Source organism: Enterobacter sp. Acro-832 (assembly GCF_011752745.1).
GTDB classification, from domain to species: domain Bacteria; phylum Pseudomonadota; class Gammaproteobacteria; order Enterobacterales; family Enterobacteriaceae; genus Enterobacter; species Enterobacter quasiroggenkampii.
Window position 1 is genome coordinate 1 of sequence record NZ_VWWX01000011.1, and the last position, 57,095, is coordinate 57,095.

At 56.4% G+C, this 57,095-nt stretch carries 52 protein-coding genes and 6 tRNA genes (1 of these 58 running past the window's edge); 43 read left to right on the forward strand and 15 right to left on the reverse strand.

The features are described 5' to 3' along the window. Nucleotides 1-42: 42 nt before the first annotated feature. A tRNA-Asp gene (locus tag F3J31_RS22350) sits at nucleotides 43-119 on the forward strand. 53 nt (nucleotides 120-172) lie between these two features. Then, nucleotides 173-248: transfer RNA gene (locus tag F3J31_RS22355), tRNA-Trp, on the forward strand. Nucleotides 249-345: 97 nt separating this feature from the next. Here F3J31_RS22355 and hdfR read toward each other — a convergent pair. Continuing rightward, nucleotides 346-1,167 carry an HTH-type transcriptional regulator HdfR gene (gene hdfR, locus F3J31_RS22360; protein WP_032675646.1) on the reverse strand — a complete coding sequence of 274 codons (822 nt, stop codon included), beginning with the start codon at nucleotides 1,165-1,167 and terminating at the stop codon, nucleotides 346-348. Between the two features lie 118 nt (nucleotides 1,168-1,285). Between hdfR and F3J31_RS22365 the strand changes: the two genes are divergently transcribed. Then, complete coding sequence (locus F3J31_RS22365) at nucleotides 1,286-1,624, forward strand: DUF413 domain-containing protein (RefSeq protein WP_008501577.1); 339 nt, start codon at nucleotides 1,286-1,288, stop codon at nucleotides 1,622-1,624. A gap of 29 nt (nucleotides 1,625-1,653) precedes the next feature. Here the strand turns inward: F3J31_RS22365 and F3J31_RS22370 are convergent, their stop codons facing one another. Next, nucleotides 1,654-3,174, reverse strand: coding sequence for a YifB family Mg chelatase-like AAA ATPase (locus F3J31_RS22370; protein ID WP_167215607.1), 1,521 nt, complete (start codon nucleotides 3,172-3,174; stop codon nucleotides 1,654-1,656). Between the two features lie 340 nt (nucleotides 3,175-3,514). Between F3J31_RS22370 and ilvL the strand changes: the two genes are divergently transcribed. From ilvL to ilvA, 7 genes are all read left to right on the forward strand, one after another. Next, nucleotides 3,515-3,613 (forward strand): ilv operon leader peptide, encoded by a 99-nt coding sequence (ilvL, locus tag F3J31_RS22375; RefSeq protein ID WP_001311244.1) that lies wholly within the window; start codon nucleotides 3,515-3,517, stop codon nucleotides 3,611-3,613. A gap of 86 nt (nucleotides 3,614-3,699) precedes the next feature. Next, nucleotides 3,700-3,750, forward strand: coding sequence for a peptide IlvX (gene ilvX / locus F3J31_RS23310; protein ID WP_166792073.1), 51 nt, complete (start codon nucleotides 3,700-3,702; stop codon nucleotides 3,748-3,750). 2 nt (nucleotides 3,751-3,752) lie between these two features. Then, complete coding sequence (ilvG, locus tag F3J31_RS22380) at nucleotides 3,753-5,399, forward strand: acetolactate synthase 2 catalytic subunit (protein ID WP_167215610.1); 1,647 nt, start codon at nucleotides 3,753-3,755, stop codon at nucleotides 5,397-5,399. Continuing rightward, on the forward strand, nucleotides 5,396-5,659 hold the full coding sequence (gene ilvM, locus F3J31_RS22385) for an acetolactate synthase 2 small subunit (protein ID WP_006179206.1): 264 nt from the start codon (nucleotides 5,396-5,398) through the stop codon (nucleotides 5,657-5,659). The genes ilvG and ilvM overlap by 4 nt, the downstream gene beginning before the upstream one ends. An 18-nt stretch (nucleotides 5,660-5,677) precedes the next feature. Beyond that, a complete protein-coding gene (ilvE, locus tag F3J31_RS22390) occupies nucleotides 5,678-6,607 on the forward strand; it encodes a branched-chain-amino-acid transaminase (protein WP_023309654.1) in 930 nt (309 codons plus the stop codon). Nucleotides 6,608-6,667: 60 nt separating this feature from the next. Then, nucleotides 6,668-8,518: a dihydroxy-acid dehydratase gene (gene ilvD, locus F3J31_RS22395; RefSeq protein WP_167215613.1), complete on the forward strand. Its 1,851-nt coding sequence runs from the start codon at nucleotides 6,668-6,670 to the stop codon at nucleotides 8,516-8,518. A 2-nt stretch (nucleotides 8,519-8,520) separates the two neighbouring features. Beyond that, the gene (ilvA, locus tag F3J31_RS22400; RefSeq protein WP_167215616.1) at nucleotides 8,521-10,065 is read left to right on the forward strand and encodes a threonine ammonia-lyase, biosynthetic; all 1,545 of its coding nucleotides are present in this window, start codon (nucleotides 8,521-8,523) and stop codon (nucleotides 10,063-10,065) included. A gap of 45 nt (nucleotides 10,066-10,110) precedes the next feature. Here ilvA and ilvY read toward each other — a convergent pair whose 3' ends face one another. Beyond that, complete coding sequence (ilvY, locus tag F3J31_RS22405; RefSeq protein ID WP_008501572.1) at nucleotides 10,111-11,001, reverse strand: HTH-type transcriptional activator IlvY; 891 nt, start codon at nucleotides 10,999-11,001, stop codon at nucleotides 10,111-10,113. A gap of 152 nt (nucleotides 11,002-11,153) precedes the next feature. On the opposite strand from ilvY, the gene ilvC reads away from it, so the two are divergent. Further along, nucleotides 11,154-12,629: a ketol-acid reductoisomerase gene (ilvC, locus tag F3J31_RS22410; RefSeq protein ID WP_021242831.1), complete on the forward strand. Its 1,476-nt coding sequence runs from the start codon at nucleotides 11,154-11,156 to the stop codon at nucleotides 12,627-12,629. 86 nt (nucleotides 12,630-12,715) lie between these two features. On the opposite strand, the gene ppiC is transcribed toward ilvC, so the two are convergent. Further along, a complete protein-coding gene (gene ppiC / locus F3J31_RS22415; protein WP_008501570.1) occupies nucleotides 12,716-12,997 on the reverse strand; it encodes a peptidylprolyl isomerase PpiC in 282 nt (93 codons plus the stop codon). Nucleotides 12,998-13,082: 85 nt separating this feature from the next. On the opposite strand from ppiC, the gene rep reads away from it, so the two are divergent. After that, nucleotides 13,083-15,107: a DNA helicase Rep gene (rep, locus tag F3J31_RS22420; RefSeq protein WP_008501569.1), complete on the forward strand. Its 2,025-nt coding sequence runs from the start codon at nucleotides 13,083-13,085 to the stop codon at nucleotides 15,105-15,107. A gap of 51 nt (nucleotides 15,108-15,158) precedes the next feature. Here the strand turns inward: rep and gppA are convergent, their stop codons facing one another. After that, complete coding sequence (gppA, locus tag F3J31_RS22425; RefSeq protein WP_032654053.1) at nucleotides 15,159-16,643, reverse strand: guanosine-5'-triphosphate,3'-diphosphate diphosphatase; 1,485 nt, start codon at nucleotides 16,641-16,643, stop codon at nucleotides 15,159-15,161. Between the two features lie 6 nt (nucleotides 16,644-16,649). Continuing rightward, complete coding sequence (gene rhlB, locus F3J31_RS22430) at nucleotides 16,650-17,918, reverse strand: ATP-dependent RNA helicase RhlB (protein ID WP_021242834.1); 1,269 nt, start codon at nucleotides 17,916-17,918, stop codon at nucleotides 16,650-16,652. Nucleotides 17,919-18,062: 144 nt separating this feature from the next. Between rhlB and trxA the strand changes: the two genes are divergently transcribed. From trxA to F3J31_RS22515, 17 genes are all read left to right on the forward strand, one after another. Next, nucleotides 18,063-18,392 (forward strand): thioredoxin TrxA, encoded by a 330-nt coding sequence (trxA, locus tag F3J31_RS22435; protein WP_006179218.1) that lies wholly within the window; start codon nucleotides 18,063-18,065, stop codon nucleotides 18,390-18,392. A gap of 345 nt (nucleotides 18,393-18,737) precedes the next feature. Then, nucleotides 18,738-19,997, forward strand: a complete 1,260-nt coding sequence (rho, locus tag F3J31_RS22440) for a transcription termination factor Rho (RefSeq protein WP_008501566.1) — start codon at nucleotides 18,738-18,740, stop codon at nucleotides 19,995-19,997. A gap of 238 nt (nucleotides 19,998-20,235) precedes the next feature. After that, nucleotides 20,236-21,339: a UDP-N-acetylglucosamine--undecaprenyl-phosphate N-acetylglucosaminephosphotransferase gene (wecA, locus tag F3J31_RS22445; RefSeq protein WP_167215619.1), complete on the forward strand. Its 1,104-nt coding sequence runs from the start codon at nucleotides 20,236-20,238 to the stop codon at nucleotides 21,337-21,339. 13 nt (nucleotides 21,340-21,352) lie between these two features. Further along, entirely contained in the window at nucleotides 21,353-22,399 is a 1,047-nt protein-coding gene (gene wzzE, locus F3J31_RS22450) for an ECA polysaccharide chain length modulation protein (protein WP_045909242.1), read from the forward strand. A gap of 56 nt (nucleotides 22,400-22,455) precedes the next feature. Next, the gene (gene wecB / locus F3J31_RS22455) at nucleotides 22,456-23,586 is read left to right on the forward strand and encodes a UDP-N-acetylglucosamine 2-epimerase (non-hydrolyzing) (RefSeq protein ID WP_063622987.1); all 1,131 of its coding nucleotides are present in this window, start codon (nucleotides 22,456-22,458) and stop codon (nucleotides 23,584-23,586) included. Beyond that, nucleotides 23,583-24,845: a UDP-N-acetyl-D-mannosamine dehydrogenase gene (wecC, locus tag F3J31_RS22460; protein ID WP_167215622.1), complete on the forward strand. Its 1,263-nt coding sequence runs from the start codon at nucleotides 23,583-23,585 to the stop codon at nucleotides 24,843-24,845. The genes wecB and wecC overlap by 4 nt, the downstream gene beginning before the upstream one ends. Then, entirely contained in the window at nucleotides 24,842-25,519 is a 678-nt protein-coding gene (gene rffC / locus F3J31_RS22465; protein ID WP_048226915.1) for a dTDP-4-amino-4,6-dideoxy-D-galactose acyltransferase, read from the forward strand. Before wecC ends, rffC begins: the two co-directional genes overlap by 4 nt. 4 nt (nucleotides 25,520-25,523) lie before the next feature. Beyond that, the gene (rffA, locus tag F3J31_RS22470) at nucleotides 25,524-26,654 is read left to right on the forward strand and encodes a dTDP-4-amino-4,6-dideoxygalactose transaminase (protein ID WP_048226913.1); all 1,131 of its coding nucleotides are present in this window, start codon (nucleotides 25,524-25,526) and stop codon (nucleotides 26,652-26,654) included. Nucleotide 26,655: 1 nt separating this feature from the next. Further along, nucleotides 26,656-27,906 carry a lipid III flippase WzxE gene (gene wzxE, locus F3J31_RS22475; protein ID WP_167215625.1) on the forward strand — a complete coding sequence of 417 codons (1,251 nt, stop codon included), beginning with the start codon at nucleotides 26,656-26,658 and terminating at the stop codon, nucleotides 27,904-27,906. Next, a complete protein-coding gene (locus tag F3J31_RS22480; RefSeq protein WP_167215628.1) occupies nucleotides 27,903-28,982 on the forward strand; it encodes a TDP-N-acetylfucosamine:lipid II N-acetylfucosaminyltransferase in 1,080 nt (359 codons plus the stop codon). The genes wzxE and F3J31_RS22480 overlap by 4 nt, the downstream gene beginning before the upstream one ends. Beyond that, complete coding sequence (gene wzyE, locus F3J31_RS22485; protein ID WP_048030792.1) at nucleotides 28,979-30,331, forward strand: ECA oligosaccharide polymerase; 1,353 nt, start codon at nucleotides 28,979-28,981, stop codon at nucleotides 30,329-30,331. The genes F3J31_RS22480 and wzyE overlap by 4 nt, the downstream gene beginning before the upstream one ends. A 12-nt stretch (nucleotides 30,332-30,343) precedes the next feature. Further along, nucleotides 30,344-31,084, forward strand: a complete 741-nt coding sequence (gene wecG / locus F3J31_RS22490) for a lipopolysaccharide N-acetylmannosaminouronosyltransferase (protein WP_167215631.1) — start codon at nucleotides 30,344-30,346, stop codon at nucleotides 31,082-31,084. A 197-nt stretch (nucleotides 31,085-31,281) separates the two neighbouring features. Continuing rightward, complete coding sequence (locus F3J31_RS22495; RefSeq protein WP_045909233.1) at nucleotides 31,282-32,667, forward strand: amino acid permease; 1,386 nt, start codon at nucleotides 31,282-31,284, stop codon at nucleotides 32,665-32,667. A 102-nt stretch (nucleotides 32,668-32,769) separates the two neighbouring features. Next, nucleotides 32,770-32,846: transfer RNA gene (locus tag F3J31_RS22500), tRNA-Arg, on the forward strand. A gap of 67 nt (nucleotides 32,847-32,913) precedes the next feature. Then, a tRNA-His gene (locus tag F3J31_RS22505) sits at nucleotides 32,914-32,989 on the forward strand. A gap of 21 nt (nucleotides 32,990-33,010) precedes the next feature. Next, nucleotides 33,011-33,096, forward strand: a tRNA-Leu gene (locus tag F3J31_RS22510). A 46-nt stretch (nucleotides 33,097-33,142) separates the two neighbouring features. Continuing rightward, nucleotides 33,143-33,219 (forward strand) — tRNA-Pro (locus F3J31_RS22515). Nucleotides 33,220-33,724: 505 nt separating this feature from the next. Here the strand turns inward: F3J31_RS22515 and F3J31_RS22520 are convergent. The 5 genes from F3J31_RS22520 to hemC all read right to left on the reverse strand — a co-directional run bounded on the left by F3J31_RS22520 (nucleotide 33,725) and on the right by hemC (nucleotide 39,206). Continuing rightward, nucleotides 33,725-34,936, reverse strand: coding sequence for an MFS transporter (locus F3J31_RS22520; RefSeq protein WP_167215634.1), 1,212 nt, complete (start codon nucleotides 34,934-34,936; stop codon nucleotides 33,725-33,727). Nucleotides 34,937-35,108: 172 nt separating this feature from the next. Next, the gene (hemY, locus tag F3J31_RS22525; protein ID WP_008501551.1) at nucleotides 35,109-36,308 is read right to left on the reverse strand and encodes a protoheme IX biogenesis protein HemY; all 1,200 of its coding nucleotides are present in this window, start codon (nucleotides 36,306-36,308) and stop codon (nucleotides 35,109-35,111) included. Between the two features lie 2 nt (nucleotides 36,309-36,310). Beyond that, the gene (gene hemX / locus F3J31_RS22530) at nucleotides 36,311-37,507 is read right to left on the reverse strand and encodes a uroporphyrinogen-III C-methyltransferase (RefSeq protein WP_167215637.1); all 1,197 of its coding nucleotides are present in this window, start codon (nucleotides 37,505-37,507) and stop codon (nucleotides 36,311-36,313) included. A 20-nt stretch (nucleotides 37,508-37,527) separates the two neighbouring features. Further along, nucleotides 37,528-38,268: a uroporphyrinogen-III synthase gene (gene hemD / locus F3J31_RS22535; RefSeq protein WP_167215640.1), complete on the reverse strand. Its 741-nt coding sequence runs from the start codon at nucleotides 38,266-38,268 to the stop codon at nucleotides 37,528-37,530. Next, nucleotides 38,265-39,206, reverse strand: a complete 942-nt coding sequence (gene hemC / locus F3J31_RS22540) for a hydroxymethylbilane synthase (RefSeq protein WP_048030786.1) — start codon at nucleotides 39,204-39,206, stop codon at nucleotides 38,265-38,267. Before hemC ends, hemD begins: the two co-directional genes overlap by 4 nt. A 349-nt stretch (nucleotides 39,207-39,555) precedes the next feature. On the opposite strand from hemC, the gene cyaA reads away from it, so the two are divergent. Beyond that, complete coding sequence (gene cyaA / locus F3J31_RS22545) at nucleotides 39,556-42,099, forward strand: class I adenylate cyclase (protein WP_045909229.1); 2,544 nt, start codon at nucleotides 39,556-39,558, stop codon at nucleotides 42,097-42,099. A gap of 91 nt (nucleotides 42,100-42,190) precedes the next feature. On the opposite strand, the gene cyaY is transcribed toward cyaA, so the two are convergent. After that, nucleotides 42,191-42,511, reverse strand: a complete 321-nt coding sequence (gene cyaY, locus F3J31_RS22550) for an iron donor protein CyaY (protein WP_045909228.1) — start codon at nucleotides 42,509-42,511, stop codon at nucleotides 42,191-42,193. Between the two features lie 135 nt (nucleotides 42,512-42,646). On the opposite strand from cyaY, the gene F3J31_RS22555 reads away from it, so the two are divergent. The 8 genes from F3J31_RS22555 to corA all read left to right on the forward strand — a co-directional run bounded on the left by F3J31_RS22555 (nucleotide 42,647) and on the right by corA (nucleotide 49,575). After that, nucleotides 42,647-42,850 (forward strand): lipoprotein, encoded by a 204-nt coding sequence (locus F3J31_RS22555; protein ID WP_032646076.1) that lies wholly within the window; start codon nucleotides 42,647-42,649, stop codon nucleotides 42,848-42,850. Between the two features lie 35 nt (nucleotides 42,851-42,885). Beyond that, entirely contained in the window at nucleotides 42,886-43,710 is an 825-nt protein-coding gene (gene dapF, locus F3J31_RS22560) for a diaminopimelate epimerase (RefSeq protein WP_008501545.1), read from the forward strand. Next, nucleotides 43,707-44,414 carry a DUF484 domain-containing protein gene (locus F3J31_RS22565; protein WP_167215644.1) on the forward strand — a complete coding sequence of 236 codons (708 nt, stop codon included), beginning with the start codon at nucleotides 43,707-43,709 and terminating at the stop codon, nucleotides 44,412-44,414. The genes dapF and F3J31_RS22565 overlap by 4 nt, the downstream gene beginning before the upstream one ends. After that, on the forward strand, nucleotides 44,411-45,313 hold the full coding sequence (gene xerC / locus F3J31_RS22570; RefSeq protein ID WP_024907983.1) for a tyrosine recombinase XerC: 903 nt from the start codon (nucleotides 44,411-44,413) through the stop codon (nucleotides 45,311-45,313). Before F3J31_RS22565 ends, xerC begins: the two co-directional genes overlap by 4 nt. Continuing rightward, nucleotides 45,313-46,029, forward strand: a complete 717-nt coding sequence (gene yigB, locus F3J31_RS22575) for a 5-amino-6-(5-phospho-D-ribitylamino)uracil phosphatase YigB (protein ID WP_167215647.1) — start codon at nucleotides 45,313-45,315, stop codon at nucleotides 46,027-46,029. The genes xerC and yigB overlap by 1 nt, the downstream gene beginning before the upstream one ends. A 76-nt stretch (nucleotides 46,030-46,105) precedes the next feature. Then, entirely contained in the window at nucleotides 46,106-48,268 is a 2,163-nt protein-coding gene (gene uvrD, locus F3J31_RS22580; RefSeq protein ID WP_023333805.1) for a DNA helicase II, read from the forward strand. A 149-nt stretch (nucleotides 48,269-48,417) separates the two neighbouring features. Further along, a complete protein-coding gene (ysgD, locus tag F3J31_RS23490; RefSeq protein ID WP_212743980.1) occupies nucleotides 48,418-48,474 on the forward strand; it encodes a YsgD/CorL family protein in 57 nt (18 codons plus the stop codon). A gap of 150 nt (nucleotides 48,475-48,624) precedes the next feature. Further along, nucleotides 48,625-49,575: a magnesium/cobalt transporter CorA gene (corA, locus tag F3J31_RS22585; protein ID WP_008501540.1), complete on the forward strand. Its 951-nt coding sequence runs from the start codon at nucleotides 48,625-48,627 to the stop codon at nucleotides 49,573-49,575. 83 nt (nucleotides 49,576-49,658) lie between these two features. Here corA and rarD read toward each other — a convergent pair whose 3' ends face one another. Together rarD and yigI are read right to left on the reverse strand one after the other, a co-directional pair. Beyond that, nucleotides 49,659-50,555 carry an EamA family transporter RarD gene (gene rarD, locus F3J31_RS22590; protein WP_045909225.1) on the reverse strand — a complete coding sequence of 299 codons (897 nt, stop codon included), beginning with the start codon at nucleotides 50,553-50,555 and terminating at the stop codon, nucleotides 49,659-49,661. Between the two features lie 51 nt (nucleotides 50,556-50,606). Continuing rightward, nucleotides 50,607-51,074, reverse strand: a complete 468-nt coding sequence (yigI, locus tag F3J31_RS22595; protein WP_008501538.1) for an acyl-CoA thioesterase YigI — start codon at nucleotides 51,072-51,074, stop codon at nucleotides 50,607-50,609. Nucleotides 51,075-51,237: 163 nt separating this feature from the next. On the opposite strand from yigI, the gene pldA reads away from it, so the two are divergent. The 3 genes from pldA to rhtC all read left to right on the forward strand — a co-directional run bounded on the left by pldA (nucleotide 51,238) and on the right by rhtC (nucleotide 54,709). Continuing rightward, a complete protein-coding gene (pldA, locus tag F3J31_RS22600) occupies nucleotides 51,238-52,107 on the forward strand; it encodes a phospholipase A (RefSeq protein WP_023615553.1) in 870 nt (289 codons plus the stop codon). Nucleotides 52,108-52,197: 90 nt separating this feature from the next. After that, nucleotides 52,198-54,027, forward strand: coding sequence for an ATP-dependent DNA helicase RecQ (gene recQ, locus F3J31_RS22605; RefSeq protein WP_032644788.1), 1,830 nt, complete (start codon nucleotides 52,198-52,200; stop codon nucleotides 54,025-54,027). Nucleotides 54,028-54,088: 61 nt separating this feature from the next. After that, nucleotides 54,089-54,709, forward strand: coding sequence for a threonine export protein RhtC (rhtC, locus tag F3J31_RS22610; protein WP_010426287.1), 621 nt, complete (start codon nucleotides 54,089-54,091; stop codon nucleotides 54,707-54,709). Here rhtC and rhtB read toward each other — a convergent pair. Continuing rightward, a complete protein-coding gene (gene rhtB / locus F3J31_RS22615; RefSeq protein ID WP_167215650.1) occupies nucleotides 54,706-55,326 on the reverse strand; it encodes a homoserine/homoserine lactone efflux protein in 621 nt (206 codons plus the stop codon). The two genes, rhtC and rhtB, sit on opposite strands and share 4 nt — an antisense overlap. 109 nt (nucleotides 55,327-55,435) lie before the next feature. Between rhtB and pldB the strand changes: the two genes are divergently transcribed. Together pldB and yigL are read left to right on the forward strand one after the other, a co-directional pair. After that, nucleotides 55,436-56,428, forward strand: coding sequence for a lysophospholipase L2 (gene pldB, locus F3J31_RS22620; RefSeq protein WP_045417641.1), 993 nt, complete (start codon nucleotides 55,436-55,438; stop codon nucleotides 56,426-56,428). 31 nt (nucleotides 56,429-56,459) lie between these two features. Beyond that, nucleotides 56,460-57,095, forward strand: the 5' portion of a protein-coding gene (yigL, locus tag F3J31_RS22625; RefSeq protein WP_021242854.1) for a sugar/pyridoxal phosphate phosphatase YigL. The gene runs 165 nt beyond the window's last position; the window shows 636 of its 801 coding nt (coding positions 1-636); the start codon lies at nucleotides 56,460-56,462; the stop codon falls past the right edge of the window.

Sequence of the window (57,095 nt, forward strand, 5' to 3'; positions counted from 1 at the left end):
TAAGCCGGTGCATTAATCCGGTGGTTACAAGCAGTCTTCGGTGGAGCGGTAGTTCAGTCGGTTAGAATACCTGCCTGTCACGCAGGGGGTCGCGGGTTCGAGTCCCGTCCGTTCCGCCACTTATTAAGACATTAAGCCTGCCTTACTGGCAGGCTTAATGGCAAAAAACTTTAGGGGCGTAGCTCAGTTGGTAGAGCACCGGTCTCCAAAACCGGGTGTCGCGAGTTCGAGTCTCTCCGCCCCTGCCATATATAATCCTTTGCTTCGGCAAAGGATTTTTTTTGCCCGTAATCCTGTAAAAACGCCTCTTCTTACTATTCAGCCAGCATTCCGCTGGCTGATGTATCAATCCATTACATTGATTTTTAACAGATCTTTTATCTGTGACTGCTTATCACTGTTTTGCAGCCAAATCGCATACAGCGGTCTGGTAAGCGTTGTGGAATCCAACACCGTATGCAGCCCCGCTTTAGTGTCTGCCCAGCGAACAGGTAACCAGGTACAACCTCTCAGCAAGGGCAGTTGCTGACAGGCGATCTCCGCAGAGCTGGTCGTTAACTGTGGAACATCATCAGGTGCAATCAATCCCGTCTCATGCTGCTGAAAATCTGGCCCCCATTCGAGGCGCAAATAGGTCAGGTCTGCCTTCATCATCGACGGTTCAGAGGCATAAAGCGCCAGGCCAAACTGACCGACGATCTGGCTGCTAAATTCGTCCATCTTGGGGGCTTCGGTTGTGATCAGAAGATCAAGCTGACGCTCATGAAGTTGCTTAACCAGCGACTGCCGTTGCGCAATCCTGGCTTCAAATTGCAGGTGGCTATGAGATTGATAAAGCCGGGTAAGCCACTGACTTAGCATACATTCCCACAGGGAAGCGCTGGCCCCTATCGAGAACTCATTATGCCTCGAAGTATGTGCAACCTCTTTGCGTGCCGCCTGCCAGGTATTCATCAGCGTTTCTGCGTACGGCAGCAGTTTTTCACCAGCGGGCGTGAGGCGAATATTGTTGCGATGGCGGGTAAAAAGATTCACACCCAGTTGATTTTCCAGCTGTCGAATACGAAAACTGACTGCTGACTGCGTCAGGTAAAGGGCTTCCGCTGCTCGCCCAAAGTGGCGTGTTCTGCTCACTTCAAGGAAAGTTTTAAGCAATTCCGTATCCACATCTTTCTCCGCAAAATTATTTGTCGTTATGATTTAAATGTTTTGTTTTACACTCTGTCAAGCGTAACTAATACTCCGCGCCATAAATAGCTCGGCCAAAGAATTAGGAGCGTGTAGGATGGCGGAAAGCTTTACGACGACTAATCGTTTTTTCGACAATAAACATTATCCGCGCGGGTTCTCTCGTCACGGCGATTTCACCATCAAAGAAGCTCAACTGCTTGAGCGCCATGGTTATGCCTTTAACGAGCTGGATCTGGGTAAGCGTGAACCTGCAACCGAAGACGAAAAACAGTTTGTTTCTGTTTGCCGTGGTGAGCGTGAGCCGCAGTCTGAAGCGGAACGTGTGTGGATCAAGTATATGGCACGCATTAAGCGTCCAAAGCGCTTCCATACGCTGTCTGGCGGTAAGCCGCAGATGGAAGGTGCAGAAGACTACACCGAGTCTGATGACTAAGATGATAAGAAGGGGCTACGGCCCCTTTTTTATGCCAGCAACTTCTGCAGATGCAGCAGCAAACGATCGATAGCGCGATAGCTCAGCGCCTCCTGCAAGTGTTTCCTCTCAATGTCAGTACATCCCTCCACGTCAGCAATGGTTCTGGCCACTTTTAGCAAACGCTGCCACGCACGTATAGATAGCCCAAAGCGCGTCAACGTCTCCTCCAGCCATACCGCATCCTCACTGTTAAGGGCACAAAACTGCCGGATCCCGGCATTATCCAGCCGCGCATTTAGCCTGTTCTGGCGAGTGTACTGTCGTGCCTGGGCGGCGATCACCCGCTCGCGTACCTTCGCAGAGCTTTCACCCGTGATGCCCGTCTGCCTGAGCAGGCCCGGAGGAGGAAGCGGGATTTCGAGAGATAAATCGAAACGGTCGAGGAACGGACCGGATAACTTTCCCAGATAGCGCAGCGTCTGCTCTGGCGTACAGCGGTTATGGTTGCCCTGGTAGTGGCCCGTCGGGCTGGGATTCATCGCAGCAACCAGTTGAAACTGCGCGGGATAGCTTATTTTGGCCCGCGTGCGCGAGATATGTATTTCGCCAGATTCAATAGGTTCTCTCAGCGCATCCAGCACGCGGCGCTCAAACTCGGGCAGCTCATCGAGAAACAAAATGCCATTGTGCGCCAGTGAGATCTCACCCGGCCCGGGGATAGACCCGCCGCCGACCATCGCCGTCAGTGAAGCGCTATGATGTGGGGAACGAAAAGGACGACGGCGCCACTGTTTTTGCAACGATGCAGAACTGATGAGGCTATAGATGGCAGCGCTTTCCAGCGCTTCATGATTATTAAGCGGCGGAAGCAGCCCGCTCAGCCTGCTCGCCAGCATCGTTTTCCCCGTACCTGGCGGGCCAATCAACAGAAGATTGTGTCCACCTGCGGCCGTAATCTCCAGCGCCCGCTTCCCTTGCTCCTGTCCCATAATCTCGCTGAGATCCTCCGGGACGTCGGTTATAACCTCGTCACACTCCTCCGGTTCGGACAGTTCATGTCGTCCTTCCAGCCAGGCACAAACTTCCTGTAAATGTCCCGCGATGAGGCATCCTTTTTCCGCGATAAGACTCACTTCTGATGCGTTTTCATTGGCCACAATGATTTGCCGGCCTGCTCGTATGGCCTCCAGCGCTCCCGATATCGCGCCGGGAACGCCTCTCAGCGCGCCTGTGAGCGCGAGTTCACCCACGAACTCATACGAGCCTAGCCTTGTCGTATTAAGCTGCTCAGAAGCCGCGAGAAGGGCAATTGCGATAGGTAAATCGTATCGTCCCCCTTCTTTAGGCAGGTCGGCGGGAGCAAGGTTGATGGTGATCTTCTTCGCAGGGAAGGTATAACCACTATTTATTATTGCGCTACGGACGCGATCCCTGGCTTCTTTAACCGTCGTTTCAGGTAACCCGACAAGCGTGAGTCCGGGCAGCCCATTACTCAAATGCACCTCTACGGAAACAAGCGGTGCCTTTACCCCGAGGGCCGCACGCGTATAAACAACTGACAGTGACATTTGCACTACCTCCTGGTGTGACTATGTCAGTGCTCGTTATGTTTGTTTATTGCCATTTCGTGAATTTACGCCGCTTGTTCAGGGATTTTAATGGTGCATTGCAACAATTTCATAATCGTGGAACGCTCCTCGCAGAACGAAAAAATCCTGTTTTGACGGTTAGCACCACAGTAAAAAAATGAAAAATATTCATTTTCTAATTTCCGTATATAAAACAACGCTTTTAAGAAATATGATTCGCGGGCTAACCAAATCCGTCATAAATAAATCTTGTGTTTAATTTGAAAACTGTGATACCTCTTTAGGTATTCCTTCGAACAAGATGCAAAAAGAACTGAAAATGACAGCCCTTCTACGAGTGATTAGCCTGGTCGTGATTAGCGTGGTGGTGATTATTATCCCACCGTGCGGGGCTGCACTTGGACGAGGAAAGGCTTAGAAATCAAGCCTTAACGAACTAAGACCCCCGCACCGAAAGGTCCGGGGGTTTTTTTATGACTAAAAAACGCAGATGAGGAGCAGAGAATGACGACTAGCACAAAATTCTGTTTCTCCCGATTTATGACGGGGAACTAACTATGAATGGGGCACAGTGGGTAGTACATGCGTTGCGCGCGCAGGGAGTCGAGACAGTATTCGGTTATCCAGGTGGCGCAATTATGCCGATTTACGATGCACTGTATGACGGCGGCGTGGAACATCTCTTGTGCCGACACGAGCAGGGCGCAGTGATGGCGGCCATTGGTTACGCCCGCGCGACCGGTAAAACCGGCGTGTGTATGGCGACGTCAGGCCCTGGCGCAACTAACCTGATCACCGGCCTGGCTGACGCGCTGCTGGATTCTGTTCCCGTTGTTGCCATCACCGGGCAGGTGGCGTCTCCGTTCATCGGTACCGACGCTTTTCAGGAGGTCGATGTACTGGGTTTATCGCTGGCCTGCACCAAACACAGTTTCCTTGTTCAGTCTCTGGAAGAGTTGCCGCGCGTCATGGCTGAAGCATTCGAGGTAGCCAGCTCCGGCCGCCCTGGCCCGGTTCTGGTGGATATCCCGAAAGATATCCAGGTCGCACTCGGCGAACTGGATCCGCACTTCTCCACCGTTCGAAGCGACGATGCGTTTCCGCATGCGGCAGTTGAAGAGGCGCGTCAGATGCTGGCGCAGGCAAAACAGCCGATGCTGTACGTTGGCGGTGGCGTAGGCATGGCGCAGGCCGTTCCCGCCCTGCGTGAATTTATTGCGATAACGCAAATGCCTGCCACCTGCACGCTGAAAGGGTTGGGTGCTGTAGATGCAGACTACCCGTACTATCTGGGCATGCTCGGGATGCACGGCACTAAAGCGGCAAACCTGGCGGTGCAGGCGTGCGATCTGCTCATCGCCGTCGGTGCCCGTTTTGACGACCGCGTTACCGGCAAGCTGAATACCTTTGCGCCGAACGCCAAAGTCATCCATATGGATATCGACCCGGCGGAGATGAATAAGCTGCGTCAGGCGCACGTCGCGCTGCAGGGCGATCTCAACGCGCTGTTACCGGCGTTGCAGCAGCCGCTGGATATCAACGCATGGCGTCAGCACACCGCCGATATGCGCGCTGAACATGCCTGGCGTTACGATCATCCGGGCGAGGCCATCTACGCGCCGCTGTTGTTGAAGCAGTTGTCCGACCGTAAACCGGCAAACAGCGTGGTGACGACCGATGTCGGCCAGCATCAGATGTGGTCAGCCCAGCACATGACCTACACCCGTCCGGAGAATTTCATCACGTCCAGCGGGTTAGGGACGATGGGCTTCGGTCTGCCAGCCGCCGTTGGCGCACAGGTTGCCCGCCCGAACGATACCGTAATCTGTATCTCCGGTGACGGCTCCTTCATGATGAACGTTCAGGAGCTCGGCACCGTTAAGCGCAAGCAGTTACCGCTGAAAATCGTCTTGCTCGACAATCAGCGTTTAGGGATGGTTCGCCAGTGGCAACAGCTGTTCTTCCAGGAGCGTTACAGCGAAACGACCCTTACCGATAACCCCGATTTCCTCACGCTGGCCAGCGCCTTTGGCATCCCTGGTCAGCACATCACCCGTAAAGATCAGGTTGAAGCGGCGCTCGACACCATGCTGAACAGCGAGGGGCCTTACCTGCTTCATGTCTCAATCGACGAACTCGAGAACGTCTGGCCGCTGGTACCGCCTGGTGCCAGTAACTCACAAATGATGGAGAAATTATCATGATGCAGCATCAGGTCGCCGTACAGGCTCGCTTCAACCCGGAAACCTTAGAGCGCGTTTTGCGTGTGGTGCGTCATCGTGGTTTTCAGATTTGCTCTATGAATATGGAGACGGCCACTGACGCCCAAAACATCAGTATCGAATTAACCGTTGCCAGCCCGCGGTCGGTCGACTTACTGTTTAGTCAGTTATCAAAGCTGGTAGACGTTGCCCATGTTGCCATCTGCCAGAGCACAACCACATCACAACAAATCCGCGCTTAAGCGTGACAGGACGAAAAAATGACGACAAAAAAAGCTGATTACATTTGGTTCAACGGTGAGATGGTTCGCTGGGAGGACGCGAAGGTCCACGTGATGTCCCACGCGCTGCATTACGGTACCTCCGTGTTTGAAGGCATCCGCTGCTACGATTCTCACAAAGGGCCAGTGGTGTTCCGCCATCGCGAACACATGCAGCGTCTGCATGACTCAGCCAAAATTTATCGTTTCCCGGTATCTCAGAGCGTGGATGAGCTGATGGAAGCCTGCCGCGACGTGATCCGTAAGAACAACCTGACCAGCGCCTATATTCGTCCGCTGGTCTTCGTGGGCGACGTCGGTATGGGCGTGAACCCGCCGGCGGGCTATACCACGGATGTGATCATTGCCGCGTTCCCGTGGGGTGCCTACCTGGGCGCAGAAGCCCTGGAGCAGGGGATCGACGCAATGGTCTCTTCCTGGAACCGCGTTGCACCCAACACCATCCCGACCGCGGCTAAAGCGGGCGGTAACTACCTTTCTTCCCTGCTGGTCGGCAGCGAAGCGCGACGTCACGGCTACCAGGAAGGTATCGCGCTCGACGTGAATGGCTACATCTCCGAAGGCGCAGGTGAAAACCTGTTTGAAGTGAAAGACGGCATTCTGTTTACGCCGCCATTTACCTCGTCTGCGCTGCCGGGCATCACCCGTGACGCCATCATCAAGCTGGCGAAAGACCTCGGTATCGAAGTGCGCGAGCAGGTGCTGTCCCGCGAATCCCTCTATCTGGCCGATGAAGTGTTTATGTCCGGTACCGCGGCTGAAATCACGCCGGTACGCAGCGTAGACGGTATCCAGGTGGGCGAAGGCCGCTGTGGCCCGGTCACCAAACGCATTCAGCAAGCGTTCTTTGGCCTCTTCACCGGCGAAACAGAAGATAAATACGGCTGGTTGGATCAGGTTAATCACTAAATATAAATTTGGGACGGCACGCACCGTCCCATTACATAGTCAGACGGGAGTAAATAAAGCATGCCTAAGTATCGTTCAGCCACCACCACCCACGGCCGTAACATGGCGGGTGCCCGCGCACTGTGGCGCGCCACCGGAATGACCGACGCCGATTTCGGCAAGCCAATTATCGCCGTGGTGAACTCCTTCACCCAGTTCGTCCCGGGCCATGTGCACCTGCGCGATCTGGGTAAGCTGGTTGCCGAGCAAATCGAGGCCTCCGGCGGCGTGGCGAAAGAGTTCAACACCATTGCGGTGGATGACGGTATCGCGATGGGCCACGGGGGCATGCTCTATTCACTGCCGTCGCGCGAGCTGATCGCCGACTCGGTGGAGTACATGGTTAACGCCCACTGCGCCGATGCGATGGTCTGTATCTCCAACTGCGACAAAATCACCCCGGGGATGCTGATGGCCTCCCTGCGCCTGAATATTCCGGTGATCTTCGTCTCCGGTGGCCCAATGGAAGCGGGGAAAACCAAGCTCTCCGACAAAATCATCAAGCTCGACCTGGTCGATGCGATGATTCAGGGGGCGGATCCGAAGGTTTCTGACGAGCAGAGCGATCAGGTGGAACGCTCCGCGTGTCCGACCTGCGGCTCCTGTTCCGGTATGTTCACGGCGAACTCCATGAACTGCCTGACCGAAGCGCTGGGTCTGTCTCAACCGGGCAACGGCTCGCTGCTGGCGACCCATGCCGACCGTAAGCAGCTGTTCCTCAATGCCGGTAAACGTATCGTTGAACTGACTAAGCGCTACTACGAGCAGGACGACACCAGCGCGCTGCCGCGCAGCATCGCCAGTAAAGCGGCATTCGAGAACGCCATGACCCTGGATATCGCCATGGGCGGTTCCACCAACACCGTTCTGCACCTGCTGGCCGCCGCGCAGGAAGCCGAAATCGACTTCACCATGAGTGACATCGACAAGCTCTCCCGTAAAGTGCCGCAGCTGTGTAAGGTCGCGCCAAGTACGCAGAAGTACCACATGGAAGACGTGCACCGTGCCGGTGGCGTCATCGGTATCCTCGGCGAGCTGGATCGCGCCGGGCTGCTGAACCGTGACGTGAAAAACGTGCTCGGCCTGACGCTGCCGGAATCGCTGGACCAGTACGATGTGATGCTGACCAAAGACGACGCGGTGAAAAAAATGTTCCGCGCCGGTCCTGCCGGTATTCGTACCACGCAGGCATTCTCGCAGGATTGCCGCTGGGACACCCTGGACGATGACCGCGCCGAAGGCTGCATCCGCTCGCTGGAACACGCCTACAGCAAAGACGGCGGTCTGGCCGTGCTGTACGGTAACTTTGCGGAAAATGGCTGCATCGTGAAGACCGCTGGCGTGGACGACAGCATCCTGAAATTCACCGGTCCGGCGAAAGTGTACGAAAGTCAGGATGAAGCGGTAGACGCTATCCTGGGCGGTAAAGTGGTGGAAGGCGACGTGGTGGTCATCCGTTATGAAGGGCCAAAAGGCGGCCCGGGTATGCAGGAGATGCTCTACCCAACCACCTTCCTGAAATCCATGGGCCTCGGTAAAGCCTGCGCGCTGATCACCGACGGGCGTTTCTCCGGCGGCACCTCCGGTCTCTCCATCGGTCACGTCTCGCCGGAAGCGGCAAGCGGCGGCAACATCGCCATCATCGAAGACGGCGACCTGATCGAAATCGACATTCCGAATCGCGGCATTCAGCTCAAGCTGAGCGACCAGGAAATCGCGGCCCGTCGTGAAGCGCAGGAAGCGCGCGGCGACAAAGCCTGGACGCCGAAAGACCGTCAGCGTGAAGTCTCCTTCGCCCTGCGCGCCTACGCGAGCCTTGCCACCAGTGCAGATAAAGGCGCGGTGCGCGATAAATCGAAACTTGGGGGCTAACGATGGCCGAGTCGCAACCCTTATCCGCCGCCCCTGAGGGGGCGGAGTACCTGAGAGCGGTGCTGCGCGCGCCGGTCTATGAAGCCGTGCAGGTCACCCCCCTGCAGAAAATGGAAAAACTCTCTTCGCGCCTCGACAACGTCATTCTGGTGAAGCGCGAAGACCGCCAGCCGGTGCACAGCTTTAAGCTACGCGGCGCCTACGCGATGATGGCCGGCCTGACCGACGAGCAAAAAGCGCGCGGCGTGATTACCGCCTCGGCAGGTAACCATGCGCAAGGCGTGGCGTTCTCGTCTGCTCGCCTGGGTCTGAAAGCGCTGATTGTGATGCCGGTTGCTACCGCAGACATCAAGGTCGACGCGGTGCGCGGTTTCGGCGGCGAAGTCTTACTCCACGGGGCCAACTTTGACGAAGCCAAAGCCAAAGCGATTGAGCTGGCGCAGCAGCAGGGGTTCACCTGGGTGCCGCCGTTCGACCACCCGATGGTGATTGCCGGGCAGGGGACGCTGGCGCTTGAACTGCTGCAGCAGGATGCCCATCTCGACCGCGTTTTTGTCCCGGTTGGCGGCGGCGGTTTAGCCGCAGGCGTGGCGGTGCTGATCAAACAGCTGATGCCGCAGATCAAAGTCATTGCCGTGGAAGCGGAAGACTCCGCCTGCCTGAAAGCGGCGCTGGATGCCGGGCATCCGGTCGACCTGCCGCGCGTCGGGCTGTTTGCCGAGGGCGTGGCGGTGAAGCGTATTGGCGACGAAACGTTCCGCCTGTGCCGGGAATATCTCGACGATATCGTCACGGTGGATAGCGATGCCATCTGCGCGGCGATGAAAGATCTGTTCGAAGACGTGCGTGCGGTGGCGGAACCGTCCGGCGCGCTGGCGCTGGCGGGCATGAAAAAATACATCGCACAGAACAACATCCGCGGCGAGCGTCTGGCGCACGTGCTTTCCGGTGCCAACGTGAACTTCCACGGTCTTCGCTACGTGTCCGAGCGCTGCGAGCTGGGCGAACAGCGTGAAGCGCTGCTGGCGGTGACCATTCCGGAAGAGAAGGGCAGCTTCCTGAAGTTCTGTCAGCTGCTGGGCGGTCGTTCGGTGACGGAATTTAACTACCGTTTTGCCGATGCCAAAGATGCCTGCATTTTTGTCGGCGTGCGTCTGAGCCGTGGCGTGGAGGAGCGCAAAGAGATCCTCAACCTACTGCATGAGGGCGGCTATAGCGTGGTCGATCTCTCCGACGATGAGATGGCGAAGCTGCACGTGCGTTACATGGTCGGCGGCCGCCCTTCGAAGCCGCTCAAAGAACGCCTGTTCAGCTTTGAGTTCCCGGAATCGCCGGGCGCGCTGCTCAAGTTCCTGCACACGCTGGGCACGCACTGGAACATCTCTCTGTTCCACTACCGCAGCCACGGCACCGACTACGGGCGCGTGCTGGCGGCGTTTGAACTGGGCGAGCACGAGCCCGATTTCGAAACGCGGCTGAACGAGCTGGGCTATGAGTGTCACGACGAAACCCATAACCCGGCGTTCCGGTTCTTCCTGGCAGGCTAGTGGTCGAGCTGCACGTAGGCCGGGTAAGCGTAGCGCCACCCGGCTTCAGTGGTTCGGCAATATCGTCCAGAACGCATCAATAAGCGGCTCATGCAGCCGCTTTTTTTGTGCGCACACGCCAAGCTCAAACGGCGTCTTCTCGTCGCTGCGCTCCAGAATCATCACGCGATTGCGCACCGGTTCCGGGCTGTTTTCCAGCACCACTTCCGGTAGCAGCGCCACGCCGCAGCCGAGCGCCACCATCGACACCATCGCCTCATGACCGCTGACGGTAGCGTAAATCGACGGGTTGCTGATTTTCTGGCGGCGGAACCACAGCTCAATGCGACGTCGCACCGGCCCCTGATCGGCCATGATAAACGGCACCGTCGACCAGTCCGGTTTTTCCACCGACACCTGGTTACGCACCGGGCAGGGCAGCGCCGGGGCAATCAACACCACCGCCAGATTCTCCAGCATCGAGAACGCTACCGCGCCCGGCAGGGTTTCCGGCTTCCCGGCAATGGCGAGATCCGCTTCGCCCGTCACCACTTTTTCCATTGCGTCGGCGGCGTCACCGGTAGTGAGCTTAATTTCAACTGACGGATGCGCCGCGCGAAAGCGGTCAAGGATGGGCGGCAGATGGCTGTAGGCGGCGGTCACGGAGCAAAAAATATGCAGTTCACCGGAGAGTGACGGCCCCTGCTGATCGATAGAGTGCCGCAGCTGCTGGTACTGCAACAGCGTCTGCTGGGCAAAAATGCGCAGCTCTTCGCCCGCTTCCGTGAGGGTGACGGTGCGGTTATCGCGCACGAACAGCGGCTGGCCAAGGTCTTCCTCAAGGCGTTGGATCTGGCGTGAAAGCGTGGAGGGGCTGACGTGCATCGCCCGCGCGCTGCGGCCAAAATGACGGCTTTCCGCCAGGTGAAGAAACATTTTCAGATCGCGTAAATCCACCGATTCCACTCCCTCTTTTTACATTGCAAAAATTGCAATGTGACGTTGTGAATATATCAATTTCCGCAATAAATTTCCTGTTGTAATGTGGGTACATTCTCGCTGAAAAGCGAACCGAACAATAAGACACACAACATCACGAGGTATCACCCATGGCTAACTACTTTAATACACTGAACTTGCGCCAGCAGCTGGCGCAGCTGGGCAAATGCCGCTTCATGGCGCGCGACGAATTTGCCGATGGCGCAAGCTACCTTCAGGGTAAAAAAGTGGTCATCGTCGGCTGTGGCGCACAGGGTCTGAACCAGGGCCTGAACATGCGTGACTCCGGTCTGGATATCTCCTACGCCCTGCGCAAAGAAGCGATTGCCGAGAAGCGCGCTTCATGGCGTAAAGCGACCGAAAACGGCTTCAAAGTGGGTACCTACGAAGAGCTGATCCCGCAGGCGGATTTGGTGGTTAACCTGACGCCGGACAAGCAGCACTCTGACGTAGTGCGTTCCGTACAGCCGCTGATGAAAGACGGTGCCGCGCTGGGTTACTCCCACGGCTTTAACATCGTTGAAGTAGGCGAGCAGATCCGTAAAGACATCACCGTGGTGATGGTGGCACCGAAGTGCCCGGGTACCGAAGTACGTGAAGAGTACAAGCGTGGTTTCGGCGTGCCGACCCTGATCGCGGTACACCCGGAAAACGATCCGAAAGGCGAAGGTATGGCGATTGCCAAAGCATGGGCAGCGGCGACCGGCGGCCACCGTGCGGGCGTTCTGGAATCTTCCTTCGTTGCCGAAGTGAAATCTGACCTGATGGGTGAGCAGACCATTCTGTGCGGCATGCTGCAGGCCGGTTCTCTGCTGTGCTTCGATAAGCTGGTGGAAGAGGGTACCGACCCGGCATACGCGGAAAAACTGATTCAGTTCGGCTGGGAAACCATCACCGAAGCGCTGAAGCAGGGCGGTATTACGCTGATGATGGACCGTCTGTCCAACCCGGCAAAACTGCGTGCTTACGCGCTGTCTGAACAGCTGAAAACCATCATGGCGCCGCTGTTCCAGAAACATATGGACGACATCATCTCCGGCGAGTTCTCTTCCGGCATGATGGCGGACTGGGCGAACGACGATAAAAAACTGCTGACCTGGCGTGAAGAGACCGGTAAAACCGCGTTCGAAACCGCACCACAGTATGAAGGTAAAATCGGCGAGCAGGAGTACTTCGATAAAGGCGTCCTGATGATCGCGATGGTGAAAGCGGGCGTTGAGCTGGCGTTCGAAACCATGGTGGATTCCGGCATCATCGAAGAGTCTGCGTACTACGAATCACTGCACGAGCTGCCGCTGATTGCGAACACCATCGCCCGTAAGCGTCTGTACGAAATGAACGTGGTGATCTCTGATACCGCAGAATACGGTAACTACCTGTTCTCTTACGCCTGCGTACCGCTGCTGAAAGAGTTTATGACTACTCTGCAGACGGGCGATCTGGGTAAAGCGATTGCAGAAGGTGCCGTGGACAACGCGCAGCTGCGCGATGTAAACGAAGCCATTCGCAGCCACCAGATCGAGAAAGTGGGCCACAAACTGCGTGGCTACATGACCGATATGAAGCGTATCGCGGTAGCGGGTTAACAACTTTGTCGGGTGGCGCTTCGCTTACCCGACCTACAAAACCGTAAGATGTAGGCCGGGTAAGGCGCAGCCGCCACCCGGCTTTTTTATTTGCGATACAGCACTTTAATCACGTGGTAGCCGAACTGCGTGTGCAGCGGGCCGGTTGGCTCCAGTACCGGGCAGGAGAAGACCACTTTATCGAACGCCGGTACCATCTGACCCTGGCGGAATTCACCCAGATCGCCGCCGCGTTTGCCTGACGGACAGATGGAGTGCTTCTTCGCCAGTTTGCCGAAGTCGGCGCCGTTTTTGATCTGCTCCAGAAGATCCAGAGCCAGTTTCTCTTCTTTAACAAGAATATGCAGTGCTGCTGCTGTTTTTGCCATGATCGTGCCTTGAGTGGTATGGATTAGGCTCGCTATACTACCACGCTGTTATTCTCCCCTCCTGACTTTCATTGAGTGATCATTTATGCGTTTAAACCCCGGACAACAACAAGCCGTCGAATTTGTCACCGGACCGTGTCTGGTGCTGGCGGGGGCTGGATCCGGTAAAACCCGCGTGATCACCAACAAAATTGCGCACCTGATCCGCGGCTGTGGCTATCAGGCCCGGCATATTGCGGCGGTGACGTTTACCAATAAAGCGGCGCGTGAGATGAAAGAGCGTGTCGGCCAGACGCTGGGGCGCAAAGAGGCCCGGGGCCTGATGATCTCCACCTTCCACACGCTGGGGCTGGATATCATCAAACGCGAGTATGCGGCGCTGGGCATGAAGTCCAACTTCTCGCTCTTTGATGACACCGACCAGGTGGCGTTGCTCAAAGAGCTCACCGAGGGGCTGATCGAAGATGACAAGGTGCTGTTGCAGCAGCTGATCTCGACGATCTCAAACTGGAAAAACGATCTGATGACCCCGGCCCAGGCCGCGGCGATCGCCAAAGGCGAACGGGATCGCATCTTTGCCCACTGCTATGGTCTGTACGATGCGCACATGAAAGCGTGCAACGTGCTGGACTTCGACGACCTGATCCTGCTGCCGACGCTGCTGCTGCAGCGTAACGAAGAGGTTCGCGAGCGCTGGCAGAACAAAATCCGTTACCTGCTGGTGGATGAGTATCAGGACACCAATACCAGCCAGTACGAGCTGGTGAAGCTGCTGGTGGGGCAGCGCGCGCGTTTCACTGTGGTCGGCGATGATGACCAGTCAATTTACTCCTGGCGCGGCGCGCGTCCGCAAAACCTGGTTCTGCTGAGCAAAGATTTCCCGGCGCTGCAGGTGATTAAGCTGGAGCAGAACTACCGCTCCTCCGGGCGTATCCTGAAGGCAGCAAACATCCTGATTGCCAATAACCCGCACGTGTTTGAGAAGCGTCTCTTCTCCGAGCTGGGCTACGGGACGGAGCTGAAAGTGCTCAGCGCCAACAACGAAGAGCATGAAGCGGAGCGCGTCACCGGTGAACTGATCGCCCATCACTTCGTCAATAAAACCGAATATAAGGATTACGCGATCCTCTATCGCGGGAATCACCAGTCGCGCGTCTTTGAAAAGATGCTGATGCAGAACCGCATTCCGTACAAAATCTCGGGCGGGACCTCGTTCTTCTCACGGCCAGAAATCAAAGACCTGCTGGCCTATCTGCGCGTACTCACTAACCCGGATGACGACAGCGCGTTTCTGCGTATTGTGAATACGCCAAAACGCGAGATTGGCCCTGCGACGCTGCAAAAACTCGGCGAGTGGGCGATGACGCGTAACAAAAGCCTGTTTACCGCCAGCTTCGACATGGGGCTAAGCCAGACGTTAACCGGTCGCGGCTATGATTCGTTAACGCGATTCACCCACTGGCTCGGCGAAGTGCAGCGTCTCGCGGAGCGCGAGCCGGTGGCGGCGGTGCGCGATCTCATTCACGGCATCGACTATGAGTCCTGGCTGTACGAAACCTCGGCCAGCCCGAAAGCCGCTGAGATGCGCATGAAGAACGTTAACCAGCTCTTCAGCTGGATGACCGAAATGCTGGAGGGCTCTGAAATCGACGAGCCGATGACCCTGACGCAGGTCGTCACTCGCTTTACCCTGCGCGACATGATGGAGCGTGGCGAGAGCGAAGAAGAGGCCGATCAGGTACAGCTGATGACGCTGCATGCGTCAAAAGGTCTCGAGTTCCCGTATGTCTATCTGGTCGGCATGGAAGAGGGGTTGTTACCGCATCAGAGCAGCATTGATGAAGACAACGTCGACGAGGAGCGCCGTCTGGCCTACGTGGGGATCACCCGCGCGCAGAAGGAGCTAACGTTCACGCTGTGTAAAGAGCGCCGTCAGTACGGTGAGCTCGTTCGCCCGGAGCCGAGCCGTTTCCTGCTGGAACTGCCGCAGGATGACCTGATCTGGGAGCAGGAACGCAAAGTGATTACTGCGGAAGAGCGGATGCACAAGGGGCAGGCTAACGTGGCGAACATTCGCGCCATGCTGGCAAAAGCCAAAGAGAAAGGATAATGATGAGTAGGCCGGGTAAGGCGAAGCCGCCACCCGGCAATGTTCAGCGTATTACTTCACTTCCAGCACCCAGTGCACATAGCTCTGCCACTGGCACTCCTGATCGATCATCTCTGCCCCAAGCGGGTGACGTTCAATCCAGTTTTCCGGCAGCGTCAGCGACAGTTTTTCGTCATCAGCCACCAGGCCGATCGCAGGCAGCAAATCATCGCGACGGCGGCTGGCAAACAGAATCGCCAGACGCAGCAGGCGGCACAGATGTTCGGCCACGCGCGGCGGTACGGCGTTTTGCTGATGCAAAGACGAGAGATCAACGGCATTGGTCTGGTTCAGCAGCAGCGTTGCCAGCAATTTTTTCTGTGCGGGTGTATAGCCCGGTAAATCCAGGTTGCGCACCAGATACGCTGCATGAGCAGGAGCCTGCTTAAAATCAATACTCAGCCCCACTTCATGGAGCGCACAGGCGCTCAGCAGTAAATCGCGGCTCAGTGGTTCAAGATCCCAGACGTTAGCGACCTGATCGGCGAAGCGTGACGCCAGCTGCGATACGCGTCCTGCCTGATCGATATCAACCAGAAAACGACGCTGCACGTTGCGCAGGGTACGGCTGCGGATGTCCTGATCGACTGACAGATGCAGCATCCCGTAGACCAGACCTTCACGCAGCGCGCCGCCGGCCAGGGTCATACACTGGATATTCAGCTCGGTGAAAATGGCGATCAGAATGGCCAGCCCGCTCGGGAAAACCAGCGCGCGTTCGAGCGTCAGGCCTTCAATTTCCAGCTCTTCAAGGCGTCCACATTGAATGGCGCGCTGTTTTAGCTGCTGAAGCTTGGCAAGCGTAATCCGCTCGTCCATTCCCTGCGCCATCATGATTTCCTGCAGGGCCTGCACGGTACCCGACGCACCCACGCACACTTTCCAGCCGTGATAGCGCAGCTCGTCCATGACGGGACGTAGCACCTCGCGCGCCGCATTTTCTGCCTCGTCGAAGTTCTCTTTACCCAGATTACGATCGGTAAAGTAGCGCTCAAGCCAGGTCACGCAGCCCATCGACAGGCTGAACAGCGAGGTTGCCTGCGCGCCGGTGCCGGTCACCAGCTCGGTACTGGCACCGCCGATATCCACCACCAGGCGGCGATCGTCACCCCCCGTGGTATGTGCAACCCCCTGATAAATCAGGCGAGCTTCTTCTTCACCGCTGATAACCTGAACCGGGCAACCGAGAATTTCCTGCGCTCTGGCAATAAAATCCACGGCGTTAACCGCCAGGCGGAGTGTCGCGGTGGCGACGACGGTGATTTGGGCATGCGGGATATCCTGCAGACGCTCGGCAAAGAGTCGCAGACACTGCCAGCCACGTTCCATGGCTTCAGGTGAGAGGTGATTGTCGCTGCTCAGGCCCGCCGCGAGGCGGACCTTGCGCTTAATGCGCGTCAGCGTTTGTATGCTTCCTGCCACCTCGCGCACAACCAGCATATGAAAACTATTCGAACCGAGATCGATTGCTGCATAAAGCGAGGTGGAGCTGAGCATATTTTCTTAACCTGAACGACGACGATTACGCGGTGCGCCGCCTGAACGACGCGGTCCATTGCCGGAGCGTGGGCGGGTTAGACGCTTAGGCGGCGGCAGTTCGCTTAACAGCGCTTCCGGATTGTATTTGCTCTGCGGAATAGAGTGACCGATATAGGTCTCAATGGCCGGAAGATTCAGCGCATACTCTTCACACGCAAGGCTAATCGAATGACCACTTGCGCCCGCACGACCGGTACGACCGATACGGTGTACGTAGTCTTCACAGTCGTCTGGCAGATCGTAGTTAAAGACGTGCGTTACGGCTGGAATGTGTAAACCACGTGCAGCCACGTCGGTGGCGACCAGAATATCGAGATCGCCACGGGTGAACTCTTCGAGAATTCGCAGGCGTTTTTTCTGCGCGACGTCGCCAGTCAACAGGCCAACACGGTGGCCGTCTGCAGCCAGATGGCCCCAGATGTCTTCACAGCGGTGTTTGGTGTTCGCGAAGATAATGGCGCGATCTGGCCACTCTTCTTCAATCAGCGTTTGCAGCAGGCGCATCTTCTCTTCATTCGAAGGATAGAAGAGCTCTTCTTTAATGCGGTGACCCGTTTTTTGCTCCGGTTCCACTTCCACGTACTCGGCGTTGTTCATCTGTTCGAACGCCAGTTCGCGCACACGGTAGGAGAGGGTTGCAGAGAACAGCATATTCAGGCGCTGGTTAGCCGGAGGCATACGACGGAACAGCCAGCGGATGTCTTTAATGAAGCCCAGATCGTACATGCGGTCAGCTTCATCGAGCACCACAACCTGGATGGCACCGAGGTTAATGTGGTTCTGTTTGGCGTAATCGATAAGACGGCCGGTGGTACCGATCAGGATATCCACACCGCTTTCCAGCACTTTCAGCTGTTTATCGTAGCCGTCGCCGCCATAGGCCAGGCCCAGCTTCAGGCCGGTAGCCTGCGCCAGGGGTTCAGCGTCTGCATGGATCTGTACCGCCAGTTCTCGCGTCGGGGCCATAATTAGCGCGCGCGGCTGGTTAACTTTGCGGTCTGCAATCGCTGGGTGAGAAAGTAAATAATGAAACGTTGACGTTAAAAACGCCATCGTTTTGCCGGTACCGGTTTGCGCCTGCCCGGCAACATCGCGACCGGCCAGCGTCAGCGGCAGCGCGAGGGCCTGAATGGGCGTGCAGTTATGAAACCCTTTATTTTCAAGGGCTTCAATCACCTTCGGGTGCAGCGCGAAGTCGGAAAACTTCTGTTCTGTTAAATGTGTTTTGCTCATAGTGTGGTAGAATATCAGCTTACTATTGCTTTACGAAAGCGTATCCGGTGAAATAAAGTCAACCTTTAGTTGGTTAATGCGACATCAACACGTCGTTGGTGGAGACAAAACCAACGTACCAGGCTTATTCCTGTGGAGTTATATATGAGCGATAAAATTATTCACCTGACTGACGACAGTTTTGACACGGACGTACTTAAGGCTGACGGGCTGATCCTCGTCGATTTCTGGGCTGAATGGTGTGGTCCTTGCAAAATGATCGCCCCGATTCTGGATGAGATCGCCGACGAATATCAGGGCAAACTGACCGTTGCCAAGCTGAACATCGACCAGAACCCGGGCACCGCACCAAAATACGGTATCCGTGGCATTCCGACCCTGCTGCTGTTCAAAAACGGCGAAGTGGCGGCGACCAAAGTGGGCGCGCTGTCTAAAGGTCAACTGAAAGAGTTCCTGGACGCTAACCTGGCGTAAGGTTTCTCCGCTGCGCGTTCAGAGCTCCCGGCTAAATGATCTGGAACTCTGGACGCCCGGCTGAAGTCGTGCTAAGTTAGCTATGACTTCGTTTTAAACATATCTTGTTGTTTGAATCTTGTTTTACCCGATACTTCCCGCTGTTGACATATCCAGTGCGTGAAGTGGCTAAATTCCGGGCTTGTCACTCAATCCGTCTTGTCGTTTCAGTTCTGCGTTCTTTCCCTGTGACCAGACAGCGAACAGACATGAGTTGATGGCCGCTAAACAGGCATGGATGACCCTGCCATACCATTCACAACATTAAGTTCGAGAATCACCCCGAGTTTAAGAACCCACACCATTATGAATCTTACCGAATTAAAGAATACGCCGGTTTCTGAGCTGATCACTCTCGGCGAAAATATGGGGCTGGAAAACCAGGCTCGTATGCGCAAGCAGGACATCATTTTCGCCATCCTGAAGCAGCACGCTAAGAGTGGCGAAGATATCTTTGGCGACGGTGTGCTGGAGATATTGCAAGACGGATTTGGTTTCCTCCGCTCTGCAGACAGCTCCTACCTCGCCGGCCCTGACGACATCTACGTATCCCCCAGCCAAATCCGCCGTTTCAACCTCCGCACTGGTGACACCATTTCAGGTAAGATTCGTCCTCCTAAAGAGGGTGAACGCTACTTTGCGCTGTTGAAAGTCAATGAAGTTAACTTCGACAAACCTGAAAACTCGCGTAATAAGATCCTCTTTGAGAACTTAACGCCGCTGCACGCGAACTCTCGCCTGCGCATGGAACGTGGTAACGGTTCGACCGAAGACTTAACCGCGCGTGTTCTGGATCTGGCATCACCTATTGGTCGCGGCCAGCGTGGTCTGATTGTGGCGCCGCCAAAAGCGGGTAAAACCATGCTGCTGCAGAACATCGCACAGAGCATCGCCTATAACCACCCAGACTGTGTGCTGATGGTGCTGCTGATTGACGAACGTCCGGAAGAAGTGACCGAGATGCAGCGTCTGGTTAAAGGTGAAGTGGTTGCTTCTACCTTCGACGAGCCAGCATCTCGCCACGTTCAGGTTGCGGAAATGGTTATCGAGAAGGCAAAACGCCTGGTTGAGCACAAGAAAGACGTGATCATCCTGCTCGACTCCATCACCCGTCTGGCGCGTGCCTACAACACCGTGGTGCCAGCGTCTGGTAAAGTGCTGACCGGTGGTGTGGATGCTAACGCCCTGCATCGTCCGAAACGCTTCTTCGGTGCTGCACGTAACGTGGAAGAGGGCGGTAGCCTGACCATCATCGCGACGGCGCTGATCGATACCGGTTCCAAAATGGACGAAGTGATTTACGAAGAGTTTAAAGGTACAGGCAACATGGAACTGCACCTCTCTCGTAAGATCGCTGAAAAACGCGTCTTCCCGGCTATCGACTACAACCGTTCCGGTACCCGTAAAGAAGAGCTGCTCACCACTCAGGAAGAGCTGCAGAAAATGTGGATCCTGCGCAAAATCATCCATCCAATGGGTGAAATCGACGCGATGGAGTTCCTCATTAACAAACTGGCGATGACCAAAACCAACGACGATTTCTTCGACATGATGAAACGCTCGTAACGCAAATAAAGCCAGCGAACGCCACGTTTTTACGTGGCGTTTTTCTTTTATGGACTATACGCTAGTACCACCTACTCCCAATTTTGACGTGTAGGTGTAACAATAAGACGATTCGTAGAGTAAAAACATTAATAGCTTGAATAATATACAAATGAGGTCACAAGAGGTTTACTTTTACCTTCGGGCTATGAGCCTTCATGGTTATACTTCCGAGACTAACATTTGTTGAGAATCCATTGTGAACCTATTCGATACGTTTACTGATCTAACCAGTATATTTTTATTCACCACCTGTTTTCTTTTTGTTGCGCGTAAGGTGGCGAAATACGTGGGGTTAGTGGATAAACCCAACTTCCGGAAACGTCATCAGGGAATGATCCCCCTGGTGGGTGGTATCTCAGTATTTGCTGGTATTTGCTATGCCTTCGCAATTGCTAACTACTATGTCCCACATGTCAAATTATACCTGATGTGTTCAACGGTACTGGTTATCGTCGGCGCGCTTGACGATCGTTATGACATCAGCGTTAAAATTCGCGCCTTTGTGCAGGCGGCAGTTGGCATTGCCATGATGGTCTCAGCAAAACTCTACTTGAGTAGCCTGGGCTATATTTTTGGCTCGTGGGAGATGGTGCTCGGCCCGTTCGGCTATTTTCTGACGCTTTTCGCCGTATGGGTGGCTATAAACGCATTCAACATGGTCGATGGTATTGATGGCTTGCTGGGGGGGCTCTCCTGCGTCTCATTTGCCGCGATCGGTTTTATTTTGTGGTTTGACGGACAATATAGTCTTGCTATGTGGTGCTTCGCCATGATTGCCGCCATCCTGCCTTATATCCTGTTAAACCTCGGTGCGCTGGGGCGTCGCTATAAAGTCTTTATGGGTGATGCGGGCAGTACACTCATTGGGTTTACCGTCATCTGGATCTTGCTGGAAACGACTCAGGGACAAGTCCATCCTATCAGCCCTGTTACCGCGTTGTGGATTATCGCTATCCCGTTAATGGATATGGTTGCGATAATGTATCGCCGCTTGCGCAAAGGGATGAGTCCCTTCTCAGCCGACCGACAGCATATTCATCATTTGATCATGCGAGCTGGATTCACCTCCAGACAGGCATTTGTTTTGATAACCGTAGCGGCTGCTATCCTTGCGGGAGTGGGTGTTGCCGCGGAGTATGCTCATTTTGTGCCAGAATGGGTCATGTTGGTATTATTCTTGCTAGCATTTTTCCTGTACGGCTACTGCATTAAGCGCGCATGGAAAGTGGCGCGGTTCATAAAACGTATTAAACGCCGGATGCGTCGTAACAGTGGCAAAAACACAACATTAACTAAATAAAACCGGGACTATGATGACTCAACCGTTGGCGGGAGCGAAATCAGTGGTAACAGAGAATGAACTGGATATTCGGGGTTTGTTTCGCGTGTTATGGGCAGGCAAACTTTGGATTGCGGGGATCGCGCTGGGATTTGCACTGTTAGCGCTGGCCTATACGTTCTTTGCAAAACAGGAATGGAGCGCCACGGCAATCACGGACAAACCAACGGTTAACATGCTTGGGGGATACTATTCCCAGCAGCAATTCCTGCGAAACCTGGATATCAAAGCCAACCTTGCCACGCCAGATCAGGTTTCCGTTATGGATGAGGCCTACAAAGAGTTTGTGATGCAACTGGCTTCGTGGGATACGCGTCGCGACTTCTGGTCCCAGACGGATTACTACAAGCAGCGTCGGGTTGATAACACTAAAGCCGATGCCGCCCTGCTGGACGATCTGATTAACAATATTCAGTTTATGCCGGGCGACGCGCTGCGTAACGTGAATGACAGCGTCAAGCTGATTGCAGAAACCGCGCCGGATGCCAACAACCTGCTGCGTCAATACGTCGCGTTTGCCAGCCAGCGTGCCGCAAGCCATCTTAACGAAGAGCTTAAAGGCGCCTGGGCGGCCCGTACCATCCAGATGAAAGCCCAGGTGAAACGTCAGGAAGAGGTGGCTAAAGCGATTTTCACTCGCCGTGTACACAATATTGAGCAGGCGCTGAAAATTGCGGAACAGCACAATATTTCCCGTAGTGAGACGGACGTGCCGGCTGATGAACTGCCTGACTCTGAAATGTTCCTTCTTGGTCGCCCTATGCTGCAGGCACGCCTGGAAAATCTCCAGGCCGTCGGTCCTGATGTTGACCTCGATTACGATCAAAATCGCGCGATGCTCAATACGCTTAATGTCGGTCCCTCTCTGGACCCGCGTTTTCAGACCTATCGTTATTTGCGAACGCCTGAAGAACCTGTAAAACGCGACAGTCCGCGTCGTGCATTCCTGATGATCATGTGGGGGATTGTCGGTGCACTGGCGGGCGCTGGCGTGGCGTTAACGCGTCGTCGCACAAACTAAGAATGCCGTCTACGATGAAGGCTGCGGCCTTCATCGCCTAATCGAAGAGAATCGATGTGAAAGTACTAACCGTATTTGGCACCAGGCCGGAGGCCATTAAGATGGCACCTCTGGTTCATGCCCTGGCCAGCGATCCTGATATTGAAGCGAAAGTCTGCGTCACGGCCCAGCACCGTGAGATGCTTGACCAGGTCTTAACGCTCTTTTCCATCGTCCCGGATTACGACCTTAATATTATGAAACCGGGGCAAGGGTTGACGGAGATAACCTGTCGCATACTGCAAGATCTCAAGCCGATCCTGGAGTCATTCAAGCCTGACGTGGTGCTGGTACACGGAGATACCACCACGACCGTGGCGACCAGCCTGGCCGCGTTTTATCAACGTATTCCCGTGGGGCATGTCGAGGCGGGTCTGCGTACCGGCAATCTGTATTCGCCGTGGCCGGAGGAAGCCAACCGCACGCTAACGGGCCACCTGGCGATGTACCACTTTGCGCCAACGGAAAACTCGCGTCAGAACCTGCTGCGTGAAAATATCGCCGATAACAAAATCTTTGTGACCGGCAATACGGTCATCGATGCGTTAATTTGGGTACGTGACCGCGTCCTCGCAAACGACGATCTTAAGAAAGAACTCGCTGCCCGCTATCCCTTCCTGCACAACGGTAAAAAAACCATACTGGTGACGGGCCACCGACGCGAAAGCTTTGGCCGGGGCTTTGAGCAAATCTGTCACGCGCTGGCTGAAATCGCCGCGCAGAACGACGATGTGCAGATTGTCTATCCGGTCCATCTCAATCCTAACGTCAGCGAGCCGGTTAACCGCATCCTGGGTCATGTTGAAAATGTCCTTCTGATTGAACCTCAGGACTACCTGCCGTTTGTCTGGCTGATGAACCATGCCTGGCTGATCCTTACCGATTCCGGCGGCATTCAGGAGGAAGCGCCGTCTCTCGGCAAGCCGGTTCTGGTGATGCGTGAAACCACTGAACGTCCGGAAGCGGTGAAAGCGGGGACGGTGCGTCTGGTTGGCACCAACGCGCAGCTCATTGTCGAAGAGGTCACGCGCCTTCTGCATGACGATGAAACGTATCAGGCGATGAGCCGGGCCCATAATCCTTATGGAGACGGGCAGGCTTGTGGCCGTATTTTGCATGCACTTAAACACAATCAGGTATCGCTATGAGTTTTACTACCCTCTCTGTCATTGGTCTTGGCTACATCGGCTTGCCCACCGCGGCGGCGTTTGCCTCTCGTCAGAAACAGGTTATCGGTGTGGATATCAACGCCCGCGCGGTGGAAACCATTAACCGTGGCGAAATTCATATTGTCGAGCCCGATCTGGATCGTGTAGTGAAAGAGGCGGTGGAGGGCGGCTTCCTGCTCGCCAGTACCACGCCCGTTGAAGCGGATGCCTACCTGATTGCCGTTCCAACGCCCTTTAAAGGCGACCATGAGCCCGACATGGTCTACGTCGAGGCGGCGGCGAAGTCCATTGCCCCTGTGCTGAAGAAAGGGGCGCTGGTGATTCTGGAATCGACCTCTCCCGTCGGCGCTACCGAGCAGATGGCGCAGTGGCTGGCCGACGCGCGCCCTGATTTAAGCTTCCCGCAACAGGCGGGGGAGCAGGCAGATATCAATATCGCCTACTGCCCGGAGCGCGTACTCCCGGGCCAGGTCATGGTCGAACTGATTAAAAACGACCGCGTCATTGGCGGTATGACACCCGTCTGTTCCGAACGCGCCAGCGCGCTGTACAAGATTTTCCTGGAAGGCGAATGCGTGGTGACCAACTCCCGCACTGCCGAGATGTGTAAGCTGACGGAAAACAGCTTCCGCGACGTCAATATCGCCTTTGCGAACGAACTGTCGCTGATCTGCGCCGATCAGGGGATTAACGTATGGGAGTTGATTAGCCTGGCGAACCGCCATCCGCGCGTCAACATTCTCCAGCCAGGCCCGGGCGTGGGTGGACACTGTATCGCCGTCGATCCGTGGTTTATTGTGGCGCAGAACCCAGCGCAGGCGCGCCTGATTCGCACCGCCCGTGAAGTCAATGACAGCAAACCTCACTGGGTGCTCAATCAGGTCAAAACCACGGTAGCGGATTGTCTGGCAGAGAGCGGCAAGCGCGCCAGCGAGCTGAAAATTGCCTGCTTTGGTCTGGCCTTCAAACCGAATATTGACGACCTGCGTGAAAGCCCGGCGATGGAAATTGCTCAGATGATTGCCGAATGGCACAAGGGTGAAACGCTGGTGGTTGAGCCGAATATTCATGAACTGCCGGCAAAACTGGCGGGGCACTGCACGCTGACAGCGCTGGATGAGGCGCTGGCGACGGCGGACGTACTGGTGCTGCTGGTGGATCATAAAGCGTTTAAAGCGACGCCTGGTGATGCGGTGCGTCAGCAGTATGTGGTTGATACCAAAGGCGTCTGGCGTTGAACAGCCTGAACGGGGTACTTGAGCCCCTGCAGTGGGAGAGTGCCTTTTTCGGCCTGCCGTCGGCCATTGTGCGCCTGCGTGATGATGCGCCGGTATTGGCTGAATCAGATTTGAACGCCTGGCAACGGATTCAGGCGAAGATCCCGGCGGACCGTACCGACCTGCTTGACGCGCTCCAGCAACGCGGCTTTCAGCTGGTTGAAGGTGAGGCAGACCTTTCCATAACCCTCACCCGGCACGATGCGCCCGGTGCGGAAATGGCAACCGAGCAGGATATTCCCGTGCTGCGTCAGATGGCGGCTCAGGCGTTTGCGCAGAGTCGCTTTCGTACGCCCTGGTATGCTCCTGACGATAGCGGACGTTTCTATGCCCAGTGGATAGAGAATGCGGTTAAAGGCACCTTTGATCACGTCTGCCTGGTTTTCCGCGCAGGGGACGGTCAACTCCAGGGGTTCGTCTCGCTTCGCAAGCTCAACGCGTGCGAGGCGCGTATTGGCTTATTAGCCGGGCGCGGCATGGGTGAGAAGCTCATGCAGGCGGCGCTGCACTGGGCGCAGCAGCAGCAGGTTGAGACGCTGCGGGTGGCGACCCAGGTGGGCAACACCGCCGCGCTTAAACGTTATATTGCGAGTGGTGCCAACATCGACGCCACCGCCTACTGGTTATACAGGTGACAAGATGATTCCATTTAACGCACCACCCGTCGTCGGAACGGAACTCGACTATATGCAGTCTGCCATGGGCAGCGGCAAACTCTGCGGTGACGGCGGTTATACCCGCCGCTGTCAGCAGTGGATGGAACAGCGTTTTCGCAGCGCCAAAGTGCTCCTGACCCCGTCCTGTACGGCATCGCTGGAAATGGCCGCGCTGCTGCTGGATATCCAGCCCGGCGATGAAGTGATCATGCCGAGCTACACCTTCGTTTCCACGGCGAACGCGTTTGTCCTGCGCGGGGCGAAAATCGTCTTTGTGGATATCCGCCCGGATACCATGAATATTGATGAGACGCTGATTGAAGCGGCGATCACCGACAAAACGCGCGCGATCGTACCGGTTCACTACGCGGGCGTGGCCTGTGAAATGGACACCATCATGGCCATCGCCAAAAAACATAACCTGTTTGTGGTGGAAGATGCCGCCCAGGGCGTGATGTCGACCTACAAGGGACGCGCGCTGGGCACCATCGGCCATATCGGCTGCTTTAGCTTTCACGAAACCAAAAACTACACGGCAGGCGGAGAAGGTGGCGCGACGCTGATTAACGACCGGGCGCTCGTGGAGCGTGCGGAGGTGATCCGCGAAAAAGGCACCAACCGCAGCCAGTTCTTCCGCGGCCAGGTTGACAAATACACCTGGCGCGATATTGGCTCCAGCTATCTGATGGCGGATCTGCAGGCCGCGTACCTGTGGGCGCAGCTGGAAGCCGCGGATCGCATCAACCTGCAGCGCCTCTCCCTGTGGCAAACCTATTACGATGCGCTTGAGCCTCTGGCCAAAGCCGGGCGTATTGAGCTGCCGACTATCCCGGCAGATTGCGTCCACAACGCGCACATGTTCTACATCAAGCTGCGCGATAACGACGACCGGAGCGAGCTTATCGCCTGGCTGAAAGAAGCCGAAATTATGGCGGTGTTCCACTATATTCCGCTGCACTCCAGCCCGGCGGGCGAAGCGTTTGGAACGTTCGCGGGTGAAGACCGTTACACCACCAAAGAAAGTGAGCGGTTGCTTCGTCTGCCTCTGTTCTACAACCTCGCGCCAGTTAACCAGCGTACGGTGATTAATACCCTCCTGAGTTATTTCGGCTGATATGTCTCTGGCAAAAGCATCGGTGTGGACCGCCGCGTCCACGCTTGTAAAAATTGGCGCCGGGCTGCTGGTCGTCAAGCTGCTGGCTGTCTCATTTGGCCCCTCTGGCGTGGGGCTGGCGGGTAATTTCCGCCAGCTTGTCACCGTCCTTGGGGTGCTGGCCGGTGCCGGTATCTTCAACGGCGTGACCAAATACGTTGCGCAGTATCATGATGATGCGGCCCAGCTTCGCAGGGTCGTGGGCACCTCCTCGGCGATGGTCACGGGTTTTTCGACCCTGATGGCGATTATCTTTCTGCTGGCGGCGGCGCCCATCAGCCAGGGATTATTCGGTCACACCCACTATCAGGGGCTGGTGCGTCTGGTCGCATTGGTTCAGATGGGGATTGCCTGGGCTAACCTGCTGCTGGCGCTGATGAAAGGGTTTCGTGATGCGGCCGGAAACGCGATTGCGTTAATCCTGGGCAGCGTTATCGGCGTGATTGCCTATTATTTCTGCTATCGCCTGGGGGGCTACGAAGGCGCACTGCTGGGGCTGGCGCTGGTTCCGGCGCTGGTGGTTGTGCCTGCGGCATTTATGCTGATGCGTCGGGGCGTCATCCCCCTGAGCTACCTCAAACCGCAATGGGACACGCTGCTTGCCAGCCAGCTGGGTAAATTTACCCTGATGGCGCTCATCACCTCCGTCACGCTGCCGGTGGCCTACGTGATGATGCGTAACCTGCTGGCGGCGCATTATAGCTGGGATGAAGTGGGGATCTGGCAGGGCGTAAGCAGTATTTCCGACGCTTATCTCCAGTTTATTACGGCTTCCTTTAGCGTTTATTTGCTGCCAACCTTATCGCGTTTGACCTCCAGACAGGATATTACGCGTGAGATTTTCCGGTCGCTGCGCTTTGTATTGCCGGCGGTTGCGGCTGCCAGCTTTACCGTCTGGCTATTGCGCGATGTCGCCATCTGGCTGCTGTTTTCGGCGAAATTCATCGCCATGCGCGATCTCTTTGCCTGGCAGCTGGTGGGTGATGTACTGAAAGTGGGGGCTTACGTTTTCGGCTATCTGGTGATAGCAAAAGCCTCCCTGCGGCTGTATATCCTGGCGGAAATTAGCCAGTTTGCATTACTGACCTCGTTCTCGCACTGGCTGATACCCGCGCACGGCGCGCTGGGGGCGGCTCAGGCCTACATGGCAACCTATATCGTTTATTTCGCCGCCTGTTGCGGTGTATTTTTATTGTGGCGTAAACGCGCATGACTGCACTGATTCACATCCTGGGATCGGATATCCCACACCATAACCAGACCGTTTTGCGGTTCTTCAACGACGAGCTGGCATCGGGGGATCCTGATGCGCGTGAGTTTATGGTTGCAGGTCAGGATAAGGGCCTGAGCGAGGCATTTCCGGCGCTGACGATTCGCTTCTGGCCAGATAAGGCCACGCTGGCAAAGGCGGTCGTTGCCAGGGCGAAAGCCGACCGCGAGCAACGATTCTTCTTCCACGGGCAGTTTAACACCGGCCTGTGGCTGGCGCTTCTCAGCGGAGGGATTAAACCCTCCCAGTGCAGCTGGCATATCTGGGGAGCCGATCTTTATGAAGTCTCCCGCGGCTGGAAATTCCGTCTTTTCTATCCATTGCGCCGCATGGCGCAGGGGCGCGTGGGCTGCGTTTTTGCTACCCGCGGCGATCTCAACTATTTTGCTAAACAGCACCCCAACGTGCGCGGCGAGTTGCTTTATTTCCCCACCCGCATGGATCCGGCGCTGAACGCCATGGCCAATGACACTGTGCGTGAAGGCAAGCTGACGATCCTGGTGGGGAATTCCGGCGATCGCAGTAACGAACATGTCGCGGCGCTCAGGGCGGTGCATCAGCAGTTTGGCGACACGGTGAACGTGGTGGTGCCGATGGGCTATCCCGCCAACAACGACGCTTATATTGACGAGGTTCGCCAGCAGGGACTGGCGCTGTTTAGCGCAGAAAATCTGCACATCCTCAGCGATAAGCTGGAATTTGAGGAATATCTCGCGCTGCTGAGAAAATGCGATCTCGGCTATTTCATCTTTGCCCGACAGCAGGGAATTGGCACACTGTGTCTGCTGATTCAGGCGGGGGTACCGTGCGTGCTCAACCGCGACAACCCGTTCTGGCAGGACATGGCCGAGCAGCATATTCCGGTGCTGTTTACCTCAGACACGCTGAACGTCGAGGTGGTACGTGAAGCTCAACGTCAGCTCACGCTGGTGGATAAAAACAGCATCGATTTTTTCAGCCCGAATTACCTCACGCCGTGGCACCGCGCGCTGCGTATCGCTTCAGGAGACAAAGCATGAGTCAGTTGCAATTCAGCGGCTTACTGGTTGTCTGGCTTCTGAGCGCCCTGTTTATCGCCACGCTCACCTGGTTTGAATTCCGCCGGGTGCGCTTCAACTTTAACGTCTTCTTCTCGTTACTGTTCCTGCTGACGTTCTTTTTCGGCTTCCCGCTCACCAGCATTCTGGTTTTCCGTTTTGACGTGAGCGTCGCGCCGCCGGACATTCTGCTCCAGGCGCTTCTGGCGGCGACCTGCTTCTATGCGGTCTACTACGTCACCTATAAAACGCGTCTGCGTTCAGCGCAGACAGCTGCCCCGCGTCGGGCGCTCTTTACCATGAATAGGGTGGAAACCCACCTGACATGGGTGATGCTGATGACCATCGCCCTGGTCAGCGTCGGCATCTTCTTCATGCATAACGGCTTCCTGCTGTTTAAGCTCCACTCCTACAGCCAGATTTTTTCGGCCGAGGTTTCGGGCGTGGCGCTTAAGCGTTTCTTCTACTTCTTCATCCCGGCGATGCTGGTGATCTTCTTCCTGCGCCAGGACAGCAAAGCGTGGCTGTTCTTCCTGGTCAGTACCGTCGCGTTTGGCATCCTGACCTACATGATTGTGGGCGGCACGCGCGCGAACATTATCATCGCCTTCGCCATCTTCCTGTTTATCGGCATCATCCGCGGCTGGATCTCGCTGTGGATGCTGGTTGCGGCAGGCGTGTTTGGCATCGTGGGGATGTTCTGGCTGGCGCTGAAGCGGTACGGAATGAACGTGGCGGGTGATGAGGCGTTTTATACGTTCCTCTACCTCACGCGCGATACGTTCTCGCCGTGGGAAAACCTGGCATTGCTGCTGCAAAACTACGACAAGATTGATTTCCAGGGGCTGGCGCCGATTGTTCGCGACTTCTACGTCTTTATCCCTTCCTGGCTATGGCCGGACCGCCCTGGTGTGGTGCTCAATACCGCGAACTATTTTACCTGGGAAGTGCTGAACAACCATTCCGGTCTGGCAATTTCACCCACGCTGATCGGTTCCCTGGTAGTGATGGGTGGGGCGTGGTTCATCCTGCCCGGGGCGGTTGCCGTGGGGCTGATTATCAAGTGGTTCGACTGGCTTTACGTGCGTGGCAACGAAGAGACCAACCGCTATAAAGCGGCCATTTTGCACAGTTTCTGCTTTGGTGCCATTTTCAATATGATCGTTCTGGCGCGCGAAGGGCTGGACTCGTTCGTTTCGCGCGTAGTGTTCTTCATGGTTGTTTTCGGCGTCTGCCTGTTACTGGCCAAACTGTTGTACTGGCTGTTTGACAGCGCCGGGCTTGTGCACAAGCGCGAGCGGCAGGGCAGCACAACGCTGTCGCAAGTCTGAGTAAGGATAGTAATGACTGATAGAATTTCTGCACCGCGCTATGCGCTACGTGGCCTGCAGCTTATTGGCTGGCGCGACATGCAGCACGCGCTGGACTTTCTGTTCGCCGACGGCCAGATGAAATCCGGTACGCTGGTGGCCATCAACGCGGAAAAAATGCTGGCGGTTGAGGATAACGCGGAAGTCAAAAGCCTGATTGAAGCGGCCGAATTTAAATACGCGGACGGGATCAGCGTGGTCCGCTCTATCCGTAAAAAGTATCCTGACGCTAATGTTTCCCGCGTGGCGGGGGCCGATCTCTGGGAGCAGCTTATGGCCCGCGCAGGCGCGCAGGGTACGCCCGTGTTCCTGATTGGCGGAAAGCCGGAGATACTGGCCCAGACGGAGGAGAAACTGCGTCGTCAATGGAATGTTAATATTGTCGGCATCCAGGATGGTTACTTCAAACCGGAAGATCGGCAGACGCTGTTTGAGCGCGTTCGTGACAGCGGGGCAAAGATTGTCACCGTGGCGATGGGGTCCCCGCGCCAGGAGATTTTGATGCGTGACTGCCGCCTGGTCTGCCCGGATGCCCTCTACATGGGCGTCGGCGGCACGTACGACGTCTTTACCGGCCACGTTAAGCGTGCGCCAACCGTCTGGCAATATCTTGGGCTGGAGTGGCTGTATCGTCTGCTATCGCAACCGACACGCATTAAACGACAGATCCGTCTGCTTCGCTACCTCGTCTGGCATTACACCGGAAAAATGTAATCAAAATGTAGCGCGATATGCTATTCGCGCTGCAACTCGCCTGCAAAACTGCTGATAATCTGTGCAATGCATTCATTTTTTTAATGCATCGTTTGCCATTTGGCAGATTTTAAGAAACCATTCGCACCGTATTTTAGTCCCCCTAAAAAACAATATCCGGTCTTAAGCCGGGAAACAGCAAACACAATCGAGGATCTATGGCAGAGAAAAAACCGGAGCTGCAGCGTGGGCTGGAAGCTCGTCATATTGAACTGATAGCGCTGGGCGGCACTATCGGCGTGGGCCTGTTTATGGGCTCCGCAAGCACGCTCAAGTGGGCAGGCCCTTCCGTATTACTGGCGTACATTATCGCCGGGCTGTTTGTTTTCTTCATCATGCGTTCCATGGGCGAAATGCTCTTCCTGGAGCCGGTAACCGGCTCTTTCGCCGTTTACGCGCATCGTTATATGAGCCCGTTCTTCGGCTACCTGACGGCCTGGTCATACTGGTTTATGTGGATGGCGGTGGGCATCTCAGAAATCACCGCGATAGGGGTCTACGTCCAGTTCTGGTTCCCGGATATGGCTCAGTGGATACCCGCGCTCATTGCCGTGGGGCTGGTGGCGCTGGCAAACCTGGCCGCCGTGCGTCTTTACGGTGAGATCGAGTTCTGGTTTGCGATGATCAAAGTCACCACCATCATCGTGATGATTGTCGTCGGCCTGGGCGTGATTTTCTTCGGCTTTGGCAACGGTGGACATGCTATCGGCTTTGGTAACCTGACCGAAAACGGCGGCTTCTTTGCCGGCGGCTGGAAGGGCTTCCTGACGGCGCTGTGTATCGTTGTAGCGTCGTACCAGGGCGTAGAGCTGATCGGTATTACCGCCGGTGAAGCGAAAAATCCACAGGTCACGCTGCGTAGCGCGGTGGGCAAAGTGCTGTGGCGCATCCTGATTTTCTATGTGGGCGCCATCTTCGTTATCGTGACCATCTTCCCGTGGAACGAAATAGGCTCGACGGGCAGCCCGTTTGTTTTAACCTTCGCCAAAATTGGTATCACGGCGGCGGCGGGCATCATCAACTTTGTGGTCCTGACGGCCGCGTTGTCAGGCTGTAACAGTGGGATGTACAGCTGTGGGCGTATGCTCTATGCGCTCTCGAAGAATAACCAGCTGCCTGCGGCAATGAGTAAAGTTTCACGTGCCGGGGTGCCGGTGGCGGGCGTGGCGGTCTCCATTGCAATCCTGCTGATTGGATCTTGCCTGAATTACATCATTCCTAATCCGCAGCGGGTGTTCGTTTACGTCTACAGCGCCAGCGTCCTTCCGGGCATGGTGCCGTGGTTTGTTATCCTCATCAGCCAGCTGCGTTTCCGTCATGCGCATAAAAAGGCGATTGAAAGCCATCCGTTCCGTTCAATTCTGTTCCCCTATGCGAACTATTTGACGATGGCGTTCCTGATTTGCGTATTAATCGGAATGTACTTTAATGAAGATACCCGCATGTCGCTGTTTGTCGGGGTGATCTTCCTGGCCGCCGTGACGGCTGCCTATAAGCTTTTTGGCCTGGGTCGCCGTGCCACCACGCAGAAAGTGGAGGAATAAGCGGCAAAATGTGCAAACCATAACCAAACGCGCATTTTTTTCAAAAAAGCACTAGACAGCGGGGACGGAGGTACGTAATATCCAGCCCCGCAACGGCGCTAAGCGCCCGTAGCTCAGCTGGATAGAGCGCTGCCCTCCGGAGGCAGAGGTCTCAGGTTCGAATCCTGTCGGGCGCGCCATTTTAGTCCCGGCGCTAGAGCTGCGGTGGTCTGAGAAGTAGTCAGTACCGCGTGAAAGAATACAGTGGTGGCTATAGCTCAGTTGGTAGAGCCCTGGATTGTGATTCCAGTTGTCGTGGGTTCGAATCCCATTAGCCACCCCATTATTGAAAGAGTTGTGAATTGCGAAGGTGGCGGAATTGGTAGACGCGCTAGCTTCAGGTGTTAGTGTCCTTAGGATGTGGGGGTTCGAGTCCCCCCCCTCGCACCACGACTTTTTAAATGAATTGAACTAAAAATTCAAAAAAGCAGTACATCGGCGAGTAGCGCAGCTTGGTAGCGCAACTGGTTTGGGACCAGTGGGTCGGAGGTTCGAATCCTCTCTCGCCGACCAATTTTGAACCCCGCTTCGGCGGGGTTTTTTGTTTTCTGACATTTTCATCCCTGTAGTGATTCCCCGACAGCGTCCGGTTTCATTGTCGCGATTCAGCGACATACAATCCATTGAAAATAAAAGAATTACTCATACTTCCATTTTGCTGTCTCCTCCTGGCGACAGAATTCTGTCCTTACCGATACATTGTGGGGCTTAAGACGGCGCTTAACAGCATAATTTCCTTTTATCTTAAAATGTTGCGTCATGTAAATGTTTTGGGTGCGAACCTGGCACGTTACGTGCAATAATATGCGTGTAGATGCTCATTCCATCTCTTATGTTCGCCTTCGTGCCTCATAAACTCCGGAATGACGCAGAGCCATTTACGGTGCTTATCGTCCACTGACAGATGTCGCTTCGGCCTCATCAGACACCATGGACATAACGTTGAGTGAAGCACCAAATATGTTGTCTTACAGACCTGTTTTAACGCCTGCTTTTATAGCAGGCGTTTTTTTATGCCTTATTCCTGATACCGACGTACGATCAGGGCAACCAGCACCAGGGCCGCTGACGAGACGGCATAGAGTGCCGTTACTGAGCCAAACCCGGCAGCCACTGCCGCAGCGATGCCGGTGAAAAGAGAGGCGCTGAGCGTTTGCCAGCGCCAGGCTTTCCCACTGGCTGAAGCGGTTTGCGTGAGATGAAAACTACTGAGTACCCCAAACGTCCCGGCTGCGAAGAGAATATTCGAGGCCAGATGTGCGATAAAAATCGCCCCCAGTGCACATGCCATCCATCTGGACAACAACGGTAGCGTTCCATAAGCGGCCAGAAAGATGCCGAGACAAACGATGATGCGCGGCGTGTGAGCGGCAAAGCGCGTCAGGCTCTCTTTCTTTAGCAGCATAGGACCGCAAAGCTGACCCATGCTTCTTGCGAAAAGCAGCGGCAGAGCAAGGCCCGCGGCATCCTGAGGATGGATTTGCTGTGCCAGCGCCGGAAGCAGCGCTATAGCCGGTGAGCCGACGGCCGCCAGCGACGGCAGAAGGAGCAGACTGCGTTTCTGCCGAACGGTCAACGTCCGCCAGCGTAATGCCGCAGGGGCTTCCTCTTCCCCGGAGGACGGGAGTGATGGCGCAGAAAACCGGCGTCCAGCCAGCCATAGCATGAGCAGTGACCCGAGAAAGCTGGCGGCATCAATGGCCAGCAGGGTAAACACGGACGTCTTCTGGAACAGTACCACGCCCAGGCCAGTCCCTAACAATACCTGCGAAGCAAAAATCACATTTTCCAGACAGGTCGCAGCAGGCAGCTCTGCTTCGCTAAGTCCGCGCTTAAAGAGCAACGTCAGCGCGGGCCAGCTCATCCCGCTGAGCAGCGCTTCTGTGGATTGTACGGCGAGTAATGCGGCAACGCTGTGATAACCCACACCAAGCAGGGGAAAGAGCAGGGCGAGCAGGCCCAGCCCTTCGGTCAGTATCAGCAGGGATATCGGAGACCAGCGTGAGCATAGCTTTTCGCCGATCGTACTGCCGATAAATCCCGGTACCGTCGCGAAAAGAAAAGCAAGGGTGAGCAGAGCGGGCGGAGCTGACCATGCTAACAGCAAGCCGAAGACCACAACCTGGGTTAAGCCATTCCCCAGCGAAGAAAAGATAAAAGCACAGGCAAGCAGGCGCAGCCAGCGGTGGCAACGCAGCGCTTCAATAAGCGTATATAAAAGCGAGTTCATGACGATTTCCTTTCAAAAACGATTTAGTCCACGCTGCAGCAAGTGCGCGTGTATGAAAAAAAGTTAATGAAAAGACATCGTTACATTGGCGGGTTCGTTTGCAGATGCGGGTGTAAAGAATGTAGCAGGAGAAAGGCGATAAAAAAAGGAGGCCATCTGGCCTCCTGATGAATTACTGCTGCGTACCGTTATTTTGCAGCGTCAGCAATAGCCCATCACGGCGCATGGCGGCCGCCTCTTCCGGCTTATGCTGCTTGTCCAGCGTATCGGCAAGCCATGCGTAGTCGAAGGCATCCGGACGCTGCTTGAGCGCGGCGCGGAAGGCGAGGCTCGCCTCCTGCCATTCGCCGTGCTTCATCAACGACTGACCGAGCGTGCTCCATAGCAGCGGGCGATCGCCAACGGTTTTAATCTGCTGGCGCAGCACTTTTTCGATTTGCTCAGGATTGTTGGTTTTCAGGCGCGGGATCACCATCACCAGGCGATCGTCGTACTGGCGCTTCAGACCGTCGAGGAGGATCTCCTGAGCTGTGTCGTGATCGTCACACTCGATGAGATGTTCTGCCATCGCCACCTGCAGAGGAACCTGCTGGCGTGTTTTACGGCTCTGATTCTTCCACCAGGTTTTCAGACCGTCGCTGCCCAGGTCAGCGCGCGCCTGATCCATCAGGCCTATCCACGCCAGACGTTGAAGCTCGTCACGATGTTCATCGTCGCCCACCTCGGCCTTCGCCATCGATGGAATGATGTCCAGCAGTGAGCCCCAGGCGCCGGTACGAATATAGGCCTGCTCGGCAAGACGCAGCACTTCCGGATGACGCGGCGCGACTTCCAGCAGACGGTCGATACCGTGGCGAGCCGCGTGATTCTCATTGCGTGCCAGCTGCAGACGAACGCGCGTGATTTCCACCGGAATCGGGTCGCCGTGAGCCAGCTCAGCCGCTCGCTCCAGGTGCTGATTAGCGCGGGCTTCGTCACCGCGCTGCTGCGCTGCTTCGGCCGCCAGCAGATAGTTCACCACCGGCTGTTCGGCGTGGTCGGCGTTTTTCGACATCAGCTTTTCAACCTGCTGATAATCACCCTCTGCGAGCTTAAGCAGCGCCTGCTCGGTCTGTTTACGGGCGCGGCGGCGCTTACGGCCAACGAACCAGCCGCGGGTATGGGCACCGGTACGGAAAATACGGCGCAGGATCCACTCGATCGCAAACAGCACCACCACGCCGAGGATCAGAATGATCGTCAGACCCGTTACGCTGGTTTCAATGTTGTAGTTATCGGTCTGGATCAGGACGTAACCCTGATGACCCGCAAGCATAGGCCCCAGGACGATCCCGGCGATCAGCAGGATGAAGAGTAAGAGGACTTTTAGCATCATTACTCTCCCTGCGGTGCGCTTTCAGGCGCAGGAGTCGTAGCTGGAGCCGCTCCGCTCGTCTGCTCAGCCGGAACGCCCGGTTGTGCCAGCAGGTTACGTACGCGCGTCTGCATCAATTTCTCCAGAATCGGCTGGCTGGCCAGCTTATCCGGCACGTTCATGGTGATGTTCTGCTGGCTGAGCTTATCAATGTCTTCGAGGAAGGCGGTGGTCGTCGCATCATCGGTGTTGTAGTAGGCGCGTACCCACGTTGAGACGTTATCCAGCGCCTGTTTGTAGGTCTCTTCCTGATGACGCGGCACGGCCTGGGCAGCGACCAGCAGGCGGGAACGAATGTTCTCGCGCAGATAGATGTCCTGGTTCGGTGCGAGCAGCGGTACGGCAGTTTCGTCACGACGGCGGACAGTGATAAAGCTGTCCATAAAGTTCTGCCAGCTTTTTTGCAGGTTAATGCGCCATTCGCTCAGGGAGCTCGAAAGCTCGGTACCGTCGGAATCCATCGGGGAGTCGTCGTCGTTATTATCCGCCAGCTGCAGGTTATCAATCTGATTCGACAGCTGATTCACTTTAAGGATAATGCCGTCGTAATCCACCTGCGAGACGGCGGAGAGGCTGGCGATGTCTTCGGTAATCGCGCGACGGGCGGTAATAAGGCTTGGGTCGTTCATGTCCGCCAGGCTTGCATCGGCGCTTTTCAGCAGCGCGGCAGCGGTGGTGACGTCCTGATCGCTCCAGAGCTTACGTCCGGCGAGCTTCACCAGGAAGTCAGCCTGCGAGAGCAGCCAGGTTTTGGCATCGGTGCCGGAAATGGTGGCGACTTTCTGCTGTACTTCACCCAGCTGTTTGGTCAGCTCTTCCTGTTTGCTGTTCGCTTCGGCGAGCGCCGCGGCCTGCTGCTTAATCACGGCTTCCAGCTCGGTTTTCTGCGTCTCCTGCTCTTTTTGCAGGGCCGTGAGCTGATTCACCAGCGCGTCGCTGGTGGACGTCTGGTTAGCGCTCTGTTGCTTCACCAGCCCGTACAGGCCAACCCCCGCTGCCAGCGCAATGGCGATGGCAAGCGCGCTCAGCGTGAGGCTTGTTTTGTTGCTGCCGTTTTTCTTCTCAGCGGTTTTCTCAGTCGTCTCTGGCTGTGGCGTCGTCTCCACAGTCTCCCTGGTCTCTTCAACCACGGCGGAGGATTTGTCGTGTTCCGTCATTATGGCTTCCCATTTGAGAGTTATTGTAATGCGCGCAGCAGCGCATCGTTGTCGGCGTTATCAGCGATCCGAATATCCTGCCAGCCCAGTTCCCGGGCCTGGTTCGCCAGACGCTCACTGACGACCAGAAGCCGACAGCGGAGTAACCAGTTTTCGCGATACCAAAGCGGTATCAGCGCCCAAAGCTGTTGTAACATTTCACCGCTGGTCACCACCAGCGTATTGATGCCTCGCGCGTGCCAGCGCATCGCCTCTTCCGCACCGTCGTAGTGTTTTGCACAGCGCTGATAGCACTCAACGAACGTCACGTTCGCACCACGTTCACGCAGCGTTTCGCCCAGCAGCTCGCGGCCCCCATTGCCGCGCAAAATGAGCGCACGCTTGCCGGCAACAGTTTGTAATTCAGGTAATTGTAGCAAGACTTCACTGATTTCCCGATCTAACGGGTAACGAACGTCCGCGCTGCTCACGGTATGCAGTGCCAGTGCCGTTGTACGGCCAATCGCGAAATAGCGGGGGGCGGTTGGCCAGGCCTGTCCCTGCTGCTGCAGCTGTGCGTGGGCAAATTCCACGGCATGCTGCGACAGCGCAAACAGCAGGTCACCGTCCTGAAGGGTATTCATCTGGTCGGCGAGCGCAGAGAGCTCGCGACCGGGGGAGAATTCAATGAGCGGAAAACTCCAGGCCACCTGCCCCAGTGTGCGCAGACGGCTCACTAACTGCTCTCCTGCGGGAGAAGGGCGGGTGACGAGAATACTCATGCAGGGGGTTCTCCGTTGTAAACGTCAGCCAGAATCTCGCGGGCGCCGTTATCCAGCAATTCTTCCGCCAGCGACACGCCAAGCTGCTCGGCATCTTGCGCTTTTCCGCGACGTTCGCCGCGCACCATCTGCGAACCGTCCGGGGCGCCTACCAGCGCGCGCAGCCACAGTTCGCCATTCGTCAATTCAGCATAGCTGCCAATCGGAACCTGGCACCCGCCTTCGAGGCGGGTATTCATCGCCCGCTCCGCTTTTACGCGGGTAGCGGTTTCGTCATGATTCAGTGGAGCAAGCAGCGCGCGGGTACGCGCATCGTCCAGGCGGCACTCGATGCCGACAGCACCCTGGCCAACAGCCGGCAGCGACAGCTCTGGCGGCAGCGCCACGCGAATACGTTCCTCCAGCCCCAGACGCTTCAGGCCGGCAACGGCGAGAATAATGGCATCGTAATCGCCGTTATCCAGCTTGCCCAGACGCGTGCCGACGTTACCGCGCAGCGAGCGAATGAGCAGATCGGGACGACGCTCCGCCAACTGACACTGACGGCGTAAACTGGACGTGCCAACCACGCTACCCGCTGGCAGCGCGTCGAGCGAGTCATAGCGGTTAGAGACAAACGCATCGCGCGGATCTTCGCGCTCGCAGATGGTCACCAGCCCCAGCCCCTCCGGGAACTCGACGGGCACGTCTTTCATCGAATGTACGGCGATATCGGCGCGGTTCTCAAGCAATGCCAGTTCCAGTTCTTTGACGAACAGGCCTTTGCCGCCCACTTTCGCCAGCGGCGTATCGAGGATCACGTCACCGCGCGTGACCATCGGCACCAGCTCGACGCGCAATCCGCTGTGGCAGGCTTCCAGGCGCTGCTTCACATAATGTGCCTGCCAGAGCGCGAGAGGGCTTTGGCGTGTGGCAATTCTCAAAACATTGTCTAACATGCTTGTTACCGTCATTATCAATCGCTAACCATCCTAACATTGTTGACTCTGGGATGGCAGTTTTACGGTTGATGAAGCGTGAGAGGGACAAGGCGGCGTATTCGTCAGCCATAGCCGTATTCAGGAATTTACACGTACAGAACGGTGCTACACTTGTATGTAGCGCATCTTTCTTTACGGTCAATCGGCAAGGTGTTAAATTGATCACGTTTTAGACCATTTTTTCGTCGGTACCACCAAAAATGATAAGGGCGAAAAAGGGTAACGGTTATCTTTTTGAAATACTGCGGGTCCGCTGTTACTCGTGTTTTGAATAGCTGCGACACCCGGAAACATCAGGCGATACGTCTTGTACCTCTATATTGAGACTCTGAAACAGAGACTGGATGCCATAAATCAACTGCGTGTGGATCGCGCGCTTGCTGCTATGGGCCCTGCTTTCCAGCAGGTATACAGTCTGCTGCCGACATTATTGCACTATCACCACCCGCTGATGCCTGGCTACCTTGATGGTAACGTTCCCCAGGGCATTTGCCTTTTCACGCCTGATGAAACCCAACAGCATTATTTGAACGAGCTGGAACTCTACCGCGGCATGCCGCCGCAGGAGTCCCCAAAAGGTGAACTGCCGATTACCGGCGTTTACTCAATGGGGAGCACCTCATCGGTAGGGCAAAGCTGTTCTTCGGACCTGGACATCTGGGTCTGCCATCAGTCCTGGCTCGATAACGAAGAGCGCCAGCTGCTGCAGCGTAAATGCAGCCTGCTGGAGAGCTGGGCGGCATCGCTCGGTGTGGAAGTGAGCTTCTTCCTGATTGATGAAAACCGTTTCCGCCATAACGAAAGCGGCAGTCTGGGTGGTGAGGACTGCGGCTCGACCCAGCACATCCTGTTGCTGGATGAATTCTACCGTACTGCTGTGCGTCTGGCCGGGAAGCGTATTCTGTGGAATATGGTCCCGTGTGAAGAGGAAGAGCATTACGACGATTACGTCATGTCGCTTTACGCGCAGGGCGTACTGACGCCAAACGAATGGCTGGACCTCGGCGGTCTCAGCTCTCTGTCTGCGGAAGAGTACTTCGGCGCAAGCCTCTGGCAGCTCTATAAGAGTATCGACTCGCCGTACAAAGCGGTGCTCAAAACGCTGCTGCTTGAAGCCTATTCCTGGGAATACCCGACGCCGCGCCTGCTGGCGAAAGACATCAAGCAGCGACTGCACGACGGGGAAATCGTCTCCTTCGGGCTCGACGCCTACTGCATGATGCTGGAACGCGTGACCGAATACCTGAAAGCCATTGATGACACCACGCGTCTTGACCTGGTGCGTCGATGTTTCTATCTCAAAGTCTGTGAGAAGTTGAGCCGCGAGCGCGCCTGCGTGGGCTGGCGTCGTGAAGTGGTCAGTCAGTTAGTCAAAGAGTGGGGATGGGACGAAGCGCGTCTGTCCATGCTCGACAACCGGGCCAACTGGAAAATCGATCAGGTGCGTGAAGCGCACAACGAACTGCTCGATGCGATGATGCAAAGCTACCGTAACCTGATCCGCTTTGCGCGCCGTAACAATCTCAGCGTTTCCGCCAGTCCGCAGGACATTGGGGTGTTGACCCGTAAGCTGTACGCCGCGTTTGAAGCGCTGCCGGGTAAAGTCACGCTGGTTAACCCGCAGATTTCGCCTGACCTGTCAGAACCGAACCTGACCTTTATCTATGTGCCGCCGGGCCGCGCGAACCGCACCGGGTGGTATCTGTATAACCGTGCGCCAAGCATGGATTCCATCATCAGCCATCAGCCGCTGGAATATAACCGCTATCTGAACAAGCTGGTGGCCTGGGCCTGGTTTAACGGCCTGCTGACCTCGCGTACGCGCCTGTTTATCAAAGGCAACGAGGTGGTCGATCTCGCTAAACTGCAGGAGATGGTCGCGGATGTGTCGCACCACTTCCCGCTGCGTCTGCCTGCGCCGACGCCAAAAGCGCTCTACAGCCCGTGCGAGATTCGCCATCTGGCGATCATCGTCAACCTGGAATATGACCCGACGGCGGCCTTCCGCAATCAGGTGGTTCATTTTGACTTCCGCAAGCTGGACGTCTTTAGCTTTGGCGAGCAGCAAAACTGCCTGGTCGGCAGCGTGGACCTGCTCTACCGCAACTCGTGGAACGAAGTGCGTACCCTGCACTTCAACGGCGAGCAGGCGATGATCGAGGCGCTGAAAACCATTCTCGGCAAGATGCACCAGGATGCCGCGCCGCCGGACAGCGTGGAAGTGTTCTGCTACAGCCAGCACCTGCGTGGATTGATTCGTACCCGCGTGCAGCAGCTGGTCTCGGAATGTATCGAACTGCGTCTCTCCAGTACCCGTCAGGAAACCGGGCGCTTTAAGGCGCTGCGCGTCTCCGGTCAGACCTGGGGCCTGTTCTTTGAACGCCTCAACGTGTCGGTACAGAAGCTGGAAAACGCCATCGAATTCTACGGCGCGATTTCGCATAACAAGCTGCATGGCCTGTCGGTGCAGGTGGAAACCAACCACGTTAAGCTTCCGCAGGTGGTGGACGGCTTTGCCAGTGAAGGGATTATTCAGTTCTTCTTTGAAGAGTCGGGTGATAACGCCGGGTTTAACATCTACATTCTGGATGAGACCAACCGCGCCGAGGTGTATCACCACTGTGAAGGCAGTAAAGAGGAGCTGGTGCGCGACGTCAGCCGCTTCTACTCCTCTTCGCATGACCGCTTTACCTACGGCTCAAGCTTTATCAACTTTAACCTGCCGCAGTTCTACCAGATTGTGAACGTCGACGGTCGTACGCAGGTGATTCCGTTCCGCACCCAGGCCGTCACGCCTGCCGCACCTGCCAATCAGGACACCGCGCCGCTGTTGCAGCAGTATTTCTCCTGAGCCTTTTCGCCGGGTGGCGCTTACGCTTACCCGGCCTACGGTTCGAGCCGTTGCAGGCCCGGTAAGGCGTAGCCGCCACCGGGCGACAAAACTACCTGAAACTCACCGCCTCACCCGCTTGTGCAGTCGCGGCCTGTTCCAGCAGATCCCAGAACGGTACGCCGCTGCGGTCGCAAACCCATTCCCCGTCTTTCAGATCGAAATGATAGCCGCCCTGTTTAGCGGCCAGCCAGACCTGGTGAAGCGGCTCCTGGCGGTTAATAATAATTTTGCTGCCATTTTCGAAGCTCAGGGTCAGGATACCGCCGTTGATTTCACAATCGATATCGCTGTCGCCGTCCCAGTCGTCAATACGCTCTTCGATGGTCATCCACAGGTTGTCGGCAAGGCGATGGAATTCACTGTCGTTCATGGTTTTGTTCCTGTTTTTCGTGATGCCGGCAGTATAACCCTAAATAATTCCCGTTGCAGGAAAGCGGCAAACTCTTGCTTTTGTGTCTTCTCCTGCGATGATAGAAACAGATTTGAACTTACGGGCAACTTTATAATGAAAAACGCTTTCCGAACGCTTGCCGTTCTCATCACGCTGTTTAGCCTGACTGGCTGCGGACTGAAGGGACCACTGTACTTTCCGCCTGCGGATAAAACCGCACCGCCGCCGACGAAACCGGTTAACAGCGGCATTGAGTCTTCCACGCCAAACACTAACGACCGTGGCGACAACGGCGGCCCGACTCAGGTTAATCTCTGACGACAACGTTCTGTACCCGCGCAATGGAGCAAATGATGCAGTTCTCTAAAATGCATGGCCTTGGCAACGATTTTATGGTCGTCGACGCGGTAACGCAGAATGTGTTTTTCTCCCCGGAACTGATCCGTCGTCTGGCGGATCGGCATCTGGGCGTGGGGTTCGATCAGCTGCTGGTGGTTGAGCCGCCGTACGATCCCGACCTCGATTTCCACTACCGTATTTTTAACGCGGACGGCAGCGAAGTGAACCAGTGCGGCAACGGCGCGCGCTGTTTCGCCCGCTTTGTCCGTCTGAAAGGGCTGACCAACAAACGTGATATTCGCGTCAGCACGGCCAATGGTCGCATGGTGCTCAGCGTCACCGATGATGAGCTGGTGCGCGTGAACATGGGCGAACCTAACTTCGAGCCTTCCGTCGTGCCGTTTCGCGCAAACAAAGCGGAAAAGACCTATATTATGCGGGCGGCCGAGCAGACAGTATTGTGCGGCGTCGTCTCAATGGGTAACCCGCACTGCGTGATTCAGGTTGATGATGTGGAAACCGCGGCGGTTGAAACGCTCGGCCCGGTGCTGGAAAGCCACGAACGTTTCCCGGAGCGCGCGAACATCGGTTTTATGCAGGTGGTGAAGCGCGAGCACATTCGTCTGCGGGTTTATGAGCGCGGCGCGGGCGAGACTCAGGCCTGCGGAAGCGGAGCCTGTGCGGCAGTGGCCGTGGGCATCTCCCAGGGGTTACTGGCAGAAGAGGTTCGCGTGGAATTACCGGGCGGTCGGCTTGATATCGCCTGGAAAGGACCGGGTCATCCACTGTATATGACTGGCCCGGCGGCACATGTCTATGACGGGTTTATCCATCTATGAAACAACCAGGGGAAGAACTGCAGGAAACAGTGACGGAACTGGACGACAGGGCTGTTGTTGATTATCTGCTGCGCAATCCTGAGTTTTTTATTCGCAATGCACGCGTCGTCGAAGAGATGCGCGTGCCGCATCCGGTTCGCGGGACCGTGTCGCTGGTGGAATGGCATATGGCGCGCGCGCGCAACCACATCAACCAGCTCGAAGAGAACATGACGCTGCTGATGGAGCAGGCCAGCACCAACGAAAGCCTGTTCTATCGTCTGCTGCATCTGCAGGCGCGTCTGGCGTCGGCGCACAGCCTTGACGAGTTCCTCAGCCGCTTCCACCGCTGGGCGCGCGAGCTGGGGCTGGCGGGCGCAACGATTCGTCTTTTCCCTGACCGCTGGCGCATCGGCGCGCCGTCGGGATTTACCCATCTGGCACTGAGCCGTCAGGCGTTTGAGCCGCTGCGCATACAGCGTCTGGGCCATGAACACCACTATCTGGGGCCGCTTAATGGACCTGAGCTGCTGGTGGTGTTGCCGGAGGCCAAAGCGATTGGCTCGGTGGCGATGTCGCTGATGGGGCGCGATGGCGATCTGGGCGTCATCTTATTTACCAGCCGCGACGCGCATCACTATGAGCAGGGGCAAGCCACGCAACTGCTGCAGGAGATCGCCCTGATGCTGCCTGAGCTGCTGGAGCGCTGGATTGAGCGCGTATGACGGACGGACTGCTCGCCACTGACGTCTCGCGCTTTCTGCGCTATCTCGGCGTGGAGCGTCAGCTTAGCCCCATTACGCTGCTTAACTATCAGCGTCAGCTTGATGCCATCATGCAGATCGCCGACGAAATCGGCCTGAAAAGCTGGCAACAATGTGATGCTGCGACGGTACGCGGGTTTGTTGTGCGTAGTCGTAAAAAAAACCTCAGCCCGGCGAGCCTGGCGCTCAGGCTCTCAGCGCTGCGCAGCTTCTTCGACTGGCTGGTCAGCCAGGGGGGCTTAAAAGCCAACCCGGCAAAAGGGATCGCCACGCCGAAGGCGCCGCGCCATCTGCCTAAAAATATTGACGTTGACGACGTAAACCGCCTGCTGGATATCGATCTGAACGATCCGCTGGCCGTGCGCGACCGCGCAATGCTGGAGGTGATGTACGGAGCCGGGCTGCGTCTGTCTGAACTCGTTAATCTTGATCTCAAGCATCTCGATCTGGAATCGGGCGAAGTGTGGGTAATGGGTAAGGGCAGCAAAGAGCGCCGCCTGCCGATTGGCCGCAATGCGGTCTCCTGGATTGAGCACTGGCTTGACCTGCGCGGGCTGTTTGGCTCCGACGAAGATGCGCTGTTCCTGTCGAAACTCGGCAAGCGGATCTCGGCGCGTAACGTGCAGAAGCGCTTTGCGGAGTGGGGCATTAAGCAGGGTCTAAACAGCCACGTGCATCCGCACAAGCTGCGCCACTCCTTTGCAACACATATGCTTGAGTCGAGCGGCGATCTCCGCGGCGTGCAGGAATTGCTTGGCCATGCGAACCTGTCGACAACACAAATTTATACCCACTTAGACTTCCAACACCTTGCCTCGGTGTATGACGCGGCGCATCCACGCGCCAAACGGGGGAAATAATGCGTTTTTACCGCCCACTCGGTCAGATCTCAGCCCTGACGTTTGACCTTGATGACACTCTTTATGACAACCGCGAGGTGATCCTGCGTACCGAGCAGGAGTCCCTGGTGTTTGTGCAGAACTACCATCCCGCGCTGAAGGCGATACAGAACAAGGATTTCCAGAAGCTGCGCCAGTCCCTGCGGGAGACCGAGCCGGACATTTACCACGACGTGACAGAATGGCGTCGTCGCGCGGTTGAGCAGGCGATGCTGAATGTGGGCCTGAGCGCGCAGGATGCCGCCATTGGGGCAGAAGCGGCCATGGAAAACTTCGCCAAATGGCGCAGCCGTATCGACGTGCCGCAGGAAACCCACGACACGCTGGCGAAGCTTGCCGAAAAGTGGCCGCTGGTTGCCATCACCAACGGCAATGCCCAGCCGGAGCTGTTTGGCCTGAGCGATTACTTTGAATTCGTGCTGCGTGCGGGTCCTCACGGGCGCGCGAAGCCGTTCAGTGACATGTACCATCTGGCGGCAGATAAGCTTAACCTGCCGCTGGGTGAGATCCTGCACGTGGGGGATGACCTGACCACAGACGTGGCGGGCGCTATCCGCTGCGGCATGCAGGCCTGCTGGATCAAGCCGGAAAACGCTGACTTGATGATCGCCTCCGATAGCCGTCTTCTGCCGCACGTGGAAATTTCGCGGTTGGCATCCCTCACGACGCTGATATAATCATCAATTGTTCTGTATAAATTAACAGGGTTTTGGCGAATGCGCTTCGCCTGCCCGACATGACGTGACGGTGCCAATGGACGTTTCTTACCTGCTCGACAGCCTTAATGACAAACAGCGTGACGCGGTTGCCGCCTCGCGCACCAACCTGCTGGTGCTGGCTGGAGCGGGCAGTGGTAAGACGCGCGTGCTGGTTCACCGTATCGCCTGGCTGCAGAGCGTGGAAAACTGCTCGCCGTACTCCATCATGGCGGTCACGTTCACCAACAAGGCGGCGGCGGAGATGCGCCACCGCATCGCGCAGCTGATGGGCACCAGCCAGGGCGGCATGTGGGTCGGTACCTTCCACGGTCTGGCGCATCGCCTGCTGCGTGCGCACCACATGGACGCCAACCTGCCGCAGGATTTCCAGATCCTCGACAGCGAAGACCAGCTCCGTCTGCTGAAGCGCCTGATCAAGGCGATGAACCTCGATGAGAAGCAGTGGCCGCCGCGTCAGGCGATGTGGTACATCAACGGTCAGAAAGACGAGGGGCTGCGCCCGCACCACATTCAGAGCTTCGGCAACCCGGTCGAGCAGACCTGGCAGAACGTCTACAAGGCCTATCAGGAAGCGTGCGATCGCGCCGGTCTGGTGGATTTTGCCGAGCTGCTGCTGCGCGCCCACGAGCTGTGGCTCAACAAGCCGCACATTCTGCAGCACTACCGTGAACGCTTTACCAATATCCTGGTGGACGAATTCCAGGATACCAACAATATCCAGTACGCATGGATCCGCCTGCTGGCCGGTGATACCGGCAAGGTGATGATCGTGGGCGATGACGACCAGTCGATCTACGGCTGGCGCGGGGCGCAGGTGGAGAACATCCAGCGCTTCCTCAACGATTTCCCGGGTGCACAGACCATCCGTCTGGAGCAGAACTACCGCTCAACCAGCAACATTCTGAGCGCGGCCAACGCCCTGATTGAGAACAACAACGGGCGTCTGGGTAAAAAGCTGTGGACCGACGGCGTAGACGGCGAACCGATTTCGATTTACTGCGCGTTTAACGAACTCGACGAAGCGCGCTTCGTGGTCAACCGCATCAAAACCTGGCAGGACAACGGCGGCGCGCTGGAGCAGTGCGCCATTCTCTATCGCAGCAACGCCCAGTCGCGCGTGCTGGAAGAGGCGCTGCTGCAGGTGAGCATGCCGTACCGCATTTACGGCGGCATGCGCTTCTTCGAACGTCAGGAAATCAAAGATGCGCTCTCGTATCTGCGTCTGATTGCCAACCGTAACGACGACGCGGCGTTTGAACGCGTGGTGAACACCCCAACCCGCGGGATTGGCGACCGTACGCTGGACGTGGTGCGTCAGGCCTCGCGCGACCGCCAGCTGACGCTGTGGCAGGCGTGCCGCGAGCTGCTGCAGGAAAAGGCCCTTGCCGGACGCGCGGCCAGCGCCCTGCAGCGCTTCCTTGAGCTGATTGACGCCCTGGCGCAGGAAACCGCCGACATGCCGCTGCACGTGCAGACCGACCGGGTGATTAAAGACTCCGGCTTGCGCACCATGTACGAGCAGGAAAAAGGCGAGAAGGGCCAGACCCGTATTGAGAACTTAGAGGAACTGGTCACGGCAACGCGCCAGTTCAGCTACAACGAAGAAGACGAAGACCTGATGCCGCTGCAGGCGTTCCTCTCCCACGCCGCGCTGGAAGCGGGCGAAGGGCAGGCGGACACCTGGCAGGATGCGGTTCAGCTCATGACCCTGCACTCCGCCAAAGGTCTGGAGTTCCCGCAGGTGTTCATCGTTGGCATGGAAGAAGGGATGTTCCCGAGCCAGATGTCGCTGGATGAGGGCGGGCGTCTGGAAGAGGAGCGTCGTCTGGCCTACGTGGGCGTGACGCGTGCGATGCAAAAGCTAACGCTGACCTACGCCGAAACCCGCCGTCTGTACGGTAAAGAGGTCTATCACCGTCCGTCGCGCTTTATCGGTGAACTGCCGGAAGAGTGCGTGGAGGAGGTGCGTCTGCGGGCGAGCATCAGCCGTCCGGTCAGCCATCAGCGCATGGGCTCGCCGATTGCGGAAACCGACACCGGCTACAAGCTGGGCCAGCGCGTGCGCCATTCGAAGTTTGGCGAAGGTACCATTGTGAATCTGGAAGGCAGCGGCGAACACAGCCGCCTGCAGGTGGCGTTCCAGGGGCAGGGGATCAAATGGCTGGTGGCGGCCTACGCGAAGCTGGAAACAGTCTAACATTCAGAAAAATATCATTATTTTGCAATAATCTGCTAGCCTTATACAGTGAAGGTCAATTAATGCCCTTCAGCGTTCCGTTGCGTGTTGACGCCACAGTTATAGCTGGCGTAACATGCGCGCACGATTACGCTAAGAGGACATTCGCCTTGGACACACCCAGTAGATACTGGCTCAATTCCCTGTCATCCAGGAACAACTCCTAAGGCTATCTCCTCTTGCTGATGGCCTTAGTGGTTGTCAGCGACTGCTCTATTCCCGTCGCGCTGAGTCAGGCTGTTTAATGGTCTGAAACCCAATTTGTTTCTGTGTGCCCACCGAACTGTCCGATATTTTTTGCATTGGGAGTCCCGGTCATGTTGAGCGCATTTCAACTCGAAAATAACCGACTGACTCGGCTTGAAGCCGAAGAGTCACAGCCCCTCATTGATGCCGTATGGGTGGATCTGGTCGAGCCGGACGACGATGAGCGCCTTCGCGTACAATCTGAGCTGGGGCAAAGCCTGGCAACGCGCCCGGAACTGGAAGACATCGAAGCATCCGCGCGTTTTTTTGAAGACGAAGACGGCCTGCACATTCACTCCTTCTTCTTCTTTGAAGATGCCGAAGACCACGCGGGTAACTCCACCGTGGCGTTTACCATTCGCGACGGCCGTTTGTTTACCCTGCGCGAACGTGAGCTGCCGGCATTCCGTCTCTACCGCATGCGCGCCCGCAGCCAGGCGATGGTAGACGGCAACGCGTACGAGCTGCTGCTCGATCTGTTCGAGACCAAAATTGAACAGCTGGCGGACGAAATTGAAAACATCTACAGCGATCTGGAAAAGCTGAGCCGCGTGATCATGGAAGGCCATCAGGGCGACGAATATGACGAAGCGTTGTCCACGCTGGCAGAGCTGGAAGATATCGGCTGGAAGGTGCGTTTGTGTCTGATGGATACCCAGCGCGCGCTGAACTTCCTGGTGCGCAAGGCGCGTCTGCCGGGCGGTCAGCTGGAGCAGGCGCGTGAGATCTTACGAGATATCGAATCCCTGCTGCCGCACAACGAATCCCTGTTCCAGAAGGTCAACTTCCTGATGCAGGCGGCGATGGGCTTTATCAACATCGAGCAGAACCGCATCATCAAGATCTTCTCGGTGGTGTCCGTGGTGTTCCTGCCGCCGACGCTGGTGGCATCCAGCTACGGGATGAACTTCGAGTTTATGCCGGAGCTGAAGTGGAGCTTTGGTTACCCGGGGGCGATTATCTTTATGATCCTCGCGGGCCTGGCGCCGTATCTGTACTTTAAGCGTCGTAACTGGCTGTGAGAATCCGCCCGGTGGCGCTACGCTTACCGGGCCTACAGATCCTGTAGGCCCGGTAAGCGCAGCCGCCATCCGGCAAAAAGGCACTACAGCCCTTTACGCACTCTGCGTTGGGTATAAATCGCATCCGCAACGAAAATCGCCAGCGCCACCCAGATAAAGGCGAACGTCACCATCTTATCTGCCCCCGGCACTTCGCCGTAGAACACCACTGCCAGCAGGAACATCAGCGTCGGGCCAATGTACTGGAAGAAGCCCAGCGTGGAGAGACGCAGGCGCGTCGCTGCACCGGTGAAGCACAGCAGTGGAATGGTAGTTACCACGCCCGCCGCCATCAGCATCAGGTTCAGCGACCACGGGTTGCTGCCCATGTGGCTGGTTGGGCTGTCGGCGATGCCGAAGAGATAAATCGCCGCCACCGGCAGCAGCCAGAGGGTTTCAAACAGCATCCCCGTCTGCGCTTCCACCGCAATCTTTTTGCGTACCAGGCCGTAGAAGGCAAAGCTGAACGCCAGGCCGAGGGCGATAATTGGCAGCGAGCCGAATGTCCACAACTGCACCAGTACGCCGCAGAAGGCCAGAATCACCGCTAACCACTGCATCCGGCGGAAGCGTTCGCCGAGGAAAATCATCCCCAGCACAATATTCACCAGCGGGTTAATAAAGTACCCCAGGCTCGCCTCGAGCATGTGATGGTTATTCACTGCCCAGATAAACAGCAGCCAGTTACCACCAATCAGCACGGCAGAGAGTGCCAGCAGGAAGATCTTCTTCGGGGTCTGCAGCAGCGTTTTGACGCCCGACCACTGACGGCTGAGGCTCATCAGCGCAATCATAAAGAAGAACGACCAGATGACGCGGTGAGTGAGGATCTCGTCAGCCGGAACGTAGGCGATAAGCTTGAAGTACGCCGGGGCGATACCCCAAATAAAATAAGCGGCAAGGGCGAGTAAAACGCCCTGCCGCGTCTGTTTAGCATCCATCGGGAAAATCCGTTACAAAAAAGTGAATCAATTTTACCCGATTTTCCCGCCTCAACCCACCATATAAGTGGCGGTTGCGCTGGCGATATAAACCTGTTCTTCGTTGTGTAACTCAACGCGCGCCACGGCAACTTTATTCCCCGCGCGCAGCAGGCTGCTGGTACAGGTAAAGCGATTTCCGCGCCCCGGACGAAGATAGTCGACGCGCAAATCAATGGTGCCCATGCGCGCCAGACGCTGGCGAAGTTCGTCTTCATTAATGGTGTCATGGCGCGTCAGCGTACTGCCCACGCAGACCAGACCTGCCGCCACGTCCAGCGCGGAGGCAATCACCCCGCCGTGCAAAATACTTTGCGCCCAGTTCCCTACCATCATCGGCTGGTTGTTGAAGCTCAGTTGGGCAAAGTCCTTCTCGTAACGCTCCAGCTCCAGTCCCAGCGCGCGGTTAAACGGCATATGGTAAACAAAAATCTCGCCCACGAGTTTTAACACTTCTTCGGCGGTAAGCATGGCTGACATGAGGCATCACATCCTTATTGTTAACGAAATGTTGATTTTATGCCTCGGCAACGAGGAATGCCACTTTCAGAAACGAGGATGCAGCAGTTGTCGCAGAAGTCTGTAGAATGTTCGCCACATAACTATTCAATCAATTTTACTCTTTTGCAGGAGAACACCACCGATGCGGACGTATCTGGCCTGGTTACTGGCGGCGGTTTCGCTGCCCCTCACAGCCTATGCACAGGAAGCGACAATCAAAGAGGTGCACGATAAGCCTGCCGTTCACGGTAGCATTATCGCGAACCTTCTTCAGGAGCATGACAATCCGTTCACGCTCTATCCGTATGACACCAACTACGTGATTTATACCCAGACCAGCGATCTCAACAAAGAGGCGATAAGCTCCTATAACTGGTCTGATAATGCGCGTAAAGATGAGGTGAAGTTCCAGCTCAGCCTCGCCTTCCCGTTCTGGCGCGGCATTCTGGGGCCGAACTCGGTGTTTGGTGCCTCTTATACGCAGAAGTCCTGGTGGCAGCTCTCAAACAGTGGGGAATCCTCGCCGTTCCGCGAAACCAACTATGAGCCGCAGCTGTTCCTCGGCTTCGCAACGGACTATGAATTTGCCGGCTGGACGCTGCGCGATGTCGAAGTGGGCTTTAACCATGATTCTAACGGGCGTTCCGATCCGACATCCCGTAGCTGGAACCGCGCCTATACGCGCCTGATGGCGCAGAACGGTAACTGGATGGTGGAAGTGAAGCCGTGGTATGTGGTCGGCAGCACGGATGACAACCCGGACATCACCAAATATATGGGCTACTACCAGCTTAAAGTCGGCTACCAGCTAGGTGATGCCGTGCTGAGTGCGAAAGGCCAGTACAACTGGAACACCGGCTACGGCGGTGCGGAAGTGGGCTTAAGCTATCCGGTAAGCAAGCATGTTCGCCTTTATACGCAAGTCTACAGCGGCTACGGCGAGTCGCTTATCGATTACAACTTCAACCAGACCCGCGTCGGCGTGGGCGTGATGCTGAACGATATTCTCTAGCTTGCTCGAATGTTTTTGCGTTAAACGTTGAAGTTTCTCTCTCAGGCGCTGAAAATAGCGCCTGTTTCATTTCAGGCATATGGGGTTAATGTGGCGCAGGCGGAAGTATTGAATCAGGAGTCGCTGGCTAAACAGGTTTTGCATGAAACCTTTGGCTACCAGCAGTTCCGCCCTGGCCAGGAAACCATCATTGAAACGGTGCTGGAAGGCCGTGACTGCCTGGTGGTGATGCCGACCGGCGGCGGTAAATCCCTCTGTTATCAGGTGCCCGCGCTGGTGCTTAACGGCCTGACGGTCGTGGTATCCCCGCTTATTTCGCTAATGAAAGATCAGGTTGACCAGCTGCTCGCCAACGGCGTGGCGGCGGCCTGCCTTAACTCGACCCAAACCCGGGAGCAGCAACAAGAGGTGATGGCCGGGTGTCGCACAGGGCAGATCCGTCTGCTGTATATCGCGCCGGAACGCCTGATGCTGGATAACTTCCTCGACCATCTCGCGCACTGGAATCCGGTCCTGCTGGCGGTGGATGAAGCGCACTGTATTTCCCAGTGGGGACACGATTTCCGCCCGGAATACGCCGCCCTCGGCCAGCTGCGTCAGCGCTTCCCCGAGCTGCCGTTTATGGCGCTTACCGCCACGGCAGATGATACCACCCGTCTGGACATCGTTCGTCTGCTGGGGCTGAACGACCCTTATATTCAGGTCAGCAGCTTCGACCGCCCCAACATCCGCTACATGCTGATGGAAAAATTCAAGCCGCTGGATCAGCTCCTGCGCTACGTCCAGGAGCAGCGCGGCAAGTCCGGCATCATCTACTGCAACAGTCGGGCGAAGGTGGAAGACACCGCCGCGCGGCTGCAAAACCGCGGCTTTAGCGCCGCCGCCTATCATGCCGGGTTAGAGAACCACATCCGCGCCGACGTGCAGGAGAAATTCCAGCGTGATGATCTGCAGATCGTGGTTGCGACGGTGGCGTTCGGGATGGGCATCAACAAGCCGAACGTGCGCTTTGTGGTGCACTTCGACATTCCGCGCAATATCGAATCCTACTATCAGGAAACCGGCCGCGCCGGGCGTGACGGCCTGCCTGCGGAAGCGATGCTGTTTTACGATCCGGCCGATATGGCATGGCTGCGCCGCTGCCTGGAGGAAAAACCGCAGGGGCAACTGCAGGATATTGAGCGGCACAAGCTCAACGCGATGGGCGCGTTTGCCGAAGCGCAAACCTGCCGTCGTCTGGTGCTGCTCAACTACTTTGGCGAAGGGCGACAGGAGCCCTGCGGTAACTGCGATATCTGCCTGGATCCGCCGAAACAGTATGATGGTCTGATGGACGCACGTAAGGCACTCTCGACCATTTACCGCGTGAACCAGCGCTTCGGGATGGGCTACGTGGTGGAGGTGCTGCGGGGTGCCAACAACCAGCGTATCCGCGACATGGGCCACGACAAGCTGCCTGTCTACGGTATTGGCAAGGACCAGAGCCACGAGCACTGGGTCAGCATTATTCGTCAGCTGATCCACCTCGGCTTTGCCACGCAGAACATTGCTCAGCACTCCGCGCTACAGCTGACCGAAGCGGCGCGTCCGGTCCTGCGCGGTGACGTTGAACTGAAGCTCGCCGTGCCGCGCGTGGTCGCCCTCAAGCCGCGGGTGATGCAAAAATCGTACGGCGGCAACTACGACCGCAAGCTGTTCGCCAAACTGCGCAAGCTGCGTAAAGCCATCGCCGATGAAGAGAATATCCCGCCTTACGTGGTGTTCAACGACGCGACCCTGATTGAGATGGCCGAGCAAATGCCGCTCAGCGCCAGCGAAATGCTCAGCGTCAACGGCGTCGGCACGCGCAAGCTGGAGCGCTTCGGTAAAGAGTTTATGGCGCTCATCCGTTCTCACGCCGACGGTGATGATGAGGAGTAGTCAGCCGGGCGAAAAAGTGCCAGGATGATGACTCACTGAATTATTTCCCCGCGAGTTAATTATGTTGATGCTATTTCTCACCGTGGCGTTAGTGCACATTGTTGCGCTGATGAGCCCGGGACCTGACTTTTTCTTCGTGTCACAAACGGCCGTCAGCCGCTCCCGCAAAGAGGCGATGATGGGCGTGCTCGGTATCACCATGGGCGTTATGGTCTGGGCGGCCGTTGCGCTGCTCGGTCTGAACCTGATCCTGGCGAAGATGGCCTGGCTGCATAACATCATTATGGTCGGCGGCGGGCTGTACCTGTGCTGGATGGGCTACCAGATGCTGCGCGGGGCGCTGAAGAAAGAAGAGAAAAAACCGGAAGAGCCAAAGGTAGAGCTGGCAACGGGCGGCCGCAGCTTTGTAAAAGGGCTGCTGACCAACCTGGCGAACCCGAAAGCGATTATCTATTTCGGCTCCGTGTTCTCGCTGTTTGTGGGGGATAGCGTCGGTGCGGGCGCACGCTGGGGCATCTTCCTGCTGATCGTTGTGGAAACCTTTGCCTGGTTTACCATCGTGGCCAGCCTGTTTGCCTTACCGGCGATGCGCCGTGGCTACCAGCGTATCGCGAAGTGGATTGACGGCTTCGCCGGCGCGCTGTTCGCCGGCTTCGGCATTCATCTCATTATCTCTCGCTAAGCATGACGCGCTGACGCAAGCAGCGCGCCAACCAGCATAAACAGCGAACCAAAGACTTTATTCAGGGCCTTCATCTGCTTAGGCCCTTTAATCCACGCCGCAATCCGCTGCGCCAGCGTCGCGTAACCAATCATCACGATGATATCGACAATAATGGTGGTCGCGCCCAGCACCACGTACTGCATCACCTGGGGCTGATGCGGCACGATAAACTGCGGGAACAGCGCGGCGAGGAACACAATGCTCTTCGGGTTGGTCAGGTTGACGAAGACCGCGCGCTTAAACAGATGGCCGCGGTTTTGCGTCTTCGCGAGCGTGTTGAGGTTAATGGAGCCTGCCGCGCGCCACTGCTGGATGCCGAGCCAAATCAGATACGCCGCCCCGGCCCATTTCAGCACTTCAAAGGCCAGCACGGAGCGGGAGAACAAGGTTCCCAGACCAATCCCGACCAGCACGATATGAATGCCCAGCCCGGTCTGCAAACCGGCAATGGATGCCGCCGCACCGCGATAGCCGTGGTTGATGGAGGTGGTCATGGTGTTAATGGCGCCCGAGCCCGGTGAAAGGCTAAGGATGATGGATGTCAGCAGGTAAGCGAACCACCACTCGAAGGTCATTTGAAACTCCCGAAACGTCTGTTTTTATGCCACAATACGCTATTGTTGAGTCATTTTGTGACCGGTTACGAAAAAACGATATTCCTTGGCATAGGTGAGTAGAAACCCGATGTTTCAGCAGAAAAAGGACTGGGAAACACGAGAAAACGCATTTGCTGCTTTCTCCATGGGGCCGCTGACCGATTTCTGGCGCCAGCGTGAGGAAGATGCGTTTACGGGCGTCGGCGGCATCCCGGTACGCTTCGTTCGTTTCCGTAATGAAAAAAATGATCGGGTCATCGTGGTCTGCCCGGGGCGTATTGAAAGCTACGTTAAATACGCCGAACTGGCCTATGACCTGGTCCATATGGGGTTCGATGTGCTCATCATCGACCATCGAGGACAGGGGCTGTCCGGGCGCATGCTTCCGGATACGCACCGTGGGCACGTCGATCGCTTCAGCGATTACGTCGACGATTTTGCCGCGTTCTGGCAGCAGGAAGTTCAGCCCGGTCCCTGGCGTAAGCGATACATCCTTGCGCACTCCATGGGGGGCGCGATATCGACGCTGTTTTTGCAGCGTTATGAACACCAGTGCGATGCCATTGCGCTGACCGCGCCGATGTACGGTATCGTCATACGTTTCCCGGACTGGATGGTGCGCCATCTTCTTGACTGGGCTGAGGGCCATCAGCGCATTCGTGAAGGCTATGCCATCGGAACCGGACGCTGGCGCGCGCTGCCGTTCGCCATCAACGTCTTAACCCACAGTCGGCAGCGTTATCGCCGCAATCTGCGCTTTTATGCCGATGAACCACGCTTACGCGTCGGCGGCCCGACCTGGCACTGGGTGCGGGAAGGTATTCTGGCCGGTGAGCAGGTGCTGGCAGGCGTGGGCGATGATGACACGCCGACGCTTCTGATCCAGGCGGAAGAAGAGCGTGTGGTGGATAACCGCATGCATGACCGCTATTGTGAACTGCGCGCCGCCGCCGGTCACCCCTGCGAAGGGGGTAAACCGCTGGTCATCAACGGCGCGTACCATGAGATCCTTTTTGAAAAGGACGCTATGCGCTCAGTCGCGCTCAACGCCATTGTTGAATTTTTCAACAGGCATAATTGATTATCGTTTTCCACCAGAGGTTGAAATCCCTATGTACCAGGTTGTTGCATCTGATTTAGATGGCACGCTGCTTTCCCCTGACCACACCCTGTCGCCTTACGCGAAAGAGACCCTAAAGCTGCTGACGGCACGGGGCGTGAACTTTGTGTTTGCCACCGGCCGCCACCATGTCGACGTGGGGCAGATCCGCGATAATCTTGAGATCAAATCGTACATGATCACCTCCAACGGTGCGCGCGTGCATGATACCGACGGCAACCTGATCTTCACCCACAACCTGGATCGCGATATTGCCGCCGATCTGTTTGGCGTGGTGCACAATAATCCGGCTATCGTCACGAACGTTTACCGTGACGACGACTGGTTCATGAACCGCCACCGTCCGGATGAAATGCGTTTCTTCAAAGAAGCGGTATTTAACTACTCCCTGTACGAGCCGGGCCTTCTTGAGCCAGAGGGGATCAGTAAGGTGTTCTTCACCTGCGACAGCCACGAAGAACTGCTCCCGCTGGAACAGGCGATCAACGCCCGCTGGGGCGATCGCGTTAACGTCAGCTTCTCAACGCTCACCTGTCTGGAAGTGATGGCGGGAGGTGTCTCGAAAGGCCACGCCCTGGAAGCGGTCGCGAAACGTCTGGGCTTCGAGCTGAAAGACTGTATCGCCTTT

Coding starts and splice junctions, on each gene's coding strand:
- F3J31_RS22365 (WP_008501577.1), top strand. CDS start 1,286: ATGGCGGAAAGCTTTACGACGACTAATCGTTTTTTCGACAATAAACAT.
- F3J31_RS22370 (WP_167215607.1), bottom strand. CDS start 3,174: ATGTCACTGTCAGTTGTTTATACGCGTGCGGCCCTCGGGGTAAAGGCA.
- ilvL (WP_001311244.1), top strand. CDS start 3,515: ATGACAGCCCTTCTACGAGTGATTAGCCTGGTCGTGATTAGCGTGGTG.
- ilvG (WP_167215610.1), top strand. CDS start 3,753: ATGAATGGGGCACAGTGGGTAGTACATGCGTTGCGCGCGCAGGGAGTC.
- ilvM (WP_006179206.1), top strand. CDS start 5,396: ATGATGCAGCATCAGGTCGCCGTACAGGCTCGCTTCAACCCGGAAACC.
- ilvE (WP_023309654.1), top strand. CDS start 5,678: ATGACGACAAAAAAAGCTGATTACATTTGGTTCAACGGTGAGATGGTT.
- ilvD (WP_167215613.1), top strand. CDS start 6,668: ATGCCTAAGTATCGTTCAGCCACCACCACCCACGGCCGTAACATGGCG.
- ilvA (WP_167215616.1), top strand. CDS start 8,521: ATGGCCGAGTCGCAACCCTTATCCGCCGCCCCTGAGGGGGCGGAGTAC.
- ilvC (WP_021242831.1), top strand. CDS start 11,154: ATGGCTAACTACTTTAATACACTGAACTTGCGCCAGCAGCTGGCGCAG.
- ppiC (WP_008501570.1), bottom strand. CDS start 12,997: ATGGCAAAAACAGCAGCAGCACTGCATATTCTTGTTAAAGAAGAGAAA.
- rep (WP_008501569.1), top strand. CDS start 13,083: ATGCGTTTAAACCCCGGACAACAACAAGCCGTCGAATTTGTCACCGGA.
- gppA (WP_032654053.1), bottom strand. CDS start 16,643: ATGCTCAGCTCCACCTCGCTTTATGCAGCAATCGATCTCGGTTCGAAT.
- rhlB (WP_021242834.1), bottom strand. CDS start 17,918: ATGAGCAAAACACATTTAACAGAACAGAAGTTTTCCGACTTCGCGCTG.
- trxA (WP_006179218.1), top strand. CDS start 18,063: ATGAGCGATAAAATTATTCACCTGACTGACGACAGTTTTGACACGGAC.
- rho (WP_008501566.1), top strand. CDS start 18,738: ATGAATCTTACCGAATTAAAGAATACGCCGGTTTCTGAGCTGATCACT.
- wzzE (WP_045909242.1), top strand. CDS start 21,353: ATGACTCAACCGTTGGCGGGAGCGAAATCAGTGGTAACAGAGAATGAA.
- wecC (WP_167215622.1), top strand. CDS start 23,583: ATGAGTTTTACTACCCTCTCTGTCATTGGTCTTGGCTACATCGGCTTG.
- rffA (WP_048226913.1), top strand. CDS start 25,524: ATGATTCCATTTAACGCACCACCCGTCGTCGGAACGGAACTCGACTAT.
- wzxE (WP_167215625.1), top strand. CDS start 26,656: ATGTCTCTGGCAAAAGCATCGGTGTGGACCGCCGCGTCCACGCTTGTA.
- F3J31_RS22480 (WP_167215628.1), top strand. CDS start 27,903: ATGACTGCACTGATTCACATCCTGGGATCGGATATCCCACACCATAAC.
- wzyE (WP_048030792.1), top strand. CDS start 28,979: ATGAGTCAGTTGCAATTCAGCGGCTTACTGGTTGTCTGGCTTCTGAGC.
- wecG (WP_167215631.1), top strand. CDS start 30,344: ATGACTGATAGAATTTCTGCACCGCGCTATGCGCTACGTGGCCTGCAG.
- F3J31_RS22495 (WP_045909233.1), top strand. CDS start 31,282: ATGGCAGAGAAAAAACCGGAGCTGCAGCGTGGGCTGGAAGCTCGTCAT.
- F3J31_RS22520 (WP_167215634.1), bottom strand. CDS start 34,936: ATGAACTCGCTTTTATATACGCTTATTGAAGCGCTGCGTTGCCACCGC.
- hemY (WP_008501551.1), bottom strand. CDS start 36,308: ATGCTAAAAGTCCTCTTACTCTTCATCCTGCTGATCGCCGGGATCGTC.
- hemX (WP_167215637.1), bottom strand. CDS start 37,507: ATGACGGAACACGACAAATCCTCCGCCGTGGTTGAAGAGACCAGGGAG.
- hemD (WP_167215640.1), bottom strand. CDS start 38,268: ATGAGTATTCTCGTCACCCGCCCTTCTCCCGCAGGAGAGCAGTTAGTG.
- hemC (WP_048030786.1), bottom strand. CDS start 39,206: ATGTTAGACAATGTTTTGAGAATTGCCACACGCCAAAGCCCTCTCGCG.
- cyaY (WP_045909228.1), bottom strand. CDS start 42,511: ATGAACGACAGTGAATTCCATCGCCTTGCCGACAACCTGTGGATGACC.
- F3J31_RS22555 (WP_032646076.1), top strand. CDS start 42,647: ATGAAAAACGCTTTCCGAACGCTTGCCGTTCTCATCACGCTGTTTAGC.
- dapF (WP_008501545.1), top strand. CDS start 42,886: ATGCAGTTCTCTAAAATGCATGGCCTTGGCAACGATTTTATGGTCGTC.
- F3J31_RS22565 (WP_167215644.1), top strand. CDS start 43,707: ATGAAACAACCAGGGGAAGAACTGCAGGAAACAGTGACGGAACTGGAC.
- xerC (WP_024907983.1), top strand. CDS start 44,411: ATGACGGACGGACTGCTCGCCACTGACGTCTCGCGCTTTCTGCGCTAT.
- yigB (WP_167215647.1), top strand. CDS start 45,313: ATGCGTTTTTACCGCCCACTCGGTCAGATCTCAGCCCTGACGTTTGAC.
- uvrD (WP_023333805.1), top strand. CDS start 46,106: ATGGACGTTTCTTACCTGCTCGACAGCCTTAATGACAAACAGCGTGAC.
- corA (WP_008501540.1), top strand. CDS start 48,625: ATGTTGAGCGCATTTCAACTCGAAAATAACCGACTGACTCGGCTTGAA.
- rarD (WP_045909225.1), bottom strand. CDS start 50,555: ATGGATGCTAAACAGACGCGGCAGGGCGTTTTACTCGCCCTTGCCGCT.
- yigI (WP_008501538.1), bottom strand. CDS start 51,074: ATGTCAGCCATGCTTACCGCCGAAGAAGTGTTAAAACTCGTGGGCGAG.
- pldA (WP_023615553.1), top strand. CDS start 51,238: ATGCGGACGTATCTGGCCTGGTTACTGGCGGCGGTTTCGCTGCCCCTC.
- rhtC (WP_010426287.1), top strand. CDS start 54,089: ATGTTGATGCTATTTCTCACCGTGGCGTTAGTGCACATTGTTGCGCTG.
- rhtB (WP_167215650.1), bottom strand. CDS start 55,326: ATGACCTTCGAGTGGTGGTTCGCTTACCTGCTGACATCCATCATCCTT.
- pldB (WP_045417641.1), top strand. CDS start 55,436: ATGTTTCAGCAGAAAAAGGACTGGGAAACACGAGAAAACGCATTTGCT.